This is a genomic window from Paenibacillus sp. JNUCC 35 (assembly GCF_058269095.1).
On the sequence record NZ_CM177771.1, the window covers coordinates 4,596,067 to 4,653,737 of the forward strand.

A 57,671-nucleotide genomic window follows, 5' to 3' on the forward strand; every position below is an offset into this window, starting at 1 on the left:
CCAGCATGTCCACGGCCTGCCGGGGTTCGCTTTCCGCGAGGGCTTCGCCCATTTGCAGATAGGGATCGCCGTATTTGACGCGGGGGTTAAGCTCCAGCGCTTTTGTCATGTAAGCAAGGCCTTCTTGCAGCTGATCCATTTTCAGCAGACACAGGCCGATTTCGTAGGAAACATCCGCCGATTCGGACATGACCGGCTCCACCTCGCGCAAATAGACAAGCGCCTCGCGGTATTTCCGTTTGTCGATCAGCAGACGCGCCAGTTCCAGCTTCGAGGAAGCGTGGTGCGGATTCGCGCGCAGCTCCTGCCTCAGCTGCGAGATGCGCCGGTTTCTTTTCAAGGGCCGCAGCAGACTGGGTGAAAGACCGATAAAACGGCGGTCGATGATATACAAAAGGACGAGCAGAATGATCAATGCGAGCAGAGGACTCCGGGTGATATAGAGCAAGAGCGAGAACAGAAAAAATTTTCCAAGCAAACCTATCTCTCCTTCCGACCTTTTCTTTCCGCAACTTATCGTACCATAATTTCCAAAAAACCTCATGAAATTGTTTGTGTGACATTGTTGTGACAGCCGTCTGCGGAGGCCGGGACATTTTTCCTGAAGGAGGTGTGTGCTTCCGGCCTCTTTTTAGTATAATTAGACTCAGCATTCTCACGCAGAAAGGATTTCGGTCTGAATATGGATGAACAACAAGCGCGTAAATGGAGTGTTATGCGGCGCAAGGGTCCCGGTATGTACGTCATGCTCAACTTCGCACTCCCGGTGGGACTTGTCCTGACCGCTCTCGTCTCGCTTCTGGAATACTCGCTGGCCGGCGAACTGATCGGGATCTGGCTGCCCATCCGGCTTATCGTGTTCTGCTTTCTCGGGTTCTTTATCGGCATGTTCCGCTGGCAGGCGGTGGATAAGAGGTATCAGCAGGTTGCGCCCAAGTACGGATTGCCCGTTCAAGAAAAAGGGACTAAGTAATCCACGGCCAAGAGTTTCCTTTTCCCGCGACGTGTCGGAATTAAAAAGATCGCTTCTTCGTCCTCCGGACGGAAAAGCGATCTTTTTTTACGGGACGGGGCTCTGCCGAGAGGCCGGGAGTCGGGCATCATGCGGCATCCGTATGTGAATAACCGCCGACATGCGGGGCCATACCGCGCGCCGGAACTGCGCAGTGTGAAAAGGAGTTGTGCAGCTGCACAACTCCTGCACGGCTCAAGATGCTCGGGCTCGGGCCCGGAATGAGGCAAGTGAGCTTGCCTAAACTCCTCGGCCTCGGGTTCCGCACGTCTCTATTATCTTGAAAAGAGTCCACCGGGATGTTTAAAAGGTCCCTTCCTCAAGTTCACGCTTGACGTCGCCGTGCTCCAGCAGCCTCGCTTCCAGCTGGTCTTTTTGCAGCTCGTAAATGTTGGTCGGGCTGGAAAGCAGCTCGGCGGTAATGTCCTCGTACGCGTCATGCAAGTTGTTGTTGTACCAATCCAGCGCCAGATCGGCGTCGTTGCGATAAACCGGACCCAGCTTGAAGGACGCTTCCCCGGCGCTGCCTGAGGACAATGCCCCGTAAGGCTTTTCGAACTTGGCCAGCAGCGGCTTGTCAAAGCCCTCTACCGCAAATTCGACATCGGCTACTTTGGCGTCTTTATGATTTGTAATCCGGGTGACTTTGGCGTGCTTGATGTAGGTCATCGCTCACTCTCCTGTCTTTGGCATCGTATCCTTTAGCAGGTAGTATGCCCGGAGGAGCGTATTTTATCGGCTGCGAACCTTCCCGGCCCGGATCAGCCGGATTCCCGCGAAAACGGCCATGACCAGCAGCACGCCCACGCTGTCCATTCCTACGTCAATGGCATGCCCTGTCCGGCCCGGAACGAAGCTCTGGTGCCATTCGTCGGATGCGGCATACAATACGGCCAGAAAACCGCCGGCCAGCCATGCGATCCAGAAAGGCCTTTTCATCGCCAGCAGCGTGCGGATCCAGAGAAAAGCTAGCAGCGCGAACTCCGAAACGTGGCCAGCTTTACGGATGATGAATTCGGCGAAATCATACGGCTTTTTGTACGTCACCAGCCCGCCGTCGTAAGTAAATTCCACTTGGGGAATCCACTGCCGGAGCACATCCTCCTGAACCAGTTCCCGAAAAAAAGGCCGCATATCCTGCTCCTGGTACGTCTCGGCGGATTTTGCGAAAATAAATATCATCCACACCAGCGTCACGGCCAGCCACCAGCCATACGTGCGTAAACGGGGCTTCATGTCTCTGTGCCAGCCTCCTTGCAGGATCTGTCTGAATTTGTCCCCAACTGCGAGCAGTCGGACAATCAGGTGTCCCCGTATTCTTCTTCGTATGTTTTTTTGCGTTTTTTGGCTCCTTCGCCCGATGTCTTTCTTTGGATACTCACCAGAGCAAAAAAGTCGATAATGATGACATTGAAATAGCCCAGCAGGAAAAACGCGTTATGAAACAGCACACTGTAGGCGTCATCCGTAATACGGGCCCACCAGAGGCAGACCAAAACCGTCATCACCGTATTGAAAAGAGACGAAATTCCAAAGGAAAGCCATAGTTTACGGGTGCGCCGCATCAGGACGATTCCCATGATCAGCGTGATTCCGAATACCAGAATCGTAAACACCCAGTAGAGCGTATTATTCGACAATAGGACCACTCCTGCCAAAAATTACGTTCCGGCGGAACGCATACTGACCTAAGGGTAGCATGAAAACGCGGCCGCTTACAACAAAGATCCCCGGGTGAATACGTCAAAAAAAGTACTTTTTCGGGTGCCTTGAGCCGGAATGAGACATGGCTTGCTTTGAGCCCCGGATCTATGTATAATACAAATCACGGGTATGATACGGGGCCTTAGCTCAGCTGGGAGAGCGCATCGCTGGCAGCGATGAGGTCAGGGGTTCGATCCCCCTAGGCTCCATAAGTAAAACGCCACTACATAAGTAGTGGCGTTTTTTATGTCCAGGGGACGAACCCCGAGGGGTTCAGTCCGCGCGCACGGAACGAGTGAGTACGCTTCGGAGCTTCGCTTCCGTGGAGGAGTACGGCGTCCGAATCTTCCGCTAGAAATCTGCGTCGAGTTGGCTTCGTCAGCCGTTTAGATCAAGATTTGGACATCCCCCAGCGGATAGCCGAGTGCTTGCGAGGCATATCCCCCTAGGCTCCATATAAGACAAAAAAGCACTCTTCGGAGTGCTTTTTTGTTGTTTGAGCCAGCGGGGCCGAACCCCGAGGGGTTTAGTCCGCGCGCACGGAGCGAGTGAGTACGCTTCGGAGCTTCGCTTCCGTGGAGGAGCACGGCGTCCGAATCTTCCGCTAAGCTTGTCTTCGTCGACTTTGCTTCGTCAGTAAGTTAAATCGAGATTCATACATCCCCCTAGGCTCCATACATAAAAAAACCTCTAAACACAAGGATTTACGAGTGTTTAGAGGTTTTTTTATGTGTAAAAATTATACTATAGCAAAAATTTTTTTGAGTTAGTCAGGCTATTTCCACACGATTTTCAAGTGAGAACAAAAGGAATTAATTACTACGGATTAACCCGTATTCAAGACTTTTAATATGTTAGTAACCTTTTTTCAAAAAGGTTTTCGATATTCCTCAGTTTAACACGTTTACGGTCGGCTTGAAACTTAACTCAACAACTCTGACGCGCGGCCAGCTTCATCACGAATTCGTTACCGATGCGCTCGCCTGCTTCTGCAAACGACCGCCATTGGTGCAAATTCCGTCTGCTCCGGCTTAATTTGTAAACGAATCGCTTCCTGCCAGTTGTCTCTCGTAACGGATTGCTACTTCTTCTCTCCAACACGTGCACTCAGCTGCACCAAGTCCATTCCTTTCAGCGTGCCTTCGATCAGTTCAGGCAGCCGGTCTGGTGAACATCCAAAAGATGGGATTCCGTAAGAAGCAAGCCTTTTGGCGATCGCCTCGTCGTAGGAAGGAACACCTTCATCAGACAGCGCTAACAAACAGAGTACTTTGACGCCTGCTTGATGAAGCTCATCCATTCTTCGCAGAAACTCAGAACGATTCCCGAACTCATAAAGATCAGAGACGAGTATGAACAGCGTCTTCTGCGGTTCTTTAATAAATTGCTCGCAGTAAGCAACCGATTTGTTAATGTCGGTCCCGCCGCCAAGCTGGATGCCAAAAAGCATATCAACCGGGTCATTCGCGCACTGCTCACTTAAATCGACTACCTCGGTGTCAAAAGCTACGACCTTCGTTTCGAGCGAAGGCATACTTGCGAAGATCGAGCCGACGATGGAAGCGTAAATGACGGAGTTTGCCATTGAGCCGCTCTGGTCAATATCAAGAATGACCGTCCATTCCTTGCTTTTGCGGGCCCGGTCGAAGAAATATACTTTTTCCGGGATGAGCAGCTTGCGGTTCGTATCGTAATGTTTCAAATTTTTGCGAATCGTCGTATTCCAATCGAGTCCCGTCACGGATGGAATGGGGGAATGTTTTCTACGGTTGAGTGCCCCCGTTACAGCTCGCCGGAGATCTTCAGACATCCGCTTCATAATTTCATCCACAACTGCTTTGACAAGCTGTCTAGCCGTTTCTTTCGTTTGTTCAGGGATTCTTCCTTTAAGTGACATCAGGGTCGCAACCATTTGTACATCCGGCTTTACTTGCGACAGCAGCTCCGGTTCAAAAAGCAATTGCGTCAGCCCTTTGCGCTCAATGGCGTCAGCTTGAATGACCGAAACGACATCTGGCGGAAAAAACGTCCGAATATCGCCGAGCCATTTCGCAATCTTTGGAGAAGAAGAACCGAGACCCGCAGCTCTTGTCTGCCCTTTTTGACCCAAACGAGATGAGTCGTCAATCAACTGTGTATCATCGTAAATGGCCGCAAGCGCTTCATCCATAATCCGTGCTTCCTCATCCAAAAGCTGCGCTAGCGTACTGTCAAAAGACTTCAACTTCTCTTCAGTCGCTGCGCCTAGAATCAAGCGCCACCTTTTCATCTTTTCCAAATTGTCCGCCGTCATCGCTTATAAGTCTCCGAAATCAAAGTCATTAAGTTCATCGAGTTTCTCCTTCTCTTCTTCCCCAAGCGGACGCTGCAAGGCTTCGCCAGTCGCAATGGCGCCAAGCCCCCATAGTTCCCCCATGAGCTCAGCGATGTTCGCCTTCTCTCTTGCTTCAAACGTCCCGAAAGCTCTCCGCAAAAAGACGAGCGAGCGATAAAATTGCTCATTCTCAAGCGATTGAATATAAGCATCGAGCTGCTCCCACAAAAAGCTGCGCGACAACAAAGCGTACCGGTTGCGCATGGCAAGCCCCTCGAACCAGCCTGCTCCAAGATCTGCCGGAATGCCCGGTGATAATCTTCGCGACATTTCCTGCGCGCTTCTCGCTTCATCCACTTCATTTCGTTCCAGCAAAATGGAAAAAGCGAGTCCCGACAATTTCGCATTGCGATCGTCACGCATTGATAATTCGCGCAGCTTCTGCAGCCAAATCTGATCGTCGACGATTTCGTAATGTTCCTGCGCGATGCTGTGGAACGTTTGAATAGCGCTTGCCATCGTTTTGGCCGCCTCGTCATTGCAGTTCGCAGCATCGACAAGAAGGAGCGAACCCCGAAGAAACAGCTGCTCAAGCAGCGGAATGAGTGAATCCGTCGCGATTCGGCGGATGGAGCCGTATCCAATTAAAACGGACAATTCCAAAGCTGCCGAAGCGATTTGTTCGAAGTTTCCTGAATCGACGGCAAGCTCCTGCAGCACCCCTCTTGCCTGCTCCATTAAGCTTGGCAAATCAGATGTGCAGGCGAGGCGAATGATTCGAGATGCTTCGGCAATGTCGGCGCATGCCTGCAGCTTTTCATGAATAACGAACGCGGCTGCAAGCTCAATCGTCTCCCCTTTCAAGGTCGATTCAACCGCTTCAATTTCTGCCTCCGGCGACCATTGCAGCACCCAATTTTCCGCCCAAGAAGCCGAAGCCTGACTGACATGCTGTTTTTTTACAAAGCTGATGCCGAGCAATTCCAGTCGATGCAGGAGCACGGACCGATTCAAATCGATAAAAGCGGCTTCGACCGTTTTGACACGGCGATTTTCACGCAAATCAAGCTCAAGCGTTGTGGCTACCGTCGTTTTGTATTTCTCTAGCTTAAACCGCTTCAGCTCGCGATTAAGATCATCTTGAATGGGCGTTTGGCTGACTCCGTCCGGCAAGCTGCCAATAGCTGTACCAACATCCGTTCTGGCCAAAGCTTCTGAAATAACGGACAATTCCCCGTACCCCATCAAAACGATCGCCGCATCGCGCAATTCCCTCCAAGTCGGCGAAGTTCCATCATGCATGACGGCCAGAGCTTGTGCCAATCGAACTCCTTCAATGACCGAAGCAGTCGAACGATAAGTCCCTTGATCACGCAAGTAAGCAGCTACTTTCGATAAATACAACGTCGGAAGTTTCCACAGTTCATTTTGCTGCAAGCATGTCCAGAAAAGTTCGTAATAGGCGGGCGCCTGATTGCCGGCTCCATAACCTGAATATGTTGAAAGCTTATAGTAAGAGTAAGGCATCAACGTAATTTTCGTACGAACTTTAGGCAGTCCTTCCAGCTCGCGATCGGTCATAGGCAGCAATTCAGGGCGCAGTGCTGAAGCGTGATGTGCACCGGTGACGACGACGATTTTTTCGGGTGCGTGACCTGAGCGGATCGTCTCCTCGATTTTTCTCCTCATGTAAGCTTCGCGTATTTCGTTGTAGGCCGCTTCTTCCGGCGCAAGACTCTGCTCGGCTTCTTGCATTAGCGCTCTCATCTGAATCGAGTAATGATCGATCGCCTCGCGGTACGCCTCTTTACTTGTACAATGCTCAAAATAGCGCTCCCAATACGCTTCATAGTCCGGTTCGCCCGAAAGTTCGGTGATTTGTTCATACATTTTATTTTGCAACTGAACATAACTCGCGCGATCGCTCGTCTCATTCTTTCCTTCGCCCGCTTGCACCGCTTCTGCTTTCGCCTTGCGTCCAGCGCCTTTTCGATTCTCATACAAAGTCAGCGAAATCGTCGAGGGCAGGTCCATAAATTCCGCATGAATGCCATGCTGTTTCGCCCACCGAAAAGCCTCGTACTCAGGCGAATAGCTTGCAAAAGGGTAAATGAGCGTGCGCACCGGCAGTTCCTCCGTATAAGCGAGCAGCGCGACTGGCGGTTTGACTCCGCTCATCGTCAGCTGATGAATATAATCGTTCGCATCACTTGGACCTTCGACCAGAATAGCCGTCGGCTGCTTTTCTTCCAGAAGGGCTCGCAGATGGTACGCGCCCGCCGGTGATAAATGCCGAATGCCGAACACATTCACTCGTTTTTTTTCGCTCACCCGTTCAGTTCCGAGCAGACGTTGTACAGGCTCCGCCATGTCGATCCCCGCTTCTTCATTACATTTTCCAAATATTCCTTCCAGACGAGCTTGTCCTTCTCCTCATCCTTCACGATCGCACCTTGCAAGCCCGCGGCAATATCTTCATCGCTGATGGTGCCGCTGCCAAAGCTGCCGGCAAGCGCCATACTGCCCGTTAACAAGGAAATAGCTTCCGCTGTCGAAATAACCCCACTTGTCGGCTTCACTTTCTCTTTGCCGTCCAGTGTCATGCCGCTTCGAAGCTCCCTGAAAATCGTGACGACTTTGCGTACCGCCTCATCATCCGGTAAGGACGCCTTCAGCTCATAACTCGCCGAAATTTCAGCTACGCGCTTGCATACGATGTCCACTTCCGTGTCCAAATCCGATGGTGCAGGCAGCACAATTATGTTGAAACGGCGCTTCAATGCTGCTGACATGTCGTTAACGCCACGATCGCGCGTATTGGCGGTAGCTATGACAGAGAAACCACGTGCTGCCGAAACCTCGCTTCCCAACTCAGGAACGGAAATCGTTTTTTCAGACAAAATTGAAATGAGCGCATCTTGCACTTCGGAAGCGCAGCGCGAAATTTCTTCAAATCGGGCAATCCCTCCTGTTTCCATCGCGCGATAAATTGGACTTTTAATAATCGCCTGCTCGGAAGGCCCTTGCGCAAGCAGCATCGCATAATTCCAGGAATAACGAATTTGCTCTTCGCTAGTTCCGGCCGTACCTTGAATCACTTTCGAAGAATCACCATGAATGGCTGCCGTCAAATTTTCCGACAGCCACGATTTCGCCGTTCCCGGCTCGCCAATTAGCAACAGCGCACGATCTGTCAGCAATGTAGCAATTGCCATTTCAACAAGTCTGCGATTCCCGATATATTTCGGTGTAATGGTGACATCGCCCGCTTTGCCCCCAGTAATGAAAGTTAACACCGCTTTCGGCGAAAGCTGCCAGCCAGCCGGTTTGCTGTCTTTATCGACACTTTTCAGTGCTTCTATTTCTGCGGCATACAGACGCTCTGCCGGCAATCTAACGACATTTTGCTCTTGATTTGAACTCATACGCTCATTCCTTTCTGTGCTTCAACCGTTCCTTCTGCTTGCTTAGCTCGAAGATTCTCGACAATTTCCATTAATTGTTCTTTAAATCGCTCCCCTTTTGGTGACTGAGCGAAATGCTCCAATTGATCTGCATAAGTATACGGCAACATATGGAATAAATGGAATAGAAGCGAATTCGAGTATAGATAGTAATATCGTTTAATTCCTCCATTCTTCAGCGCTTCCATCACCAGATCAGGTGCTTCCTCATGCCCTAGCTTGAGTAATGTGATGAGCATTTGGGCCGTATTGTCATTTGAAAGATCAAGTTGATTTTTACATTTATGAATCAAATAAGTAATAACTGTCGAACTCGGACGTGTTGCCGTGCCGTACACAAGTCTGCACACCAAGTCATCTTGATTCATTTTCATAAACAAATCAATCCATCTTGCGTCCCAGTTTTGCGTCCATTGCTGCTCTTCTTCTAGATCGGCATTTAGTTGACGCACCATGTTCGGAATGATGCGTGGTATATAATCCAGCAGTTCCTTAACTGTTTTCCTGGAGCGCTCCTCAAATTCCGGCGCGAATCTTTCATAAACATCCGCTGGCGATAGCAGCTTGAAAGCTGCCCACAGGCTGTTGCAGATGAAAGCCTTTTTATGTTTATCTTGCAAATCGAGCACAAATGGAAGTGCCTCTGAATATTGCATATTTTGCAGCATGTTGACCGCCATGTTTTGAAGCCAATAAGTATGCTGACTGACAAATCCCGGTGTGGATAACAGCTTGGTAAGAAGCGTATACACTTCCTCACTTTCAAATCCATCCAAGCTTTGCAGATCTACATGGAGCTCTTCGACAGCCTTCTCCAGCTCTTTGTTCTTTTCTTTCTTTTTCTCCTTGTCTGCCTCATTCTCCGTCACTTTTGTTTTCTTTTGCGCCAGTAAAACAAGAATACGTTCGAAGGCAGCATCCGCATGAGCAATAACTTGATTCGCAAGACGAAAAGAGCTGGACCTGCGAATCGGCTCAACGGCCATTTCCCGATCTTTCGACTTCAACACAGCAAACAGACGATCGAGCGCTTGTTCCGTGCCCAAAGTCGACAGCGCATGATAAGCCGCCTCTCGAATTTCTTTCTTCTTATCGTCCGCCTGCTCCAAAATAAACGACTCTTGATCGGCAAAATGGCCTAAAATTTTAATCCCAGCCGCACGAACCTCGACAGATCCCTCTTGAGCCGCAGCTAAATACAGATCAAGCCCTTCTTCCTGCTGCAAACGATAAATATGCTCCAGTCGCCGGGCATCTCCCTTGCCGCCTTGTTGTCTGAATTGCTGGTGCAGCACAGGTAATATTTCCGGTCCATAAGCGAGCAGTACTTGATTATGTATAAAATCAGCAATTTCCGAGTAGCCGTCATCCAAGGCGTCTACTGCCGAAAACATGACACGGAAATCGTTAAAAAGGCCCTCCTCATGTGCCTGATGGATCACTTCCCATCTTCCAGAGCCTTTAGTGTTCAGCGCTTCAATAAGTGGCTGCAGCTTGCGATAAGGAATGTTAGTGCCAATTTGGATTTGCGTTCCCGCTATAGCATGGCGTTCAGTTTGCGGTTCTGTTTTTCCTTGCGTATATAACACAGAAGTTAGCAGCGTGCCCAAATCCAGCAGCTTAACCGCGCCATCCTCCCGATTCGACTCCAATACTTCCTGCACCGCTTGCGCGATTCGTTTGAACACTGCCGCCGACTCTCCAAACTTATGCAGCTGAGGCAGTATTTTCTTCAAGTTAAAATCGCCCGCAGCCATTCCGCTGCCCGCAATGAACAGTCTGCGAACCTCCCGATGCAAATCAAATAACAGATCGATACTCATGTATGTCTTCTCCTCTTCCTTAATAAAGCAATCGAATGATGCCTTGATCTGTGACGATGCTTAGCAATTGGGCATGCAGCCGGTTATTATCCATATCATGCTCAAATCTGACTACAGCGGCTTGCTGCTTGAGCACGTCTTGATGAAGCATCGGCAGCATATGAGCTGTTGACTGTTCCACCGATTCTAAATCCGAGAGCTGCAGCTCTTTGCCTTGTCCGTCCAATAAGACGGGTCCATTGCTGCTGTGCATCAGCTGATCATAAGCGAGCAATAGGACGGGACGTTTATCCGACAGCGGGTTTTTGATTTGATTTTTAACGATTTTGACCGCTTCCGTTACGGAGGAAAGTGCTTTGGATTTCACAGCCTGGAAATCTTGCTCTGTTACTGGACGCGGAACTGCCCCTTCCCAGCGAATTCTGCAATTCAGCTCGCCCGGGTAAATCATAAGCTCTTTCGCATTCACAATTGCAAAGTAAGAATCTTCTTCTTTGATAAACTTCGCTGCACGGAACGGACGGTACGTCCTTGTTGTATAAACGGTGCCTGATTCCACATCCGCCCAGAATGATTCGTCGACGTATTCCCCTCTTGCCTCATCCGCATAGGAGTTAAAGCTCAGCTGCATAAGGTCCCGATCGCTTTGAACCCTGCCGCATTCGCGCAGCTCCGCCAGCTGCCAGGCATGACCGATCCATTCCTCAATCGTGGAGTCCAATTCAGGCGCTTGTTCCGGATTGTCCAATTTTTGCTGCAAATAGCCGCGGCTTTTCTTGAGTAACGTATGCAGCGTGGATAAGTAAGTGGACGCCTTGGCATAGATCGTTTCTTGTTCCTCATCGGATCGAAGCAGAACAATGAGATTGCGCATTGCCGTCTGGATGCCTGGTATATAATAATTGCCAAGCTGTTTCGCTTGATCTTCAATCATTTTCAACATTTGCTTATCCAAACTGCCTAATCCTGATTGTACGATTTGATGAAGCAGCTTCTCAAAAATAGCAATCCCTTCGAGCTGTGCTCCTATTTTTTTTAGCAGTGCCGATTTGCTCGTCTTCCGTTTCGTCGGCTTTTCTTTACTGGTCGCCTCACTTTTCTTCTGCTCCCGCTTTTCGACCTTCTCCCTTTTTCCCATAATATCTTCCGGAATCGGTGCTGTCTCGAAAGGCGTTTCGGCTGCATAAGCATACATCAAGCCGAGCAAATGCTTACACGGGAACTGGCGGCTTGGACATGAGCAGCGAAACACCGGCTGTCCCTCGGTCATCCAGTCGACGGAGCAGCGATACGGTTCTTTCCCGCTTCCTTTGCACTCTCCGAATAAAAGCTTGCCATCTTCCGTCTTGCAAAGTTTCGTGAAGCTTTTTTTCTTGAACAAGTCTTTGCCGTTTTTCATTGCGGCGCTGTTATGCGCCAAACTGTCTACATACGCTTCCGATAAATTGATCATGGAGTCCCTCACCTAAAAAGTTTTCTTTCTTCAAAAATTCCACACCCTGCCTCGTAATCCATTTGTTCGATAGTCTCATCTTTCTTTTCGCTTCGCCATACTCCCACCCTGTTCGTTCCCTTGCATTCATGACATGATAATGATGGATCGTTGATCGACAAGCATACCCAGGCATTGAGTTCAGGACACTCCCGCAGTGCGGACAACTGTTAGGTGCTTCGTATTCTGTATGTGCAGCGGCCTCGATTCTACCACTAGAAAGCAGTCCTTTCTAGACTTTGCGCTCTTCAATGAGCATTCGACTAGGAATCGAATTCACAACAAATTGCGGAATAGTCGAGGGATAGTCGATGGCTTCCTATGCACTACTGCAGCTGAGCTTAGCAATCCGAGGAATAAATGGAACGACAGCGCCAAAATCACGAACACTTCGGACTGGAGAAGCGAATCGTTTTCGAGACTCGTCTTACTATACGAAATTCGTCACAAAGCGTTCCCTCCCAACATTTTAAAGGGGGATACCTATGTTTACGAAAATCACCATTCAAGAAGACGAGCGAGGTTTGCTGTTTCGCGACGGGAGATATGTGAAGCTGCTGCAGCCAGGGACGAATCGCTCCTTGCCTTTCTCAAATGGTTGTGGAGATTATCTCTGTGTCGAAGCGTTTTGAGGTGAAAAATAAAATAAAGATCTGGAGCTATTCTTCCGCTCTTTCCTTAACATAAAAACGCCATCTCTCCACTGGCAGCGATGAGGTCAGGGGTTCAGTCCGCGCGAACGGAATGAGTGAATAGGCTTCAAAGCTTTGCTTCCGTGGAGGAGCACGGCGTCCGAATCTTCCGCTAGAATGCTGCGTCGAGTTAGCTTCGTCAGCCGTTTAATCAAAGATTCGGACATCCCCCTAGGCTCCATACAAGACAAAAAGCACTCTTCGGAGTGCTTTTTGTTGTTTGAGCCAAGCGGGGCCGAACCCCGAGGGGTTCAGTCCGCGCGCACGGAACGAGTGAATAGGCTTCGTAGCTCTGCTTCCGTGGAGGAGCACGGCGTCCGAATCTACCGCTAGAATGCTGCGCCGAGTTAGCTTCGTCAGCCGTTTAGATCAAGATTTGGACATCCCCCCTAGGCTCCACCTTGACATTGGATCAATCCTGTAAGCAGTGGAGAGTCCGTAGCTAGTATAGTACACTTGGATATGATATTAAAATAGAATGATTAACATGGGGAAAGGATACAGTATGAGAAGCTATCTTATTTTTGGGGCAAGTAAAGGTCTGGGAGATGCATTTGTGAAAGGTTTGCCTGAACATGGTGATCAAGTATGGATCGTCTCCAGAAGCAGGCCGGGCAGTCTGGATCTTAATGATGGTATAAAGCGGATATGGATTGCTGCAGATCTGGCGCAGCCGGATGCCGCGCAAGTCATATCAAAGGGCATTCAAACGGAGAAGATCGATGTTCTAGTTTATAACGTAGGAATTTGGGAGAAAGAAGGGTTTGAGGCTCAATATACTTTTGACAAGGATGAGGCAAGTGACATTGCCAACATTATAAATGTGAATATAACTTCAACAATTACCTGCATACAGGCTGCACTGCCTAATCTTCGCAAATCAGAAGCGGGTAAAATTATTCTAATTGGCTCCACAGCAGGACTGGACCATACGAATAACAACCAGGTATCATTTGTAGCTTCCAAGTTCGGTCTGCGTGGCATTACTCATGCACTGCGGGAGCATGTTCGTAAGGACGGCATTGCGGTCACTTGTGTGAATCCGGGCGAACTGGCAGCAGAAATTCCTTATGAGGATGGTGCAGATAAAGCGATTGCTGAATATAGCGGCACAAGAATTCCTGTACAGGATATTGTCTCAATTGTAAAATGCGTCGTCAACCTCTCTAGGGTTTCCTGTGTTAAAGAAATTCATATTCCAGCAATGACGGATTTGAATGCATAAGTTAGCTTCGTCAGCCGTTTAGATCAAGATTTGGACATCCCCCTAAGCTCTATATAAGACAAAAAGCACTCGCTGGAGTGCTTTTTATTGTTTTACCATCGACCGAAACCCACGGATTCAGCCCACGTGGAAGAATCTCAAAGTGATCGTTGCTCTATTGAACCGACTTTAGCGATTCAACCTCGGCTTCAGATAGACCGCTAGCCTTGGCAATGACTGAAACCTGAAGCCCCAAGGCAAGCATATTCTTAGCAATTTGGATAGCCTTCTTTTGCTCTCCTTCGGCTATTCCTTTAGCTATTCCTTTAGCCATACCTTGGGCCATGCCCTTAGCCATACCCTTTTCCGTCGCCCATTCAATCATGGAAGCTTCATCGTGCAAATACTTTTCCCGTTCTTCATATAATCGGCGGGCTTCCCTGTCCTGGCTCAGAAACTCCAGCGTGTCCATGGCTTTTTTCAAAGTCGGTTCGTTCATTTTCAGCACCTCCCAATTAGTTTTGTCCACACCCTTCAAGAACAACAGCCAGTTGATCAGACCGCCTTCAACCGGAGCAGCCTTCTCGTCCAGTTTGGACAGCTCCATAAAATGGACTTCGATATCGTCACACAGCTCCAGCCCCGTATGGTCTTCCCTCAAATGATAAACATTATGGTACCGGTCATTGGAAATAAACGAGTAATTTAAAATATTTATCGTGACACACTTTTTCAATTCCTTGTAGGTTTGACCTTCCTGCAGTTGGCCGGAATAACGCTTGCTCCAGTAATAAAGCGTCCTTTTTTCGATATCATATTTATTAAAAAGCTGCATCTCGATGTTAAGCAATTTACCTTCCGCCGTTTTCGCCCAAATGTCAAAGATGGATTGTTTGTCAAGAGGAGCATCCTTTTCCGTATACGGGTTAAGCAGAACAATTTCTGTTAACGGCGGCTCGCCTGATTCCGCAAAAGTGCGGTTCAAAAAAGTCAGCAAGACATCTTTGTTTTCTTCACTGCCAAAAATTCGTTTAAAAACAAAATCGTTCCGGGGATCAAGTAAATCCGGCATACGGACATTCAACTCCGTTTCTTTTTATTATACCATGCTTGGCGTGCTTTTTTGCAGCTTCAGAACCTGTTTATACACTTATATTCGCCAGAAAATATCGGACACGATTCGGCACATTTTCAATGGACATCGAACAAATATAAAATGAAAAGGCACTCCGTAGAGCGCCTTAGTGATCGAACCTATGGAACGTTCGAAGAACTTGCTTCCTTTTCGGGAAATCGCTCCCTCAACCCCGCTTACCCCGCGTTCCCCGCCGTCTCCCTCACCATCAACAACCCCTCCGCGTAATCCGGATTCTCCAAAAGAGGGCGGCCAATCGCGATAACGTCCGCCAATCCGTCCTCAAGGATGCGGTTGGCAAGACTCCGGGTATAAATCTTCCCGACGGCAATGACCGGAATTTCGAAGTGCTGCTTGATCGCGGCCGCATGAGGCAGCTGATACGCGGTGTACACGTCGCTGGGCTGCACCGGGAGAATCCCGCCCGAAGACACATGGATAGCATCCAGTTCGGACTCCAACGGCTTTAACATGCGTGCCCATTCTTCAGGGATGAGTCCCCCTTCGCTGTAGTCTGTGGCCGAAATCCGAACGATGACCGGATAGTCTCTGCCGACCTCTCCCCTGACCGCCCTGAGAACCTCCTTCAAAAACCTCGCTCTGTTCTCGGAACTTCCTCCATAGACATCGGTCCGCACATTCGACAAAGGCGATAAGAACTGATGAATCAAAAACCCGTGCGCCGCGTGAAGCTCAATTCCGTCAAATCCCGCTTCTACACTGCGCCTTGCCGCCATACGGTACTCCTGGATGATGTTATGGATGCCCTCTGCCGATAGTTCTTGCGGCATGCCGTATTGATCGTCGAATGCAATCGCACTCGGCGCAACCAATGTAGCCGTAACCTCCGGCGAAGATTTTCTTCCCCCGTGGGACAATTGGATAAAGACCGGGGTGTCGTGCGCATGGACGGCATCCGTCACTTTCCGCAGCGCCTCCACGTGCCGGTCCGTATAGATGCCGATATCGTTTGCCCACAGTCTTCCATTCGAAGAAACTGCCGTCGATTCCAAAACGATAAGTCCCACATGCTTCGCTCTACGCCCGTAATGCTCGATGTGGTGTCCGGCGGCAAATGCTTCGGCGGTTCCTTTATACTGCTGCAGCGGCGCCATGATCAGCCGGTTTTTTAATGTGATTCCGCCGATAGTTATCGGGTCATTTAAGGTCTTTGTCATCTCTCATTCTCCTTCGCGATTGATTAATGACATTTTATAATGAAATACTCCCGGATCACATAGTATGATTAAGGAACATAAGTTTGAATAACTAAGTTATCAAGTTGTATGCTTTCCATTACCTTTAATAATGAGGTGCTTCTTTCATGGATCAAATCGACTCGAAAATTTTATCTTTGATGCACGAAAATGCCCGGATTCCCATCTCCGAGATGAGCCGGATGATCGCGATGTCACAGCCGGCCGTAACCGAAAGACTGCGTAAATTAGAAGAGCAGGGAGTTATTACGGGCTACCGCGCAAAGCTTTCTCCCCCGAAGCTCGGCAAGCTGACCACGGCGTTTGTTTTGTTCAAAACAATCGATTGCAAAGGCTTCGCCGCTTTCAGCGAAAAATCTCCTGAGATCGTCGATCTTTACCGGATCAGCGGGGAGTATAACTTTTTAATGAAAGTGCTGAGCGAAACGACGGAATCGTTGACCGGTTTTCTCGATGAATGCAGCGCTTTCGGTTTTTCAACGACTTTGATTGTTCTTTCGACCGCATTTGAGGATAAAAGCCTAGTAAGGAGCGTCCTGTAATGCTGCGCTAAACGAACAATGCGCCTCTGCCTATAAACGGCGGGGCGTTTTGCTTTGCCGGTGGTCCTCGAATTTGGTAGTTCGCGGCTTCCGCTGCCGATACAAATCCCAACTTCCTATCGTCCTATCCGCTAACGGTCGTTCCCTTTCTGTAACCGCGTCTGCTTCAAGTCGTTCTGCCCAACGCCGGAAAAGAGGAAGGATTGCCTCCACACGGGCAAATTTTTTTATAGCTGTTTTCGGCATTGCAGCGACGCCCGTGTTCCTTTATAATGGTCGCGTAAGAGGAGGTCGGTACAAATGGCAAATCAATTTGCCGGTACAAGAAGCGGCTCATGCGAAGCCTGATTATGGGGCGATACTTTGCATGGGCGGACGGTTCACGATAACATAGTCGCCCGAAACAGCTGATATCGTTTCTAATAATGGGCTTTGCACTTATTTTTTAGCTTGGACAAAAAATAAGGGGCTGAGAGCATGATTCAACCATTCATTAGAAACCATCAATATAATGTCATTAAAAAGCAGAGCCTTCTGCTTCAGAAAACCCACGAAACCGTTTCCGACCCGAAAGTCGTGGCATCGGTAAAAGCTAGCGCTCCGTTCAAACTGCTTGAAGCATTCCCGGACGCAGACGGCTTTCAAAAACAACTGCTGGAGAAGATTTCGGGATTGCGCACCGCAGAAGACTTTAAGCATTTTCCGGAATCGCTGGAATCTTACTTGGCGCCGTTCCCGGCACTGACGGGAAAGCAGCTCGCCAAACTTTTTCCGAAGAATAAGAAACTGAAGATTCCCGACCTGTCCGAAATCGACTACCGCTATGTCACTTATCTGGGCTGGACCGACATCGCGACGAATAAATTGTTTCTCGTCTACCAGTTGAACGGGAAACTGATCGGCATCGAAGGACGATATACACCGGCGAACAAAGGCGTTTGCTTTCTGTGCAACAAACACGAAGAAGTCGCGCTGTTTACCGCGGTCACGAAATCAAGACCGGCCAAGGCATCATCCGATTACTATAAGGCGATCGGGAACTATCTGTGTGTAGACAGTATCGTCTGCAACCAGAACATCACAAATGTCACTACCCTCGACAAATTCGTCCGGGAAGTGGTTGGCCAGGAAGCGTAAATAAGTCCTCCTGTCCATCTTGATCGTCTTGTTCTTAAGCGTCCTGAAGGAAGCGTAAGGACACGCAAGAAGGAATGAACATCCGGAGCCCGCCCTGTTGGCGGGCTCTTGACGTTTGGGAGGGAAACGGTCCGAAGCCGGCGGAATGCTTGCCACTGAGGCATTTCTTTCGCAGACCGCCATCGCTACCCGGATAAGTAAGAAAGTTAAGTCTCCCTCCTCTTTTATTGAGAATCATTTTCAATTATACTATTGGAAAGCTGTGCCTCAGAGGAGATCCATCATGAAATTCGATGAACAAGTTACCATATGGAATCAAACCGCAGTTAAAATTTTCGATATCAGACACACGGTTATGAATCCGGGAGAACGGCTGGAGGATTATCGCCTGCCTGCAAGTGCATATATATACGGAACCCGGGGGGCCGCGAATCTTCAGTTGGATGGCGTCGTTCACCGGACACGGCAATATTATTTGCTTCACGGTGCCAAAGGAATGAATTTGGAGATCGAAGCAAAGGAAGAATTTGAATTTTACCTGCTTTTCTACAAAGCTAAGCTAGCGTTCACAAACTGGAGGAAATTAAGGGATTGGCTGGAGCAGAGGAGCCCGTTCGAAATCCAGTACGGATTCGAGCCTGACGAACCGCGTACCCTGTTCATTTTAATGTCGTCAATGAAGCGGACATTGAAAAGTTCCGGCAGCCTTGGAAGTTTACAAATTAAAGGAATGTTTTATCAGTTTGTTCATGAAGTCATGCAGCATAGGATTGCGGCCGAGTCCGACAACGGTCAGAAAGATCTCGTGTCCATGGTAACTCAATACCTTCATACTCACTACCATGAGGTAATTTCTCTAGATCTCCTTGCCCGTCAGTACAAGTATAGTCCCCGCTATCTATCCATGAAATTCAAACAACAAACCGGAACGAGTCCGATCGAGTATTTGATTCAATATCGCATTAACGAAGCTAGGAAGCTGCTCTCGGAGACAGATGAGACTTTGGGGGTAATTGCGGAACACGTAGGGTATTCAGACGAGTACTACTTCAGCCGGCTGTTCAAGAAACACACGGGTTTGTCTCCCTCTCGTTATCAGGCACAGGCACGGAAAAATCTTGCACCGCAAGATAATCCATCGGCCATTTCCAGATCGTCCATTGGCCTGCTCAACTTACGCCGTTATAGTGATAATGATAATCATTACCAGTATAACGACGGAGGGTTTCTTACTATGAAAAGGATTAAAAAATCATCATTGATCCTCGGAACACTGATCAGCTTGACATTACTGCTCAGCGCTTGCTCGGGAGGGGTAAACCCGGCAGCCAGTTCCTCTGCATCTACGACGAATGTATCGGCATCCGCTTCCCCTTATCCCGATAAGATAAGTACGGAGACTCGCACCGTTTCAACGGTTAAAGGAGATGTAGTCGTTCCGGCGGAGCCCAAACGTGTGGTTGTTTTGTACATGTTGGGCGATGTCGTTGCCCTCGGGGTTAATCCGGTCGGCATATCCGAAATATATGACGGGGCCGCTTTTTCAGAGCAATTAAAGGGTGTACAATCGCTGGGCCACTGGGATGAAGCCAACCCCGAAGCCGTGTTGTCCCTCGAACCGGATCTGATTATCGTCTCCTCTGAAAATAGCTATAAAAAATTAAAGGATATCGCCCCAACCGTTTTCATCCCTGCAGACCAGATAACAACAGAGGCACGGATACAAAAGCTCGGGGAAATTTTCGGCAAAAAGAAGGAAGCCGATCAGTTTATGGAGACGTTTAACGACAAGGTTAAGGCAAGCAGGGAGAAACTTCAGGCAGCCGGAATTCTGGATAAGACTGTATCCATCGTAGAGGGCGAGAGAAAAGGGATGATGGTTATTGAAAGCAAGCATTATGGGCGCGGTTCTCAAATTGTCTACGATTATTTGGGGATGAAAGCTCCGGAGATCATCCAGAAGAAAATCGATCTTGCGAAAGACGTTGAAAGCGAAACGGTCTCTCTGGAAGTGATTTCTCAATATATCGGAGATTTCGTGCTGCGCAGCACCTGGGAAGGAATGGACAATCTTATGGATCATCCGGTCTGGAACAGAATTCCCGCCGTTAAGGCTGGCCGTATAATCGAAGCGCCGTTCGGCTTGTTTTATTACACCGACCTTTACTCGCTGAGCGCTCAACTGGATTATGTCACGAACAGCCTGCTGAACAATGCTTCAAAATTTTGATCCACCCCTGGACCCCGAGTTACGGCTTTTGGTGTCCTCGTCCATTACGGGAAAAAGCGCGACGCCGCGCTGCAAGCGGATCACGACTGCAAGCTAGCCGCGCTCCAGATTCTCCACATAATCCTTGGCTTCCTTCAATCCGATCCCGTGTGCTGCTCTCACTATTTTGATCGCTTTGATTTTTTCGCCTTGTGCAAGCAAGTGATGCACTCTTTCGTCAAGGAGAGGCCTCTGCCCAGAAGCGGGCTTATCGGACCGGGCGGCCGTCGACGGCTTTAACCGGTTTATCATCTGGCCTTCCGCCCGTCCTTTCAGCCACTCCAGATCGGATTGGATGGAGTTAACCCGGCTTTGAAGGCTGAATACTTTAATCAGCAGCAGTAGTGCGAGAACGAGCGCCCCGATCGCTATCATTTCAATCGTTTCCATGGAATCATGCTCCTTTCGCCATGGGCGGTTTTGGATCACCTGCCCATATCTATGAAAAGTATACCATATCACCTCGGGGGATCTCACAGCGGCTTTCGGCTTTCCTCCTGACCGGTCCCTTCCTTGTTGACGCGGCTTCAATGCTTTACAATGGAAACAAAAAAGACCTAAAGGGGAATTTGAAGATGGCCCAAGTGGACATGCCTTCCATCCTGCTGCTCGGTTTGGCCCTTCTCGGGCTGCTCAGCAGCAATTCGACCGTTACGATTGCCATGCTCGTTCTCCTGATCTTGCGGGTGATGAATGTACATCAAGCCTTTCCCTTTTTGGAAAAATACGGACTTACGATCGGCGTCGTCATTTTGACCATTGGGGTCATGACGCCGATCGCCAGCGGCAAAATGCCCGTCCAGACCATTCTCCAGTCTTTTATGCACTGGAAATCGCTTTTGGCCGTGCTGATCGGAATCACCGTTGCTTACCTGGGCGGCCGGGGCGCCCTACTCATGACGAACCAGCCGAATGTGGTAGCCGGACTGCTTATCGGCACCGTGCTCGGCGTTGCCCTGTTCCGCGGCGTTCCCGTCGGCCCTCTGATTGCGGCCGGGCTGCTCTCTCTACTCATCGGCAAAGGCTGAGACAAAACCGTCGAACCGCCGGCTCCAAACGCAAAAAACTGCCCTTCATAAAGAGGGCAGTTTTTTGCGTTTATATGGGAACACCGCAAGGAGGAAGCTTATACTCGCGATGGGGTTTTCGCAAACTGAGCGGCTGCTTCCGCGGCTCTTATTTTGGCGCCCTGCACAAGCTCTTCCGCTTTGTCCGGGTAAGCCGCGATGCCTTCCACATAGACATGCTCGTAGTCCGTGATCCCGATGAACGCCATAATTCCGCGCAGATATTTGTCGGTAAATTCAAAGTCCGCGGCCGGACCTTCGGAATAAATGCCTCCGCGCGCCTGGATATGAACGACTTTTTTGCCGTTCATGAGCCCTTCGGGTCCGTTCGCGGTATAACGGAACGTTTTTCCCGCAATCGCGATGTTGTCGATGTAAGCTTTCAGCATCGGTGGGTAGCTCAGGTTCCACATCGGAGTGACGAATACGTAGCCGTCGGCCGACAAAAACTGCTCCAGCACTTCATTCATCCGGTTGATGGCAGCCGCTTCCGTATCGTTCAGCGCTTCACCGGCACGCAGCTTATCCCAGCCGTTCAGGACATCGGCGTCAATAAGGGGAATATGCTCTTCGTACACATCTACGCGTTCCACTTGAAGATCTGGATTTTCTTTCGACACCGCCTCCAGAAAATGCTCCCCGACCTGAAGACCGAAAGAACGGTCCACCCCTCTTGGATTCGCAGTGATATATAATAATTTGTTCATTTTGATTTCCTCCTAGTCGGATTTCGAATATTTATATCGGCTAACTTGTATTCATCGACTTACTTTATGTAAGTATATTACCATGATCACTTTCTTTTGTAAAGCAGCTATACAAAATTTATTTTTTTGCAATTCGATGCACACCAAAAAACCGCCGGAATCCGGCGGATCTTAGGCTCCGATAAGGTTCTACTCCGGCATCACCCAAATGATTTGGGCCGTCCGGATAAAAAATTTCTTTCCGTCCTCCTGAACCACGACATGATCCGGTTTCACGTCCGTCAGAACGCCCCGGATGCTGCCGCGAACCGTCTCTACCACCACACATCGGCCGACAATCGTTTTGAGCGTCTGATACACATAGGGATCGATGCTGAAAAAAGGCTGCGGCACCGCGACCGGTACGCCTCCCCCTCCGGAAGGGACGCCCGCCCCAAGGGCGCCGTAGCCCCCCGGCTCCGCTCCTCCGCCGACCGATCCGAAGCCTCCCTGAGGGAAAGGCGCGAAACCTCCGCCACCCGGTTGAAAACCGGGAGGGAAGCCCGCCTGTCCGGACCAGCCGTCGGCTGAGCCGAAGCTCCCCGGATAAGCTCCCGGCGGCTGACCCTGATTGCTCAGGGGTTGATTGACCCCGCCGCCGAACGGAGACCCCGGCTGGAGCGGATACCCCCGGCAGCTGCGCCTGCCCCTGTGTCATTTTCGTGTAATCGGGAACTTCAGGTTTCCCGAACCCCCACGGGACTCCCTGCCCGTTTCCTTGCGTACTCGACATATCGTCGCCTCCTTTGGCCGTTCCACCCTGAAACATATGGCGGCGGATGCGGAGATATGCCTGTTGTCTTCCGGCTGTTTTCGTCGGCTGCGCGGCATATGCCTGTATTCGGGCCTTCCCCCGGCTATACGGCAAAAAGACTTTCCTCTTTTAAAGAAGAAAGCCCTGCAAGCTTGTCCCGGCCTCTAACCGTCCGGTTTCAGTGCGCTTAAATTCGTTTTGCCTAAAATCTGCTCCAGTTCCTTCAGGAACATGTTGATATCTTTAAACTGCCTGTACACCGACGCAAAGCGGATATAGGCCACTTCGTCGACCGGGTAAAGCTGCTCCATCACGAGTTCTCCGATCCTCATGCTGTCCACTTCCGCGTGAGCCATGTTGCGGACCTGCATTTCGACCTCGGAGACAATTTGCTCCAGCCGGTCCACGGACACCGGACGTTTCTCGCAGGCTCGGATTAACCCGCGCAAAATCTTATCGCGGTTAAATTCCTCGCGGCTGCCGTCTTTTTTGATGACGATAAGAGGCGTTTCCTCCACCATCTCGAACGTCGTAAACCGCCGCTGGCACTTCTCGCATTCTCTGCGCCGGCGGATCGATTTGTTGTCGTTAGCCGAACGGGAGTCCAGTACTTTCGTGCCGTTGTGCTCGCAAAACGGGCATTTCATCAGGGCTTCCTCCTCTCGTCCGTTCTTTATTTTTTCTCCCAAATGTTGCTTGTTATCAAGCTTACAAAAACGCACATAATAGTTCTACCAACGACAAGGAGGTGAACAGAAATGGGTGCAGGACAATCTCGCAGCAGCAACGTACTGGTTGTTCCACAAGCTAACCAAGCTTTGGATCAGCTGAAATATGAAGTTGCCCAAGAGCTTGGTATTGCGATTCCTCAAGACGGTTACTACGGTAACATGGCTACTCGCGACACGGGTGCTATCGGGGGTCACATTACTCGCAGACTGGTGCAAATCGCCGAACAACAACTGGCCGGTCAAGGCCAATCCCGCTAACTTCTAGCGGAAACCAAGCAACACGGAAGTATCGGATCCGGCGGCTACACCCGCCGGGTTCGGTGCTTCTTTATTTGCTTCCCGCGCTTTGGTTCCATTCCTCACCGTAAAGCTTCTTGAATTTCTGCTGGTAATACAGCACCCTCTGTACATAATGCCGGGTCTCGCCGAACGGGATCTTTTTGATGGTTTCTTCCGTCCCGTCCCAGACGCCGTTGTTTTTCCATTTGCTGACGTTCCCCTGACCCGCGTTATACGCGGCTATGGAATAAAGCCAGTTTCCCTTGTACTGCTTGTTCAGCCAAGCCAGGTACCAAGAGCCAAGCTGGATATTATGCTTCGGATCGCGGAAATCGGCCGATTTCGTATTGGACGTTTCGCGAATCCATTCCGCTGTATCGGGCATGAGCTGCATAATACCGACGGCTCCTTTTTTGGATTCCCGGTCGTGGTTGAAATTCGTCTCCACTTTGATAATAGCCGCAATCAGAAACGGATCGACCTGGTACTGTGCGGCATTCTGCCGGATTTCTTCACGATAGTGAATGGGATAGATCATCTGCCCGATAAAAAGTCCGTTGCTGAACAGAAGAAACACAAATCCGAGCAGCAGCAGGGCGAATACCCGCTTTTTCCGCAGAAGCTTCATTACAGCCCCCTTTGAAGCCAGAACCGCTCGACAAGCTGCTCCGTCTGCTCCAGGGTCTCCGAATTATCGATACAAATATCCGCGAGCTCTTTTTTACGTTCAATGGGCCACTGGGCCGCAAGCCGGGATTCCGCCTGTTCGGCGTTCAGCCCGTCCCGCTCCATCAGTCTCCTCAGCTGAACTTCTCTCGGCACATAAACGACCATAACGGACGAAAACATGCTTTGAAGTCCCGATTCGTAGAGCAGCGGCACGTCCACCACGACAAGCTTGTCCGGAAATTCACGCTCCGCGGCGGCCATTCTTTCTTTCATGAGAGCACGGATGGACGGATGCAAAAGATCTTCGAGCGCTTTCCGGGCTTCTTCGTTCCCGAAAACCGTCTCGCCCAGTCTTTTACGGTGGAGCGAGCCATCCGGCAGCAGCATATCTTGTCCGAAATGCGCGGCGACCTGAGCCAGAACGGGGCTCCCCGGCTCTACCACTTCGCGCGCGATCCGGTCGGCGTCTATAAGAATCGCACCGCGGCGGACAAGCATGGCCGAGACCGTGCTTTTGCCGCAGGCGATACCTCCCGTGAGTCCTATATTCATTTCACTCGACTCCCACGTCAATCACATTTTTTAAGGAATAACAGCTAAAACAGCTTGGAAATGCCCATCAGGATCAGGACGACTCCCGGCAGCACCGATACTTTACGAATCCAACCGAGCCCGGAATACGTATAGCCGATTTTCAGGCCGAAGTAAATAAACAGCCCGCTCGTTACCGCGATTACCGCCGATGTCAGCAGAGGGGTATACCCGATCAAAGCGGCGCCGATTCCCGCTCCGAAAGCGTCAAGGGATAGCGCGATTCCAAGCAGCGTCGCTTCCGAAGAAGAAATATTGCCGGACCGGTCCACGTCGGCCGCGGAAGGCGTACGCAAAATCTGGATCACGAGTCCGAGCCGCTTAATCTCGATCGAAAACATCCGCGGCTCGCGTTCCGGCTCTGCCCCTGTGGCTTCAGGACGGCGGGCCGCAACCGGATTCGACTGGAAAACAGCTTCCAGACGGGCTGTTCCGGCCGGCACCGCCGTTGCATTCGCCGTCTGTGTACGTTCCTTTTCATCACCGTCGCCGTCATTGCCCTGCTTCTGTGCCAGAAACTGAACCAGCGCCCAGATTCCGATGCCGATCAGAATGGCCGCACCGAGCATCCCGGCATAGTCCGGGGATAAATACCTCGTCAACCACACTCCAAAACTCATCGAAATGTAAATGATGATTCCCGAGCACAGGGAAACGATCGCCAGGGACGGGAGCGGGATACGGATTTTACGCAAGCCGTACATCATCCCTACCCCAAAGCCGTCCAAACTGACGGCCAGAGCCAGAATCAACAGAGAAAAAGATGGAAGCACGCCTCATTCCTCCTACCTGCATTTTCTACTCAACTATCATATGGAGGGGTAGGAGGAGTTGTGCTAAAGCTTATTTTTCGGCGCACTGCGCTTTCTTTTGAGAGGCTGGCATTTCAGGCAGAAATGCGTGCCCCGGCCGCCGACGACGGTTTTCTCGATCAAGCTGCCGCAGTTAACGCAGGGTTTGCCGTTCCGGCCGTAAATGTTCAGGGCATGCTGGAAATTTCCGGATTCGCCTTGGCCGTTTACGTACGATTTAATGGAAGAGCCCCCGGCCTCGACCGCGCTTTGGAGGGTATGCACAATCGCTTCGTGAAGGTTCTGAAGCTCAAGGCGGGTCAGCGAAGCCGCCTCCCTCTCGGGATGAATTCCCGCCCGAAAAAGCGCCTCGTCTACATAAATATTACCGAGTCCGACGATGTATGCTTGATTGAGCAGCAGCGGTTTGATTTTCGTGCTCCGCTTGCCGATGGCCTGCAGGAAGGCTTCGAACGTAAAAGACTCCTCCAGCGGCTCGATACCCAGCTTATGAAGCGGCTTGCTGCTCAGATCTTCCTCTCCGGCGAAAAGATGCATGGTGCCGAACTGCCGCACATCGCGGTATCTCAGTTCCGTTCCGTCCGTAAAGCGGAAAATCACATGCGTGTGAGGCTCCACCTCGTCTGAAGATTCGTAGAGGCCGTAGCGGCCTTCCATACGAAGATGGGAGACTAACACGCCGTCATTGAGCAGGAAACGCAGAAACTTACCTCTGCGGCTCATGCCCTGAATGGTCTGGCCTTCCAGAAGATCGGCGAATAGCTCCGGCTCTTCGGGTTTTTGAATAATCCGTTTCAGGCGGACTTCCACTTCTTGAATCGTCTTGCCGACGACCAGTCGGCTGAGCGTCCGTCTGACGTTTTCCACCTCCGGTAATTCCGGCATGGCGCTTCACCTCGGTTCATGCTGTGTTTTCATAATCTCCCTATTTCGCTTCGTACCAGTTGGATCCGTAATCCACCTCGGCGAGCAGAGGCACGTCCAGCGCAAGCGCGCCTTCCATGACCTCGGGCACGATGCGGCGCATCGTTTCCAGCTCTTCGGGCGGAACTTCGAAAATCAGTTCATCATGTACTTGAAGAAGCATCCGGCTTTTCAGGCCTTCCGCTTTAAGACGCTCGTCCATTTGCACCATGGCCAGCTTGATGATATCCGCCGCCGTTCCTTGAATCGGCGTATTCATCGCCGTTCTTTCCGCGAAAGAACGGAGGTTAAAGTTAGAGGCGGTAATCTCCGGCAAATACCGGCGCCGCTGCAGCAGTGTCGTGACGTAGCCCTGTTCGCGGGCCAGTTTCACAATGTCATCCATATACTGGCGGACACCCTGGAAAACGGCGAAATACTGCTCGATAAACTGGCTCGCTTCCTTACGGGAAATGGCCAGGTTCTGGGAGAGTCCGTAATCGCTTATCCCGTAAACGATGCCGAAGTTAACGGCCTTCGCCGAGCGGCGCATATTCGCGTCCACTTCGGATTCGGCTACGCCGAATACATCCATGGCCGTTTTCGTGTGAATATCCATATTATTCGTAAAAGCTTCCTTAAGATTCTCGTCACCGGAAATGTGAGCGAGCACCCGAAGCTCGATCTGCGAGTAGTCCGCGGCCAGAATGGACCATCCCGGCTCCGAAGGCACGAACACCTTGCGGATTTTACGCCCTTCCTCCAGCCGGATCGGAATGTTCTGCAAGTTCGGATACTGGCTGCTGAGCCGGCCCGTGGCCGCGATCGTCTGCCTGTAGTAGGTATGAACCTTGCCCGTTTCCTTCCGCACCTCTTTCAACAGTCCTTCCACATACGTGGACTGGAGCTTGGCGAGCTGCCGGTAATGGAGAATGCCCTGCACGATTTCATGGTAAGGGGCCAGCTTTTCCAGCACCTCGGCATCCGTAGAGTAGCCTGTCTTCGTTTTCTTCTGGACGGGAAGCTGGAGCTTCTCGAACAGCACTTCTCCCAGCTGTTTCGGAGAGTTGATATTGAATTCCATGCCGGCGTGGCGGTAAATCTCCGTCATCGTTTGCTCGATCTGCACGGCGAGTTCATCGCCCAGCTGCTTCAGTCCGGCCGTATCGACCTTGATGCCGCGCAGCTCCATATCCGCGAGCACACCCGAGAGCGGAAGCTCCAGCTCGTAGTAGAGCTGCTTCATATCCGCCTGCTCCAGCTTCTCGCGCAGCGAGACGTCCAGGCGGGAGATGCGGTCGGCCTTGCGGACGAGATGCTCCGCGACGGCCTCGGTCTCCGGCAGGCGAAACTTCGCGCCTTTGCCGAAGACCGCTTCGTCCGGCGCTACATGAAGCACGCCGTACTTATCCGCGATGCCGCTGAGCGTAAGCGACGACTCCGTCGGATCGAGCAGATACGCCGCGAGCATGACGTCGAACGTCACGCCGGCCAGCGCGATGCCGTTCCAGGCGAGCACCAGCTCCGCGCGGTGGCGGTCCCACGTGCTCTTCGGAGCACGCTCGTCCGCCAGCCAGGCGCGCAGCGCTTCCGCTCCGGGAGCGGTCAGCACGGCCGCGGGCACGTAGTAGCCCGCTTCCGGCGTGTGGAAAGCCGCCCCGACCAGCTCGGCCGTGTGGGCATTGTCCCCCACGGCCTCCACGTGCAGCGCGCTTACGTCTTTCAGCGCGCCGGTCAGGTCCGTGATGTTGTCCGCGTCGATCAGGCGGACAACCAGCTCTTCCGCGGGGCCGGGCTCCGCCCCTTCAGGGGAGTCCGCTCCCCCGGCGCCGGAGAAGTCCAGCCTCTCGAGCAGCGACTTGAACTCCAGCTTGCGGAACATGGCCGCAAGCTCGGGCGTTTCGAAGCCGGAGAAGGCGAGGCTGCCCCATTCCGTATCCATCGGCACTTCGCGGTAAATGGTCGCGATTTCCTTGCTCATCCGCGCGGAATCCGCATGGTCGCGGACCTTTTCCTTCATCTTGCCCTTCATCTCGTCCGCATGCTCCAGCACGGACTCGACGGAACCGTACTCGTGCAGCAGCTTCAGGGCCGTTTTCTCGCCTACTCCGGGAATGCCCGGAATATTGTCGGAAGAGTCGCCCATCAGACCCTTGAGGTCGATAATCTGGGCCGGAACGAGGCCATACTTCGCTTGGATCTCGGCCGGATCGTAACGGTCCACTTCACTGATGCCTTTACGGGTCAAGGCAACCGTCACACGGTCCGATACGAGCTGCAGCATATCCTTGTCGCCGGTAACGACCAGCACGTCCTTGCCTTCCTGCTCCGCCGATTTGGTCAGTGTGCCGATGATATCGTCCGCTTCGTAGCCTTCCAGCTCGAACTGGCGGATGCCGAAAGCGCTCATCAGTTCTTTAATAAGCGGAAACTGCTCGGACAGCTCCGGCGGCGTTTTGGCTCGTCCGCCTTTGTATTCCGTGTAATCTTTATGTCGGAACGTCACTTTGCCCGCGTCGAAAGCCACGAGAAAATGAGTCGGTTTTTCTTCTTCAATCAGTCTGAGGAGCATGGTCGTGAATCCGTAAACGGCGTTCGTATGAAGACCGGCGGAATTGCTCAGCAGAGGCAGCGCGTAAAAGGCGCGGCTCGCAATACTGTTTCCATCAATAACGATCAATTTTTCCATCTTACACCCCGAATTTTGGACATATACGTTCATGATAGCACAGGCTGGACGAATATGAAAAAGTTTCAGCCCGGTAATTTTTGAGCCTATCCTCCCAGGCTTGCGGTGATGTTCTCCGCTTTCCGCACATAGACTGATAGTACGATGCAAAGCCGGCGCGTCCGGTGTTTTCAGCTGGATTTCGTCCGGCGAGGGAAGGAGGACCGAGATGAGTCCCTTTTTTTTTCCGGCTCCCAAGAAATTGGTTTTTTTCGATATGAACAATACATTGGTCGACCGCAGGCAGTGCTTCGATTCGGCATTTACGGAGGTACTGGGAGACTACACCGGAAGATGGGAACAGGAAGACGGGGCGGCTTCCCCCGAAAATGCGCTTCAGATTTATAAGCAGGAGTGGCAAAAACTGCGGAAGCTGCGCCCCCGGGGCCACCGTCCCAGCGAAGAAATGCGGATAGCCTGCCTGGAAAAGGCGCTGGACGCTTTTCCCATATCGGTGAACGAAACGTTTGCCAAAGGCTTTTTCGAGCAAATTGAAGAAACGGAAGGAAACTACGTCCGGCTTTTTCCCGGCGTCGAAGAAACGCTGGCGTCTTTGGGCGAGCGCTACAAGCTGGCGGTCATCAGCAACGGCAGCCGCAAAAGGCTGGAGAGGGACATCGGGCGGCTCCGGCTGTCCTCCTTTTTCCCCGAGGAACTGCTCTTCAGCTCCACGAAAGACGGGCCGCGCAAGCCGCATCCGGGTTTGTACCGGACCGCCCTGAAAGAAACCGGCATAGCCCCGGGCCAGGGCGTCATGGTCGGCAACTCGTGGAAAAACGACATCATCGGCTCCACCCGCTGCGGTTTGGATGCCGTCTGGATTTACCCGCCCCATGTGAAAAAGATTTCCCAGCGGAAAGTCGGCCGCCAGAAAGTCATTATCGTGCGGTCCGTCAAGCAGCTGGTGCATGTGCTTTAGGCGCGGCTTATTATGCCCGGCCCTTGACTATCGGCAGGAACAATTTCATAAAATCATGGGCACAGCCGCCCCGAGGGGCGGTTTTTAATTGGCCTTGCAGGCACGGACGACGTTTGCGTACGCGTCCGGACAAGGGAAGATCTTACGGGTTAAGGAACTTGCTTCTGCTCTTGATCTTGTGCTGCTTCGCCTATTCGTCTGCACTCCTATCACAAAGAAACAGCCTGCCGGGAAGTTCCCGACAAGCTGTTTTCCGGTCACGCTTCTTTGTAGCGCCAGGCTGAATACGGCAATTTTCTCTGCACCGTCCGCCATCCTTACTGGTTTACATCCTTGCATTTTTATATCCTTGCATGCTTACCTACCAAGCCGGGTTCTCCGATACGTACGGCCCGGTATAAGGCAGCATTGAAGCCGTTCTACACGTTCAAGTCTTTTCGTTTGCCCGTGACCATGTAAATTACGCTTTCGCCGATGTTCGTCACATGGTCGGCCACCCGCTCCAAGTAATGGGCCACCATGATCAGGTGCGTCAGCTGACGGTTGCGGGTGAAATCCGCATTCATCATCCCGATGACGTCAGTCATGATGCGGCTGAAAATTTTGTCCACCTGATCGTCCTTTTCCGCCAGCGAAGCGGCCATATGAACGTTGCGGTTCATATAAGCGACCAGGCTCTCGCGGAGCATCTCTTTGGAGATTTCGGCCATCTGGGGAATGTCGATCAATTCCTTGGCCAGCGTCTCTCCGGACAGGCGAATCGTAATCTTCGCGATGTCCACGGCATGGTCGGCGATCCGCTCAAGATCCGTAGCTATGCTGAGCGCCGTACCGATAATCCGCAGATCGCCCGCCATAGGCTGCTGCAGCGCGATCAGCTTCAGGCACATTTCTTCGATGCGAAGCGTTAGTTCGTCCACCGCGTCGTCATCCTCGACCGTGCGCCGCGCGAGATCCGTATCCAGCCGGGTCAGCGCTTCTACAGCCTGGTGAATGGAATTTTCAACCATGGAGCCTAAATCGAGCAGTTCGTTCTGCAGATCGTCAATCGAATGCTGAAAATTAAGGCGATTATTCATTGAAGCCCCCTTAGAGTTAACCGAAACGGCCGGTGATGTAATCTTCGGTGCGCTGGTCGTTCGGATTTGTGAAAATCTTGTCGGTCTGATCGGTCTCAACGAGAATTCCGTTGAGGAAGAAAGACGTGCGGTCGGAGATACGAGCGGCCTGCTGCATGTTGTGCGTCACGATAATGATCGTGTAACGCTCCTTCAGCGTCTGCGTGAGCTCCTCCACCTTCAAGGTGGAAATCGGATCGAGCGCCGAGGTCGGTTCGTCCATCAGCAGCACCTCCGGCTCGACCGCCAGCAGACGGGCGATGCACAGACGCTGCTGCTGACCGCCGGACAGGCCCAGGGCCGACTTGTTCAGGCGGTCCTTCACTTCGTCCCAAAGGGCCGCCTGACGCAGGCTGCGTTCCACGATTTCGTCGAGAACGGCGCGTTTTTTCTGGCCGTGGATGCGCGGTCCGTAAGCAATGTTGTCGTAGATGCTCATCGGGAACGGATTCGGACGCTGGAAAACCATACCCACGCGTTTGCGCAGAGACACGATATCGCTCTCCGGCGAATAAATATCTTGGCCGTCCACCTTAATGGTCCCGTTAATCCTCACGCTGTCGATCAGATCGTTCATCCGGTTGAGCGTGCGCAGAAAGGTCGATTTCCCGCAGCCGGAAGGCCCGATCAGGGCGGACACGGTATTCGGCGCGATGTCCAGATCAATGCTGTGAAGGGCTTGGTTGTCTCCGTAAAAAAGATCCAGCCCGTTTACTTTTATTTTCGTATCGGTCGCAATAGTCATGGCAGGAGCTGTCAAGGTTATTTCCCTCCCGTAAGTCTTTTTTGGATGATTCGGCTAGGAATGCCGATAAGCAGGTTGAAGATCAGAACGACTACAAGAAGGAGCGCGGCGCTGCCTTCCGCGATTTTCTTCGCATCCGGCACGATGGCTTCCGCCTGGATGTACCATAAGTGCGTGGAAAGCGTCTCGCCCATCGTCAGCGGATTGAAATCCGGGAAATGCCGGGAAACGGAAAGCCCCGACGTATAAATCAGGATGGCCGATTCACCCAGTGCGCGCCCGGCTACGAGCGTAATGCCCGTGATCAGGCTCGGCAGTGCGGAGGGAATCAGCACTTTGCGGATCGCCTGCCATTTGGTCGAACCGAGCGCAAGACTCGCTTCCCAGTACGATTCGGGCACGGTACGGATCGATTCCTCCGTGACCCGGACAAGAACCGGCAGATTCAGAAGCGCCAAAGCCAGGGAACCGCTCAAAATCGAAATTTTAAAATTCATCAAGTCCACGAAGAGGAGAAATCCGAACAAACCGAATACGATGGATGGCACGGAAGACAGCGTCTCGACGGACATGCGGACAATTTCGGTAAAACGTGATTTTTTGGCGTACACCGCCAGGTAAATCCCGGCTCCCAACCCGATCGGCAGCGAGAACAGCAGAGAGAGGAACAAGATGTAGAACGAGTTGAAGAGCTGCGGTCCGACGCCGCCGCCGGCCACGATATCCTCCGGCTTGCCCGTGATGAAATCCCACGTAAGATGCGGCAGTCCCGCACCGAGTATCCGGATCAGGAACCAGGCCAGGATCAGCAGGATAAAGATGCCGGCCGTCCAGAAGAACAGCGTGGCGATCCGGTCAGTCGTTTTACTGTTCATTTCACTTCACTCCTTCTTGATACGACACGGATGATGAGAATCAGCAGCAGAGAAGTGATCAAGAGAACAAAGGCCATCAAATAAAGCGCGTTGTTCCAGGTCGATCCGTAGTTCGTGTTCCCCATGTCCTTGACGATTGCCGTCGTCAGAACCGTGGTCGAATCAATCAGCGATTTGGGCATCTGCGGCGAGTTCCCGATGACCATGAATACCGCCATCGTCTCTCCGATGGCCCGCCCGATTCCAAGCACCACGCCGGTCAAAATTCCGGGCCGGGCCGCTGGAAGCAGCACGCGCCAAATCGTCTGCCAGCGGGTGGCTCCGAGCGCCAGCGACGCTTCTTCCAGCCGCGGAGGCAGTGCGCGGATGGCATCCTCCGAGATGGACAGGATGGTCGGCAGAATCATAATCGCGAGGATGATTCCCGCCGGCAAAATCCCGTATCCTGTCCCGTTCACCACTTTTCCGATAAAAGGCACAATGACCGTAAGGCCGATCAGGCCGTATACGACCGACGGAATGCCCACGAACAGGTCCGTTGCCGGACGCATGATCTCTCTCACCCATTTCGGTGCGATCTTCGCCATGAAGACGGCTCCCGCTACGGCGAGAGGGACCGCAAGTACAATGGCGAGCATCGTTAACAGAAAAGTACTGAACAGGAACGGAAACGCTCCGTATTTGTCCGCGCTTGGCGTCCAGTCTGTCGAAAAGAAAAATTCAATCGGGCTGACGCCCGAGAAGGTGCGCATGCCTTGTACACCGACAAACAAAATAATCGAAAATATGACAATCGAGACGAGTGCCGCACTGCCGACAAACAGCAGCTTCATCACGCTGTCCTGCCGTTTTTGCAGTTTCATCCAGCGCGTGGGTCCTTTCTGGCTTTGGCGGTTTTGTCGGCTCTGCTCCTTCGTCTTCGTTGTTTGCTGAGCGTAAGTGTTCACAAACGGGAAGCCCCCTTCAATCGGAATGCGTGCATAGTCGGTAAGCACAAAGTACTAAATGATTCTTCTTAATCATAGGCCCTGTTTGTAAATACAAAATTAATCAATTGTAAAGCCCGTGTAAATTTTGCGGCAAAAAAAAGATGCCCCGAAGTTGATAAGCTTCAGGACATCCCACGGAAGTAAAAAATTTTATTTTTTCAGAAGGTCAGCCGGAAGGAACTTCAATTCTTCGACTTTTTTCGTTTGGAAATCAGGGCTCATGATGTAGTCAAGGAAAGCTTTGGTCGCGCCTGTAGGCTCGCCTTTCGTATACATGCGCTCGGTTCCGAACAGCTTGTAGCTGCCGTCTTTGATCGTTTCTTTGGAGAAAGCGACGTTGTCGAATTTCAGAGCTTTAACGGTGTTGTCCAGGTACGGCGTATCAATGTAACCGACGGAGCCGGATTGGCTGCCTACGGCTGTTTTAACGGCACCCGTGCTTTCTTGAACGACGCCGTCTTTAGTAAAGTCTTTGCCGTCAAGAACGATTTGCTGCACTAGCTTACGGGAACCGGAAGAGTCCGGACGGTGAACGACGTTAATCGGAGCGTCTTTGCCGCCTACTTCTTTCCAGTTTTTGATTTTACCCATGAAAATATCGGCTGCCTGCTGTTTCGTCAAGCCCTCGATACCTACGTCAGGATTTACGATAAGTGCGAACGGAGCGATCGCAACCACGTGTTCTTTCAGGTTTTTGTCTTTGTATTCGTCACCAGCGGCAACGTCGGAGTTCCCGATATTCGAAATGCCGTCCGCCACGTCTTTAAGACCTTTGCCGGAACCGCCGGCCGTCGGGTTGATCGTAACTTTCGGATTCTTTTCCATGAACAGCTTCGCCGCTTCTTTCACGAGCGGGAGAAGTGCGCTGGAGCCGGAAGCCGTAACCGTTCCGGAAATTTCTTGAGCCGCCGTTGTTTCGGCAGGCTTGTTCGATGTTGCGGGGCTGCTTGCGTTTGTGTCTGTCTTTCCGCAGCCAGCCAATACCCCCAGAGTAAGTACTGCAGCTAGCGAGATGGATAACCCTTTTTTCGACATGAACTTCAACATGTTGTACATGTCCTCCTTTGACGTTTCTTTCTTTGTTTTGTGTTTCCTAGGACATCGTAACAAGCGAATGTAAACTGCAAGTCGTCCAAACGTAAATTTCATGTAAAACTTTCACGAACCATCCGGAAACGTTCCATCTCCCTTCGAAATGAGCCTTTTTTACATCACCTTTACAAAACCCTTCACCTCATCTAATACTTTAGACTTACAATCAAGGAGACTATAGACCTATTTATAAGTCGTTTTCTAAACAAAGAACCTATCGGAGGGTGAACATGGGGAATTTCTTCTATTTAAGCACAATGAAACGCAAATTGATCGCCAGCTTCGGGGTTCTGATTCTGTTGTTTGTGGCTATGGCTTTTTTCCTGGTACATCAAATCAGTAAAATCAGCTCGCAGATCGCGCTGCAAAACGAGCGGGTCGCCATGAAAACGACTGCGCTGGAGCTGAAAGAAACGGTTCAGGAACTCAGCATTATCGCTTCCGGCCTCGAGCTTTCCAAAGATCCTTCCTATATAGAAGGTTACGAGCAGACGAGAAAGGTCTACAGCCGTCTTCTCGACGCCATCAAGGAAACCGCCCGGACCGAAGAGGAAAAAGCGTGGCGCGGGGAGCTTATCGTCGCTTCCGCGGATTACATAAACAATTTCGACGGGGCCGCCAAGCTCGTCCAGGAGAAGAAAGTCAGCCCCAAAGAGATGGAGCTGAGCATGCTTCATTATTACGGCGAAGGGCAGATATTGCGCGAAACGATTTTTAAGCTGGTCGACAAGTTTTATATCGCCTTCTCGGCCGATGCGCAGGCGGCTGTCGAGGACTCCCGGAAAGTCATCGCGCAGACCGTCACCGTCACAATCGCCGCGGCCGTCCTCGTCCTTCTCGCTTCCGCGGTTGTCGCCGTCCTGCTGATCCGATCCTTCCTCATTCCGGTGCGCAAGCTCCAGGAAGCGGTCGCGCGCATGGCGTCCGGCGATCTGCGGCATGAAATCGGAAGCCGCACGCAGGACGAGCTGGGCGAGCTCAGCCGCAGCTTCGACCGGATGACCGCCCAGGTCCGCGGCATGCTTGAGCATACGAGCGGCATCGCGACGGCGCTGGCCGGGCAGTCGGTCACGTTCCGCCGGGTGTCCACCGACACGGCGGCGGCCAATGCGGACATCGTCCAGGCGATGTCCGCCATTGCGCACGGCGCTTTCGAGCAGGCGGCGGACTCCGAGCATGCGTCCACCTCCGTCGCCGGGCTCGAAAGCGAGACGCGCGAGATCGCCGAGTATGCGGCGGTGATGAGCCAGGCGAGCCGGGAAGCGGCGGCAGTCACCGTGCAGGGTTCCCGCTCCGTGCACTCGCTGGAGGAAGCCAGCGGCGCTACGCGGCGGGTGCTCGGGCAGGTGCAGGAAGCGATGGCGACGCTGGCAGGCGATTCCCGCCGCATCGGCACCATCCTGGACGCGATTACCGAGATCGCGTCCAGAACCCACCTGCTGGCGCTGAACGCCGCCATCGAAGCGGCCGCCGCCGGCTCCAGCGGGCGTGGCTTCGCCGTCATCGCCGCGGAAGTGCGTCAGCTCGCGCAGCAGTCGAGCGACGAAGCCCGCCGCGCCGCGGGTACGATCGCATCCGTCGAGAGCCGGATGCTCGAGATGCAGGCCCGCGTCACGGACGCGAGGCGCCATGCGGACGCCCAGGAGCTGACCGTCCGCGAATCGCTCGGCTCGTTCGAAGCGATCGAACGCGCGATGGAAGTCGTGACGAATCAGATTCAATTCGTCAACGGCCGCATCGAGCGTTCCCTGCACAGCAGCGCGCAGCTCGTCGGCACCATCCGCCGCATGGCGGAAATTGCCGAGGAGACGTCCGCGGGCGTGCAGGAAGTCACCTCGGCTTCGACCGAGAACGACGCCTCCATCCGGAGCATCGCCGTGCAGGCCGACGAGATGAACGGACTCGCGGAAAGTCTGTACCGCGAAATCAACAAGTTCAAGATCGGCGAAGCTTCGTAAGAGCCGGAAATAATCGCAAGAGCACCCCGTCATGGCGGTGCTTTTTTGCATGTCGAGGAGACATTTCTGTTCGACTCCCGCGGATTTTTTCAAGACAACTGGTTATCGCTCATGAAACACTCCATTTTAATTGACCTTCGTTCAGCTTTCGTGTCAGTTTCTTGTAAGAAAAGGGCGAAAAATAGAGAAACTTCTCCCTTATCGTCTAATGTTATCCCTTTTGCTTCCCGCCATTTTCCTTGATACTGAAATTAGTTAACCGGTTTCATCGCGAGAAGAAGAACCTTGTGCTTTCGCATATTTCAAGCTCGTTCGCCTGTCGCTTATATCCAAGCCTATCAAGGCCGGTCGTTCAACCTTACACCCTTCTTCTCCCATTCAGACGGTTATCTCATAAAGGAGGTGCATGCAGCCAGGAACCGCAACCCATGCGGAACAATCCGGATGCTGTTGAAGTTCTGTGGACTCTTATTCATGAAAGCGTTACCATTTTTCCCTATCCGAAAAGGAGGCATTACTTAATGAACCTGAAATCCCGGCAATCTGCCAAAGCCCGGCGTTCCCACTCACCGGCCCGGGTTGCGCTCCGCATCCTGTTGATCGTAACCCTCATTGTGTCTTTATTCCCGTTCCTGGGCTTAAGTGCGCAGAAAGCGTCGGCGGCTGAATCTTATAAAATCGTGGGTTACTACCCTTCATGGGCGGCTTACGGCCGCAATTACAACGTAGCCGACATAGATGCTTCGAAAGTTACGCACATTAACTACGCTTTCGCCGACATCTGTTGGAACGGCAAACACGGCAACCCGGACCCGACCGGTCCGAATCCGCAAACGTGGGCCTGCCAAGATGCTGCGGGCGCCAACATTAACGTTCCGAACGGCACGATCGTTATCGGCGATCCTTGGATCGACACGCAGAAAAGCTTCCCCGGCGATACTTGGGATGAGCCTATTCGCGGTAACCTGAAACAGCTGATCAAGCTGAAACAGGCCAACCCGAACCTCAAGACGATCATCTCCGTAGGCGGCTGGTCCTGGTCCAACCGTTTCTCCGATGTAGCGGCAAGCGCTGAGATACGTGAAGTATTCGCAAACTCCGCGGTCGACTTCATCCGCAAATATCAGTTTGACGGCGTCGACCTCGACTGGGAGTATCCGGTTGGAGGAGGCCTTGCAGGCAACTCCGCTCGCCCGGAAGATAAGCAGAACTACACGCTGCTCCTTCAGAAGATCCGTGAGAAGCTGGATGCCGCAGGCACGGCGGACAACAAGAAATATTTCTTGACCATCGCTTCCGGCGCAGGTCCGACTTACGCGGCCAACACCGAGCTCGGCAATATTGCCAAGTATCTCGATTGGATCAACATCATGACGTACGACTTTAGCGGCGGCTGGCAGACGGTCAGCGCTCACAACGCTCCACTCTATACCGATCCGGCCGCAATTGCCGCAGGCGTACCGAATGCGGACACGTTCAATGTGGAAAAAGGCGTACAAGGGCACCTCGACGCCGGCGTACCGGCAAGCAAAATCGTTCTCGGCCTCGCTTTCTACGGACGCGGCTGGAGCGGCTGCAAGAACACGGCTAACGGCGAATACCAGCAGTGCGCCGGTCTGGCGACTACCGGAACGTGGGAGAAAGGCTCTTACGACTTCTACGATCTGGAAGCCAACTATATCAACAAAAACGGATACACCCGCTACTGGAACAACACGGCGAAAGTTCCGTTCCTGTACAACGCTTCGAACGGCACGTTCATCTCTTACGACGATGCCGAATCCATCGGGCATAAAACAAGCTACATCAAGTCCAAAGGTCTTGGCGGCGGCATGCTCTGGGAATTCAGCGGCGACCGCAACAAAACGCTTTTGAAGAAAGTCACGACCGACCTGTCGGGTTCCGCACCGGTCGGCGATACGATTGCACCTTCCGTACCGGCCAATCTGACATCGACGGCTAAAACGTCCACAAGCGTTACGCTTTCGTGGAGCGCTTCGACGGACAATGTAGGCGTGACCGGCTACACCGTCACTTACGGCACCAAGACGGTTGACGTTTCGGCGACCACCGCAACAATCACAGGTCTCACGCCAAGCACGGCTTACTCCTTCACGGTAAAAGCGAAGGATGCGGCGGGCAACGTATCCGCGGCAAGCTCCGCCGTATCCGTTACCACCGATGCAAACTCGGGCGGCGGAACGGATACGACGGCACCGACGACTCCGGCTAATCTGGCCGTAACCGCCAAAACATCGACCAGCGTAACACTCGGCTGGACAGCTTCCACCGACAACGTAGGCGTAACCGGCTACACCGTATCTTACGGCAGCACGAGCGTCAACGTCACCGGTACAACCGCAACGATCAGCGGCCTTACGGCCGGCACCGCTTATACGTTCAACGTAAAAGCGAAGGACGCGGCTGGCAACCTTTCCGCGGCGGCGACCGTTTCGGCTACGACGGACAGCGGCTCCGGCGGCGCTGTTTGCCCGGCGGCTTGGGACACAAGCAAATCGTATACGGCGGCACAACGCGTCTCCTACAACGGCAAAATCTATGAAGCAAAATGGTGGACGCAAGGTGAACGCCCGGATCTTTCCGGTCAATACGGCGTCTGGAAATATGTCAGTGATTGCGGAGCGGGAGCGGGTTCTCCCGCTTCTGTTTCTTCCGACGGCGCGGCACTTGCCTCTAATCTGATCGCAGGTGCGGGCGCGGCTTTACCCGCCATCGCTCCGGGCAGCTCCGCTGCAAGCTCATCTTCGGCCCTGGCTCCGAGCACCAAGGTGCTCGTCGGCTACTGGCACAACTTCGACAACGGTTCCGGTTTCATTCGTCTGCGCGATATCTCCCCCAAGTTCGATGTCATTAACGTTTCCTTCGCCGAGCCTGTAGGCGGATCGACGACAGGAACGATCGGATTCACACCATTCAACTACACAGATGCGGATTTTAAAGCCGATGTCGCTTATCTGCAAAGCCAAGGCAAGAAAGTCATTATTTCCATCGGCGGCGCGAACGGCCAGGTCCAGCTGACAACAGCCGGCGCACGCAGCAATTTTGTAAGTTCCATGAAGTCCATCATTTCCAAATACGGCTTCGACGGCCTGGATATTGATTTCGAGGGCCATTCCCTGTACCTGAACCCGGGCGATGCCGATTTCAAAAATCCGACCACACCGGTCATTACGAACCTGATTTCCGCTATCCGCGAGCTGCATGATTCGTTTGGCGACAAATTCATGCTGACTATGGCTCCGGAAACGTTTTTCGTCCAGCTCGGCTACGCCTTCTACGGCGGCACTTGCAGCGGCTGCGATACGCGTGCCGGGGCTTACCTGCCGGTGATTTACGGCGTACGCGATATTTTGGACTGGCTGCAGGTTCAGCTCTATAACTCTGGTCCTATCACGGGACTGGACGATCAGTACCACACGATGGGCGTAGCCGATTTCCACGTGGCCATGACCGACATGCTGCTTACGGGCTTCCCGATCGCCAAAAATCCGAACTCCTTCTTCCCGGCGCTCCGTCCGGATCAAGTCGTGGTCGGACTTCCGGCTAACGGCAACGCGGGCGGCGGCTTCACAAGCGTCTCCGAAGTGCATAAAGCGCTGGACTATCTGATGAAAGGCAAAGCTTTCGGCTCCTATACCCTTCGCGGTTCCGTTCAACCGGGACTGAGAGGTCTGATGACCTGGTCCATCAACTGGGACAAATTCAACAACTTCGAGTTCTCGAACAGCCATCGTGCCTATCTGGACAGCTTCGGTCCGGGAACTCCCGGAGATAATCAGGCACCTTCCGTTCCGGGGAATCTCCGTTCTTCCAACGTAACGGCTACAGGCGTCACGCTTACGTGGAACGCATCCACGGATAATATCGGCGTAACCGGCTACGAAGTCTATCAGGGATCGGTCAAAATTGCCGATACGGCAAGCACGACCTATAACGTGGGCAATCTTACGGCAAACACCTCCTACACGTTTACCGTAAAAGCGAAAGACGCGGCCGGCAACGTATCCGCGGCAAGCACGCCGCTGGCCGTCACAACCGCTAACGGCGGCGGCTCCGGCGACACTTCGGCACCTACGGCGCCAACGGCTCTGAAAGTAACGGCAAAATCTTCGAGCAGTGTCAGCCTCAGCTGGACCGCTTCAACGGATAATGTCGGCGTAACGGGCTACACCGTTTCGTACGGTACCAATACTGTGGACGTCACAGGTACGACTGCCGTCATCACAGGGCTGACGGCGAACACGGCCTATACGTTCACCGTAAAAGCCAAGGATGCGGCAGGCAACGTATCCGCAGCCGCTTCCATCCAGGCAACGACGGACCCGGCAGCTCCCGGAGGTCCTGCCGCATGGGCAGCCGGCGTCAGCTACAAGGTTAATGAAGAAGTCACCTACAACGGCTCGACTTATATCTGCCGCCAGCCGCACACCTCCCTGCAGGGATGGGAGCCTTCCAACGTGCCGGCTCTCTGGACTAAAAAATAAGGACTGATTCGGCAGCCATGCCCGACTGACATGAAAGCCAAAAACAGCAGCTCCGCCCCGTTTTGACGGGCGGGCTGCTGTTTTTTATTTTTTCTTCATGGTATCCAGTAAAATCTGCTTTTCTTTCGAAAGGGACTGTTCGATTTTATCTCGTGCGTCCGCGATAATCTGTTTGGTAGACAGTCTTTTCTCAATGCCGCTTGCGATCTCACTCTCCCAGATCTCCTGGGCTTTGACGTCCAGCGGCGTGGTAGGAAATTCTCTCACCCGGGTCATCAAATCCTCATGAAGCGCATAGGTTTTCTGTCCCCCCAGGAACGGATTCGTGGCCGCCAATTCCTTCGCATTGCCGCGGGCGGGTAAATACGCCGGAACCGCCCCGCTGAGGCCATCCTTACTGTATTCGGTAACGGCGAATTCAATGAATTTCCAGCCCATCTCCTTGTTGGCACCGACCGAAGGGAGAAGGAAATTGGTGCTGTTCTGCCAACCGTACAAGCCGAAAGGAAGTCTCGTTTCGCGCCATTTGCCGGCCGTCTCGGGCGCCCATTCTTTAATCTGCTCGACTCCCCATGTCCCAAAATACATCATGGCGATCGTTCCGTCCTGGACCGCCTTCCGGCCCAAATCGCCCCATACGTCCAGATGGGCCTCCAAGCCGAAATCGTTGACTTTTTTTGCAATGTCCACCGCTTTGTGAAACGCTTCATTATACCGCATAAAATTCAGTTTGCGGTCGAAAATGCCTTCCGAACGCTCGAAGAGCTGGACCGTTTCGTTCACCCACTGCGTCAAATAAATGTTATGCTCGCGCAGCTTCTTGGCCATATTCAGCCAGTTTGCGGGGTCTTCCATATACTTGGCAAGCTCCTCGGGCTCCGAAGGAAACCCGTACTGCTTCATAATGTCCTCCCGGTAATAGGTAACGGTAGGCGCCGTGGAAAGCGGAAGGGCAATCAGCTCGCTTCCGTCCGCCGACATGCCGCTATCCCAGAGGGAAGGGCTGAAGTCGTTCCGGTATTTTCCCGCCTGATAAGGAGGCTTGAGCAGATCCTCCAGCCCTTCGATCGCGGAGAAATTGCCGAAATCGCTGCTGTCGACCATCATGACGTCCGGCGGTTTCCCGTCCGCCAGCGCCTGCAGATAAGCTCCCACATATTCGGAGTAAGGAATGACCTTCACATCTACACTTAGATCCGGGTAGCTTTCTTTGAATTTAGCGGCCATGGTCTCAATCCCGCCGTAATGGGTCCATATCGACAAATGGTTCGGAACGGCCCTTTTGTCCGCGGAGGGAACCGACTTTTCGGCGGGTGCCGATGAAGCGGGAATGAGCGGCTCGGACCGGAAGCAGCCCGCGGTGGTTACTGTGAGCAGGAGCAGCAGCACGAAGATTTTAGTAAGTTTGACCACAACTCGTTTCCTCCCATCGTATAGCTAATCTGTATGTCCCCCGGCAAAAAGTCCGGCATAGTTTCCTCTTTGGAGAAGTCTGGAAAATTCCAGGGCAGGCAAAGGTCTGCTGAAATAGTAGCCTTGGAGTTCGTCGCACCGGCACTGGGTAAAATAGTCCGATTCCTCGGCTGTTTCGACTCCCTCCGCCACGACGGTCATATTCATGCTGTGAGCCAGCTCGATGATCGCCTTGGCCACGGCGGCTTTTTTGGGCTCCCCGCTGATATCCCGGATAAAAGAGCGGTCCAGCTTCACATGTGAAATCGGCAGCCGCTGAAGCTGGTTAAGGGAAGAGTACCCGGTCCCGAAATCGTCGATCGAAATATGGATGCCCCGCTCCCGGATCCGGCTAATGATTCCAATGACCTGTTCGACATTCTCGATAAATACTCCTTCTGTAATTTCCAGAGTCAGATAGGATTCTTCCAGTCCCGATTCTTCCAGCGCGCCATGAATCATATCCAGCAGATTCGTCTGGGAAAAATGCAGGGCCGAAATGTTCACGGCAACCGGAACTTTGGGAAGCCCCTCATCCTGCCACGCTTTATTCTGACGGCAGGCTTCCTTCAATACCCATTCGTCGATTTTGTAGATGATCCCCGATCTTTCGGCCAGCGGAATAAATTTATCGGGCGAAATGCGCCCCTGCTCGGGATGCTCCCAGCGCACCAACGCCTCGATTCCGCTGATTGCGCCGGAAGCCGTATCGACCTTCGGCTGATAATGCAGAACGAGCTGATTGTTCGCAAGCGCTTCCTGAATACCGTTGTCGATCATCATTTCTTCGGAAAAACGGATTTTCAGCTCTTCTTCATAGAACTGATAGCTGTTGCTGCAGCCCGCGGATTTGGCGAAATACATCGCCATATCCGCGTTTTTGACGATGGCCTCCATCGTGTCGCCGTCTCGCGGAAACATGCTGATGCCGATGCTGACTGAACTGTACAGGGTCGATCCCATCAGCCGGACCGGTTCCTCCAGAGCGGCGAACATGCTGCGCGCCACGGCCGTCGCTTTCGAGTCATCGGCATCTTCAATGACGATGACGAACTCGTCTCCGCCGATTCGGAACAGCTTGCACGATTCCGTAACGCTGCGGGCAAATCTCTCGCCGATCTCTTTGAGCAGCAGATCGCCGATATCGTGACCCAGCGTATCGTTAATCTGCTTGAAGCGGTTTAAATCGGCGAACATGACCGCCACCTGCTTGGGCGCGTGAGCCGCCTCCAAAAGCATGCTCTGCAGGTAGGTTGTGAAATACAGGCGGTTGGGAAGCCCCGTGAGGATATCGTAAAAAGCGAGCTGATGAAGCTTTTCCTCCGAAAGACGAAGCTTGTCCGTCTGCTCCTGCAGGCGCTGGTTCATGTTCTGCGCTTGATGGAACATGCTAAGCAGGTTCAGCGACATCTGCCGGAAGTTATAGGTCAGCGAGGTAATCTCCGAAACACGGCTGCTCGGCCACTCGATTTCTTTCATCTGCTTTAATTTTTCCGGCAGGTCCGTTGTGGAGGTCGCCAGTTTGGACAGCCCGTGGACCAGAACGCGGCTTAAATATAATGCGGTGGCGGCTGCCGCTGCCGCGAATAAAAGCAGGTACCAGAGCTGCGACAAATACTGCGAGAACACACTGATCTGATAATGGCGGATCGGTATGTCGATGTATACGTGCAGGGGCATCCTGGCGACCGCATTGTCGTAGATGTAGCTGCCCTCTCTCCACTGTTGAGCGGGCAGAGCCGTTCTCTCCCGGGCGGGCAGGACCTGGTAAAAGTTGTCGTCCAGACCCACTATATTGTTGCCGCTCCTCCAGTCGTAAACCTGGTTCAGCGTGTAGCTCTGACGGTCGGCCGCCAGAACTTTGTTGGACCTGTCCGTAATGACGATCCGGAACAACTGTTCCGAGGTGTATTTATTCACCAGTTCCTGCAGATAACCCACTTGTATCCGCCCCTTGAGCCTGATGCCGAGAATATCCTCGGCTTCCCATTGGTTCAGCTCCTGGTTGATGCTGTTGGCCGTGTTTACCGCAAGCTGCCTGGAGTTCTGGATGGACAATTTCTCGGAATACCAGCTGTTCATCACGATATAAAGGAGCGACGGAAGCGCCACGGCCATAATCGACAGGTGGAACAGGACCTTGCTGTAGGAGTAAGTTCTTTCCCGCTCTTTGACGAGGCCGAACCAATGAAAAAGAGGCAGGTACTTCAGCAAAATATCGGCGATTAGCGCATTGAACAACCCGTTCGAGAGCGCAATCAGGAGCATCAGAATCAGCTCGTCCGATACAAATTTGTAGAAACCGTAGTAAATGACGATCATCAGCGGAAGCCCGATCAGCAGCCAGTAAATGCTGTCCCAGACAAGCAGCTGCCCCGGTTTTTTCCGGTTAAGGAGTCCGACCCCGGCAATTTCAAGAAGGCCGATCCATTCGAATGTAGGATGGTGTAGAAAGAAGAAGGAGAAGAGTTGGGTAATGACGCCGGCCAGGAGGCCCAGACGGACGCCGAACAACGATACGGCAAACAGGAGAAAGATGCTGGAAAACGAGAAGGCGATTCCGTAGATAAGATGAAGCCTGCTAGCTTCGAAAAGAAGCGCCAAAGCGATACAGAGCAGGTATCCCAGCGTTAAGCGGGCTTTATTTTGTAAAAGGGACTGAATAGTTTTCACACGCTGTCCTCCATTTCTGCCGAAAAGTACGAATGTGAGCACTGCCCCATGTCCGAACTTACTTAATGGATACCGGCAAAAATAAAAGACCGCTTACAAAACAGCAGCCTCCACTTCCACTCATCCAACTTCGGTAACCCGGCTGTCTAGCTGCGCTTTAGACCCGTGGCTTTGCGTCCTATGCTTTCGCGATAGTTTGCCTTTATCGAGTTATTCAACTAAAGATTCGTTAGTTAATAATTTCGACGCACTGGGTCCCTCTCCTCTTTTTTACAATAATAAAATAGGGCAAAAGTCGCAGTTTTTAAAAAAAAGCTTAATAATAGCCGAATGATGGGGAAAATTAACCCTTTTAACGGATAAAAATCATCTTTTTCTCAGGGGAGGAGATCCTGCTTTTGCCCCCGGTGACGTTCCGTTCCTTTCTCCCGGAGCGTTTGCTCCCCGTAAAATCGACGCCGATCCCGACCACGCGCTCCGGACTCACGCCGGATGCTTGGATCACTCCGGGAACGGAAGCGGTAAGCACGGCCATGTAGTCTCCGGGATGCTGGAGAGCCCAGTCCGGTTCCAGCCGGACTCCGGAGTACGGCAACTTGCGGCACATCACCCCGTGCGGATAAACCGTTACATGCTCGGCGATTTCGCGCCCGTCGGCCAGATCGACGAGCACGGCCCGGCCGGATTCCGTCCCGTAATCGATGCCGATGGCGTATGTTTTGCTCATCTTTTGATGCTCCTCCCTGCGTGTACGCGGAAACCGCTGCCGAAGCTCTATTGTTTTGGTATCGCTTACATTTGATCTGTACAAAACGTGCCTTCCCCTCGCGGGTTTGACTTTCTTTTTATTATATAAGAGATTTCCAAGGATTACCGCTTTTTTTGCGTTTGATCCAGAAAATTTCTCTCCGCAGCATGCCGGTCGGTAATTCGCCGGAAGCTTTCCTTGCTCCCGCTGACTTTCCGTTTCATGCATAGTTTTGGCCCTCTCTGAAAATAATGGAAACAGTCTGACAAGAGCAGGAGGAATTGGGTCATGAAAGACGAGATCAACAACGGTACAGCCGTAACGGGAGTCGGCGGCCCTGCCGACCAAAGACTCGCCGAAGGCGAGCAGGAAACGACGCTGACCAACCGGCAGGGGCATCCGATCACCGATAATCAGAATATCCGCACCGTCGGAAACCGCGGTCCTTCCACCCTGGAAAATTACCATTTTCTCGAAAAAATTTCCCATTTCGACCGCGAGAAAATTCCCGAGCGCGTTGTACACGCCCGCGGCGCGGGCGCTCACGGCTATTTTGAAGCGTACGGTAAAGTCGGCGAAGAGCCGGTCGCGAAATATACCCGCGCCAAGCTTTTTCAGGAAGCCGGTAAAAAAACGCCGGTATTCATCCGGTTCTCCACAGTCGTGCACGGTGTTCATTCGCCCGAAACGCTCCGGGACCCGCGCGGCTTTGCCGTCAAATTTTATACGGAAGACGGGAACTGGGACCTCGTCGGCAACAACCTGAAAATCTTTTTTATCCGCGATCCGCTCAAATTCCCGGACATGGTTCACGCCTTCCGCCCGGACCCGGTGTCGGGTGTTCAAAATATGGAGAGAATGTTCGACTTCCTCTCCAACTCTCCGGAAGCGACGCACATGGTTACGTTCCTGTTCTCGCCTTGGGGGATTCCCGCCAATTACAGGGAAATGCAGGGATCCGGCGTCAATACGTACAAATGGGTCAATGCAGACGGCGAGGGAGTGCTGATCAAGTACCACTGGGAACCGATCAATAACGGCATCCGCAACCTTGTCCAGCGCGAAGCGGATGAAATCCAGGGTAAAAACTACAGCCACGCTACCCAGGATCTGTACGAAGCGATCGAACGCGGCGACTATCCGGAATGGGAACTCAGCGTTCAAATTCTGAGCGACGACGAGCACCCGGAGCTGGATTTCGATCCGCTTGATCCGACTAAGCTGTGGGACCACGAGAAGTTCCCGTTCCTCCCGGTCGGCAAAATGGTCCTGAACAAAAACCCGGAGAACTATTTCGCGGAAGTCGAGCAAGCGGCCTTCGGTACGGGTGTCCTCGTCGACGGCCTGGATTTCTCGGACGACAAGCTTCTCCAGGGCCGCACTTTCTCCTACTCGGATACGCAGCGCCACCGGGTGGGGACCAACTACCTGCAACTGCCCGTCAACGCTCCGAAGAAGCACGTCGCGACGAACCAACGCGACGGCCAGATGACGTACTTCGTGGACCGGGCGCCCGGACAAAATCCGCACGTCAACTATGAGCCTACTTCGCTCGGCGGACTGCAGGAAGCGCCGCCGCGTGGACGGGAACACGAACCGGCCTATAACGCCAAGCTCGTCCGCGAGAAAATCGACCGGCCGAACGATTTCGGACAGGCGGGCGACACGTACCGGAAGTTCGAGCCGTGGGAGAAAGACGAGCTGATCTCCAATCTCGTCAACAACCTCAAGATCTGCAAACCTGTCATCCGCGACAAGATGGTGAACTATTTTACCCAGGCGGATGCGGAATACGGACGCCGCGTAGCGGAAGAGCTGGACAAGGCAGCTGCCTTGTCCGAGCACATGGGGACGGTTCAAAACCGGGAAGGTGCCGAGAAAGCGGAACAAGCCGGCCGCAAAACGGACGGCTATTAAAAGCGGCTGACGGGCGCGCCCCGAAAACGGAGAACAGGGAACTGTTTTCCGTTTTTGCGTTTTGCTTTTTGCGTTTTTGCTAACAACTATTAATAGAAGCTTCTGATATCCGCCGCCGCAAAATATCCTATCACTTTCCATCCCCTATTTAGGAAGCCTAAATGTTTACTAAGTCCGGGATATCTTCTATAATAGATGCATGAATCCTCAAGTTACTCCTCTATAACGGTAGGAAAGGGCGATCCCTTTTCTACCGTTGTTGATTGAACGCAGCCTTTTCTCCTAAAACTTAGATTAGACAGGTGGTACTAGCCATGAACGATACGAAGCAGCCTTACCGCATTTTGCTTTACTATAAATTCGTTCCGATCGCAAATCCCGAGGAATTCGCGGCCGAGCACCGGGAATACTGCAAAAATCTCGGCCTGAAAGGCCGCATTCTGATTGCCGCGGAAGGCATCAACGGGACCGTATCCGGTACGCTCGAGCAGACGGAGCAGTATATGTCGGACATGCATGCCAACCCTCTTTTTGCCGATATGGTATTCAAAACCGATCCGGCCGAAGAGCATGCCTTCAATAAAATGTTCGTCCGCTTCAAACAAGAGCTGGTCACTTTCCGTTACGACGAAGAGCTGGACCCTAACGTGATCAGCGGAAAAAGATTGTCTCCGGCCGAGTTCCACGAGCAGCTTCAAAACGAAGACGTGATCGTCCTCGACGGACGCAGCAACTATGAGTACGATTTGGGCCACTTCCGCAACGCGATTCGTCCGGACGTGGAAGCGTTCCGCGAATTTCCGGAATGGATCCGGGAAAACATGGCCGATCTGAAGGATAAGACGATCCTTACGTACTGTACGGGCGGTATCCGCTGCGAGAAGCTGACCGGCTTCCTGATCAAGGAAGGCTTCAACGATGTCGCGCAGCTTGAAGGCGGCATCGTCACTTACGGGCAGGACCCGGAAGTGAAAGGAAGACTTTTCGACGGCAAATGCTACGTCTTCGACGAGCGGATTTCGGTGCCGATTAATCACACCGAAGAAGATATCGTCGTGGGTAAATGCCATCACTGCGGCAAGCCTGCCGACACGTTCATCAACTGCGCGAACGACTTCTGCCATCTCCAGCACATCTGCTGTCCGGAATGCGAAGAAGAGCACAGCGGCTGCTGCTCGGACAAATGCGAGGAGCTCGTTCTTTCCGCGCGTTAAGCAGCTTCACATGGCGGCGCGTGCTTTACTTAAAGCGGCTGCGATCGCCCGCCGCAGCGAACCCCAGGCCTACTTCCGACAAAAGGAGGGGCCGGGGGTTTTTCTTTTTGCGGGAAAGAGCTGCGGAGTTCCGCTATAATGGAAGAAGAACATTCGAGGAGGAGACTTTATGCGCATTGGTATTATCGGGCTCGGCGACATCGCCCGCAAAGCTTACCTGCCGGTGATCACCGCAAGAAACGACGTGGAACTTGTCTTCTGTACGCGAAATACCGCTACCCTGGAGCAGCTTGCCGCCACTTACCGGATAAGCGAAACCGTTACGGAGGTCGGCGATCTGATCAGCCGGGGCATCCGGGCGGCATTCGTCCACTCTTCAACGGAATCCCACGCGGAAATAACGAAGCAGCTTCTGCAAAACGGCGTTCACGTCTATGTGGACAAGCCTATTGCCTATACATACGAGGAGTCCTTGGAGCTTACGGAACTTGCCGAAAAAAACGGCCTCATTCTGATGGTCGGCTTCAACCGGCGTTTCGCTCCTCTCTACGTTTCCGTTAAAGAAAAATCATCGCCGAACCTGATTCTGATGCAAAAAAACCGCCCTCACTCCCCCGACTTTGCGCGCCGGTTCATCCTCGACGATTTCATCCATGTCGTCGATACGCTGCGCTATCTTGTGCCGGGAGACGTCCGGGAAGTTAACGTCACGTCCCACCAGAAGGACGGCAAGCTGTACCATGTGATGCTTCAGCTCAGCGGCGACGGCTATACGGCCATCGGCATCATGAACCGGGACAGCGGCAGCAGCGAAGAGACCGTAGAAGCGATCGGCGGCGGCCGCAAATGGTCGGTGAAAGATCTCAATACCGCGGTAGAGCTGGCGGACGGCGGCGAGCGGCATTACAAATTCAACGATTGGGACCCCGTTCTGCACCGCCGGGGTTTCCATGCCATCATCGATCATTTTATCCAAACGGTAAAAGAAGGCGGACAGCCTCTACAGTCAACGCGGGATGCCCTCGAAACCCACCGCGTCTGCGAGGAGATCGTGAAAGAGCTTGAAAAGAACGGAGTATCCGCCTGGGGATAAGGAATGCCTGTTCTCCCGGCCGGTCATCTGCAAAGACAGCCCATTCAAATAAACGCCCTTCGTTTGTCCGGCAGTCCAGATCGGCCGCCCTTCGTTTAAAGGGACCCGTTCTCGCTTAAACTAAGAAAGAGTGCCTCCCGTTAAACGGGTACCCATGCACTGGACACTTCAAAAAAAGTGTTTCGCGTACGGGTACCCGTTTACGTTTCCGTGAGGCTGCACTCTTTCTTTTTGTTTTTTGTCGCATTTGCGGTTTACCCAACTAACCCAGACCGGAGGTACCGATGAAAATCATCACGACCGCGCAGTGGGATGAAAAGCTTTGGCGGGAAGCGGAGCCCCTCTACAATGAGGCTTTTCCGGATCACGGAAGAAAGCCTATCCGAATCATTCGTCAGATGTTCCAAAGGAAGCTCTGCTTCCTTCATCTCGGGATGGTTGAAAATACGGCCGCCGTTATGGCCATTACCGGAGAGCTACCTTCGGTACGGGCGCTTCTGATCGACTACATCGCCGTCCGTCACGATTGCCGCGGACAAGGCACCGGCCGGCTTTTTATAGAAGAGCTTAAAAATTGGACCCGAGAGGAACGCGGCCTCAGCGGCATACTGATCGAAGCGGAAGCCGGCGACGGACCCGGCCATCGGAGCCGGCGGCGTTTCTGGGAAGCCTGCGGGTTTCATTTGACGGACTACGTCCACGAATACAGCTGGGTGCCGGAGCGCTATCAGGCGATGTATGTGAATTTAAGCCCCGAAGGAAAGCTCGTGGACGACGGCCGGCTTCTTTTTGAGTCGATCACCGATTTTCATCAAAGATCTTATCGGCGCACCTAGTCGAAGGAAGTCGATCGCCGCCCTTTTCTTCCCTGCCGCCTCGTCCTACTTCTGCCGCATGGACAAATGAGCTCCCTTGCGCTATTTTTAAAGAAGCAGGCGACTTTTGGAAAAAAGGAGTACGTATGGACCAACAACGGAAACCGAAAGTGTTTATCGGCTCTTCCAGGGAAGCGATTCCTATCGCGGAAGGTGTGCTGGAAAATCTCTCCCCGGCCGCGCAGGTGAACCCCTGGTTTGCCGGCGCCTTCAATCCCGGGCGGTATACCATGGAAGATTTGGATAAACAGGTACAAAACAACGATTTCGCCCTTTTCATCTTATCGACGGACGACGTCGTTCAAATCCGCGGCAAGCAGTATGCCTCGGCCAGGGATAATACCATTTTTGAAATGGGGCTTTTTATGAGCCGCCTGGGCAGGGAACGCGTCTTTTTTCTTATGCCGGATCATATTCCTGAAAGCGTTAACGAAACGGCCGTCGGCGGGCTGCGGACACCTTCGGACCTGTTCGGGGTCAATGCCCTTACGTTCGAAATCCGTTCCGAAGCCGACGAGTGGGTTCAGGCAACGGCCGCGGCTTGCAGCACCGTCAAAAGAAAGATGCGCGAATTGGGCTGCCTTTCGGAGCAGCCGACGATCTCCCAGCTCGCACGCATTCTGCGCCTTTTTCGTACCCTGTTAAAGGGGGTTCCCTTCAAACCGGAGGAGGAAAATTCCCTCCAGACGCTAAGCGAAGGAATCCGGATCTCCTACACGTGCCCGCCCCAGTTTACGGTTAAGGGCGTCACGATTCACAGCGCGGAGCAGGACGAGTGGATCAAGCAGGTCGCGGGCACCTCGAACATCGGCACGATGAACCGGACTTATCCCTTGACGGCCAATGAAAATCTGGGCCCCGGAGACAAGCGTATCCTCGTAGTGGACGCTCATTTGAACAACAGAGTCACGATGAATCTGCACTCTTCCTCCATTGAAAATGAATATTTGATATGTTATCCTTTAGCTAAGAAGTATGTGCTGACCGTGCATATGATCGGCCAGGACACATTGAGTTCGGAGCAGTTGAATAAGATAGCCGGCCTGAACGGACAGCTGATCAGTTCGGTAAACGATTTGTTGGGAGGGGAATAAGATGAAACCGGTCAGAAACAGATCGAACAGCGGATTAAAGCGTCGTCGTTCCGCCAAATCTGCTGGCAAAGTCTTGACCCAACGGAACTCCTCGGGTCCCATTTATTCCATCGGTCCTTCCGTAGACGGGAAAGAGCAGTCTTTCCAGCTCGTTTTGGAGAAAGAAGCCGTGTACGAAATTCCCGTCTATCTTCAAGGCTGACGCCCATACAGAATGAGAATAACCCGCTTCCTTTCGTAAGAAAGGGGCGGGTTTTTGCTGTTCAGGCACGCGGGTATCCCGATGTTCGGCTATGGTTGGCGGGCAGTATGGAGGTGTGGAAGCATTGAGGTACGGAGGACGAAGGATGGGAGAATGGCATACGGATACATCTGAGTTTGGATTAACGGAAACATAGAAGCCGGCTTTCCGCCCCCTCATCCTGTACTCTTTATTCCGCTAATTGGAATGAGCCCGGCGAATCCGTTTCAGCTGGTGAATATGACTCCACTCGTGAAAAGCGCTGAATTGCAGCCACTGGCAAGCATTCAGTTCCACGCCGAGGGGATGGCGGGACACCAGACGGTTCGTCTCTCTTGCGGCCAAACGAGGCAAAAACGCTTTCAGTTTGCCGCGGACCTCCGCAAGCCGTTCCAGCCCGTCCTCATACGCCACTTTTCCGGTAGGAAATGCGGAAGGCGGAGATTTTTTCGGCGTGCCGAGCAGCCCTTTTTGCTCGAACAGCGCCGTGATGTCCACCAGCTTCCGTTCCACCGGCTCGGATGGCCGGACAGCTTCGCCGTTCAGCAGCCTTCCGATTTCGGCGATGACCTGCTCCTCCACAATGCTCAGGTGCTCGACGATCTGGACCGGGTTCCAGCCGCCTTCGTACTCGCTCAGGTGCCGTTCTTCCGGTCCGAAAGCGTCCAGCGCCGCCAGAAACTCCCGTCTTTTTTTATCCAGAAAGGGTTCCAGTTCGGAAAAAATCATGCGTCCCGCCTCCTTGTATAAAAACGTCCTTCTCCCTCCATCATAGCGCGTTCCCGTGTTTTCTTCACCTTCTTATGAATGAGTTTCACTTATCTACGTAAAAATGCACCTCCAAGAGTAGTGATCGGTATACACACGGGGTGATTTTCCGATATCCACAACAAGGGGTGCATTTCAAACGGCTGTTCGCTTTTACTCCTTCATATTTTGAAGCAGCTGAACCCGGTAAGCTTCGCTCTCGAGCCCCTGAATCTCTTTGTATTCCTCTTCCGTCAGCCTTCTGGGCTCCCCGACCGATTTGGCGATCATATAAATTTTCGCGCTCTCTTCCATCACTTCGGTCCGGTAATACGCTTCCCGGAGGTTTTTGCCCGTGGTCACCAGACCGTGATTTTTAAGCAGCATGGAGCTGTAACGGTCCGCCTTCTCCGCCACTAGATGAGCGAGTTTGTCCGTTGTCGGCACGACATAAGGGATAAACGCGACATCCCCTACGAGAGCCGCCTGATCCGGAAAAAGCATGGGCAGATCGTCGTCCACGAGCGTCAAGGCAATGCAGTAGGCGGGATGCGTGTGCACGATAGCCTGAAGCAGAGGGTTCACCCGGTAGCAGAACAGATGCATCAACACTTCGGATGAAGGCCGGAAGGGGGTATCCCCGATTTCACCGGTAGGAATGTGGACCGGCACCCACTGATGCGGCTCGATATCTTCCAGCGCAAATCCGCTGGGCGACAGGTACATAAACTCTCCGGATCTTGCGCTGATATTGCCTCCGGGGCCGACTACCAGACCTTTCGCTACGCTTTTGGCGGCGTACTTCGTCAATTCTTCTCTTATTTTCCGTTCAGTCATTTCCGTTGACGCTCCTTTTCGGAATGATGGGCGTTTGCGTTGATCTTCCTGTAACGCGCATAAGCTTCCTGCCACCGGCCGGTATCCTCGGGAGAGTACAAATCCGGCGGGAACGAGGCCAGCACGACCTGCCGCATTTCGTCCCGGGTATGAAGCTCGCCGCGGGCCTTCGCCTGCATAAGCAAGCTGCCGACGGCAGTCGCCTCGACCGGCCCCGCGATGACGCACCGGCCCGTGATGTTCGCCGTCAGCTGGCAGAGCAGCCGGTTGCGGATGCCTCCGCCGACCATATGGACGGCTTCCAGCCTCCGGCCCAGCAGCTCCTCGATTTCGTGGAGGGTCTGGCTGAATTTCATCGCCAGGCTTTCCACGATGCAGCGGATCATCTGCGCCTTCGTCTGCGGAACGGGCTGGCCGGTCTGCCCGCACCAGCTGCGGATGCGCTGCGGCATGTTCCCCGGCGCCAGGAACACGGGGTCTTCCGGATCGACGTAGGCAGCCGCCGCTTCTTCTGCCGCCGCCATCACCTGCATGTCCCCGAAGGTGAGCGCTTCGCCTTCCAGCTCCCAGTACCGGCGGCATTCCTGCAAAAGCCATAGGCCCATGATGTTCTTCTGCAGCCGGATGCGGCCGTCCGCTCCGCCTTCATTCGTGAAGGCGAGAATCCGGCTCTGTTCGGTGATGACGGGCCGCTCCGTCTCCACCCCCATCAGCGACCAGGTGCCGCAGCTGATAAACGCATAGCTGCCGCCTGCTTGCGCGGGGACGGACACTACGGCCGAGGCCGTGTCATGGGAAGCTGCCGCCACGACCGGGAAGCTACGCATCTGCAGCTCCTCGGCCAATGCGGCGCGCAGACTGCCTGCGGCGGTTCCCGGCATCACGATGGAAGGGAACATCGCCCGCGGATGCGGAAGCAGGGCAAGCACTTCTTCATCCCAGCCGCGCAGCTGCGGGTCGAGCAGGCCGGACGTGCTGGCGATGGTATATTCCGCCGAAATGTCTCCGCATAGATAGTAGCGGAACAAATCGGGCATAAACAGCATCCGCACATCCTCGCCGGCCAGGGAGGCCGCCTCCCCTTCCGCTTCGAGCTGAAACAGCGTGTTAATGGACTGGGTCTGGATGCCTGTGCGCCGGTACAGTTCTTCTTCCGGTATCCGGTTCAGTACCCGCCGCATCGCGGGCTCGTTCCGTGAATCCCGGTAGTGGTAAGGATTCCCGAGCAGCCTGCCCCTGCCGTCCACAAGTCCGTAATCCACGCCCCACGTGTCTACGGCAAGCGAAGCGGGAGCCTCCGCCGTAAACGACTTACAGGCCCGGATGCCCTGGAGCATCTCGTGAAACAGCCGCAGAAAATCCCAGTGAAGATTGCCGCCTAGTCTGACGGGATCATTGGAGAAGCGGTGGATTTCCTCAACGGCCAGACGTGATCCGTTGTAAGTACCGAGCACCGTCCGCCCGCTGCTCGCTCCGAAGTCCACGGCCAGCATGTGAAGGCCGTTCTTCTCTACTCCCATGAAAAGTCCCCTCCCTGTCCGGCTTTTATTTATACAAAGGGCCGAAGTTTGCGCACGCGCGGAAGTCCGCCGCTTCTTCATCCCGGGTCCCGAAAGAGCTCCATACGCGCGGCCGGAATAGATTCTTCTCATCGACATTGTGCATGGAAACGGGAATTCTCAGCATCGCCGCCAAGGTAACGAGATCGGCCCCGATGTGTCCGTAGCTGACGGAACCGTGATTGGAGCCCCAATTGTCCATCACCGAATAAACATCGCGGAAAGAGCCTTCTCCTGTCAGGATCGGCGCGAACCAGGTCGTCGGCCACGTGGGGTCGGTCCGCTTATCCAGCGCGTCGTGCACGTTATCCGGCAGATTGACCGTATAGCCCTCGGCAAGCTGAAGCACCGGACCGAGGCCCTTCACCAGATTGATCCGGGTCATCGTGACGGGCATCCCGCCCTTCGTCAGGAAGTCCGACGAGTATCCGCCGCCCCGGAAATACTCCACGGCCGCGGGCCGCCAAGAAGTTTCACCAAGGCATTTGCCCACCTCTTCCTCGGTAATCTCCCAAAAAGGCTTCATGGCCGGCGCACCGTCCCGGGACTGCTGCCCCGTACCGTCCAGAGCCGCCGAGCCGGAATTGATGAGATGGAGAATCCCGTGCTCCGCGGCTCCTTCCAGCATATAACCCGTCACGCGCTTCACCGATTCGGGGCTCCAATACGTGCGGACGTCGGCGAAAATTTGGGCGGTGTGCGTCAGAAGGTATCCCATCAGCATCGCAACGCCGTTCAGGCTGTCGTTCTCGGTCGCCACGAGATAAGGCGCTCTTCTTCCGTTCCAGTCGAAGGAACTGTTCAGGATCGCTTCCATGAAGTCCCCGTTCGGGAAGTGATCCGTCCAGTGGCGCTGCCCCTGGAAGCCGGACAAAATCGCGTTATGCCCCAGCGCTTCCTCGCCGAAACCGAGTTCAGCCAGCTTCGGATTCCCGGTCATCAGGTCACGGACGATCAGGGACATTTTAACGACGGTTTCCCAGTCCTTGTCCTTACGTTCCCGGGACGTTTGAATGGCCGCAGGATTGTTGTCCGGCCCTTCCTTGCAGTTGTCCTTCACCCAGGCGAGCGCGAGCCCGTACTCCTCCTTGTCGTAAATCTCTTCTTCCATCCGGCGGACAAGCTCCGACATATCCACGTATTCATTGCGCATGCCGAGGTAATTCTGGAACAGCTCCTCGCTGACGATCGAACCCGCAATTCCCATGGAAACGGAGCCGACGGACAAGTAGGACGTTCCTTTCATTACCGCCACAGCCAGAGCCGCCCTTGCAAAACGGAGCAGCTTCTCCCGCACGTCTTCGGGAATGCCGGCCGCGCCCGTATCCTGCACATCCTTGCCGTAGATTCCGAACGCCGGAATTCCTTTCTGCGCATGGGCCGAAAGCACGGCGGCCAAATAAACGGCTCCCGGACGCTCCGTCCCGTTAAAGCCCCAAATGGCATTCGGAACGGAGGCGTTCATATCCATCGTCTCGGTTCCGTAGCACCAGCAAGGAGTCACGGTGACGGATACGCCCACGCCCGACCGGGCGAATTTGTCCGCAGCCGCGGCCGCTTCCGCTACGCCGCCGATACAGGTGTCGGCAATGACACATTCCACCGGCGTTCCGTCGGGGTAGCGCAAATTGCCGCTGAGCAGGGCGGCAGCCGCCTTCGCCATGTTCATGGTCTGTTCTTCAAGCGACTCGCGCACCCCTCTGCGGCGTCCGTCGATGGTCGGACGGATGCCGAT

49 protein-coding genes, 1 tRNA gene, 1 pseudogene and 1 riboswitch (2 of these 52 only partly in view) are annotated in these 57,671 nt (G+C 53.1%); of the genes and pseudogenes, 18 read left to right on the forward strand and 33 right to left on the reverse strand.

Annotated elements, in window-relative coordinates; translation table 11 throughout:
- Positions 1-478, reverse strand: the 5' portion of a protein-coding gene (locus tag AC2TF6_RS20800; protein WP_491308300.1) for a tetratricopeptide repeat protein. It extends 188 nt beyond the left edge of the window; 478 of the gene's 666 nt are visible here — the first part of the coding sequence; its start codon is at positions 476-478; its stop codon lies off the left edge, out of view.
- 204 nt (positions 479-682) lie between these two features.
- Here AC2TF6_RS20800 and AC2TF6_RS20805 point away from each other — a divergent pair, with 204 nt between their 5' ends.
- Positions 683-973 carry a hypothetical protein gene (locus AC2TF6_RS20805; protein WP_491308301.1) on the forward strand — a complete coding sequence of 97 codons (291 nt, stop codon included), beginning with the start codon at positions 683-685 and terminating at the stop codon, positions 971-973.
- Between the two features lie 342 nt (positions 974-1,315).
- Here the strand turns inward: AC2TF6_RS20805 and AC2TF6_RS20810 are convergent, their stop codons facing one another.
- From AC2TF6_RS20810 to AC2TF6_RS20820, 3 genes are all read right to left on the reverse strand, one after another.
- Positions 1,316-1,681, reverse strand: coding sequence for a hypothetical protein (locus AC2TF6_RS20810; RefSeq protein WP_491308302.1), 366 nt, complete (start codon positions 1,679-1,681; stop codon positions 1,316-1,318).
- A gap of 63 nt (positions 1,682-1,744) precedes the next feature.
- Complete coding sequence (locus tag AC2TF6_RS20815; protein ID WP_491308303.1) at positions 1,745-2,248, reverse strand: VanZ family protein; 504 nt, start codon at positions 2,246-2,248, stop codon at positions 1,745-1,747.
- A gap of 65 nt (positions 2,249-2,313) precedes the next feature.
- Positions 2,314-2,652 carry a hypothetical protein gene (locus AC2TF6_RS20820; protein WP_491308304.1) on the reverse strand — a complete coding sequence of 113 codons (339 nt, stop codon included), beginning with the start codon at positions 2,650-2,652 and terminating at the stop codon, positions 2,314-2,316.
- Positions 2,653-2,852: 200 nt separating this feature from the next.
- On the opposite strand from AC2TF6_RS20820, the gene AC2TF6_RS20825 reads away from it, so the two are divergent.
- A tRNA-Ala gene (locus AC2TF6_RS20825) sits at positions 2,853-2,925 on the forward strand.
- A gap of 872 nt (positions 2,926-3,797) precedes the next feature.
- Here the strand turns inward: AC2TF6_RS20825 and AC2TF6_RS20830 are convergent.
- From AC2TF6_RS20830 to AC2TF6_RS20850, 5 genes are read right to left on the reverse strand one after another with little or no spacing between them, the layout of a single operon-like run.
- Positions 3,798-5,009: a VWA domain-containing protein gene (locus AC2TF6_RS20830; RefSeq protein WP_491308305.1), complete on the reverse strand. Its 1,212-nt coding sequence runs from the start codon at positions 5,007-5,009 to the stop codon at positions 3,798-3,800.
- A gap of 3 nt (positions 5,010-5,012) precedes the next feature.
- Positions 5,013-7,400: a DUF5682 family protein gene (locus tag AC2TF6_RS20835; protein ID WP_491308306.1), complete on the reverse strand. Its 2,388-nt coding sequence runs from the start codon at positions 7,398-7,400 to the stop codon at positions 5,013-5,015.
- Entirely contained in the window at positions 7,358-8,455 is a 1,098-nt protein-coding gene (locus tag AC2TF6_RS20840; RefSeq protein ID WP_042230970.1) for an ATP-binding protein, read from the reverse strand. Before AC2TF6_RS20840 ends, AC2TF6_RS20835 begins: the two co-directional genes overlap by 43 nt.
- The gene (locus AC2TF6_RS20845) at positions 8,452-10,317 is read right to left on the reverse strand and encodes a HEAT repeat domain-containing protein (protein ID WP_491308307.1); all 1,866 of its coding nucleotides are present in this window, start codon (positions 10,315-10,317) and stop codon (positions 8,452-8,454) included. The genes AC2TF6_RS20840 and AC2TF6_RS20845 overlap by 4 nt, the downstream gene beginning before the upstream one ends.
- Positions 10,318-10,336: 19 nt before the next feature.
- Positions 10,337-11,770, reverse strand: a complete 1,434-nt coding sequence (locus tag AC2TF6_RS20850; RefSeq protein ID WP_491308308.1) for an SWIM zinc finger family protein — start codon at positions 11,768-11,770, stop codon at positions 10,337-10,339.
- 524 nt (positions 11,771-12,294) lie between these two features.
- On the opposite strand from AC2TF6_RS20850, the gene AC2TF6_RS20855 reads away from it, so the two are divergent.
- A complete protein-coding gene (locus tag AC2TF6_RS20855) occupies positions 12,295-12,441 on the forward strand; it encodes a hypothetical protein (RefSeq protein WP_491308309.1) in 147 nt (48 codons plus the stop codon).
- Positions 12,442-12,527: 86 nt separating this feature from the next.
- Here the strand turns inward: AC2TF6_RS20855 and AC2TF6_RS20860 are convergent, their stop codons facing one another.
- A complete protein-coding gene (locus AC2TF6_RS20860; RefSeq protein WP_491308310.1) occupies positions 12,528-12,668 on the reverse strand; it encodes a hypothetical protein in 141 nt (46 codons plus the stop codon).
- A gap of 338 nt (positions 12,669-13,006) precedes the next feature.
- Between AC2TF6_RS20860 and AC2TF6_RS20865 the strand changes: the two genes are divergently transcribed.
- Positions 13,007-13,726 carry an SDR family NAD(P)-dependent oxidoreductase gene (locus tag AC2TF6_RS20865; RefSeq protein WP_491308311.1) on the forward strand — a complete coding sequence of 240 codons (720 nt, stop codon included), beginning with the start codon at positions 13,007-13,009 and terminating at the stop codon, positions 13,724-13,726.
- 154 nt (positions 13,727-13,880) lie between these two features.
- Here AC2TF6_RS20865 and AC2TF6_RS20870 read toward each other — a convergent pair whose 3' ends face one another.
- Positions 13,881-14,777, reverse strand: coding sequence for an Rpn family recombination-promoting nuclease/putative transposase (locus tag AC2TF6_RS20870; protein ID WP_491308312.1), 897 nt, complete (start codon positions 14,775-14,777; stop codon positions 13,881-13,883).
- A gap of 239 nt (positions 14,778-15,016) precedes the next feature.
- Positions 15,017-16,018 (reverse strand): oxidoreductase, encoded by a 1,002-nt coding sequence (locus AC2TF6_RS20875; RefSeq protein ID WP_491308313.1) that lies wholly within the window; start codon positions 16,016-16,018, stop codon positions 15,017-15,019.
- A gap of 146 nt (positions 16,019-16,164) precedes the next feature.
- Here AC2TF6_RS20875 and AC2TF6_RS20880 point away from each other — a divergent pair, with 146 nt between their 5' ends.
- The 3 genes from AC2TF6_RS20880 (at position 16,165) to AC2TF6_RS20890 (ending at position 19,966) form a co-directional block, all read left to right on the forward strand.
- Positions 16,165-16,599 carry an Lrp/AsnC family transcriptional regulator gene (locus AC2TF6_RS20880; protein ID WP_491308314.1) on the forward strand — a complete coding sequence of 145 codons (435 nt, stop codon included), beginning with the start codon at positions 16,165-16,167 and terminating at the stop codon, positions 16,597-16,599.
- 477 nt (positions 16,600-17,076) lie between these two features.
- Positions 17,077-17,736, forward strand: a complete 660-nt coding sequence (locus tag AC2TF6_RS20885) for a FusB/FusC family EF-G-binding protein (RefSeq protein WP_491308315.1) — start codon at positions 17,077-17,079, stop codon at positions 17,734-17,736.
- Between the two features lie 496 nt (positions 17,737-18,232).
- On the forward strand, positions 18,233-19,966 hold the full coding sequence (locus AC2TF6_RS20890) for an AraC family transcriptional regulator (protein WP_491308316.1): 1,734 nt from the start codon (positions 18,233-18,235) through the stop codon (positions 19,964-19,966).
- 93 nt (positions 19,967-20,059) lie between these two features.
- Here the strand turns inward: AC2TF6_RS20890 and AC2TF6_RS20895 are convergent, their stop codons facing one another.
- Positions 20,060-20,395 carry a ribosomal protein L7/L12 gene (locus AC2TF6_RS20895; RefSeq protein WP_491308317.1) on the reverse strand — a complete coding sequence of 112 codons (336 nt, stop codon included), beginning with the start codon at positions 20,393-20,395 and terminating at the stop codon, positions 20,060-20,062.
- 185 nt (positions 20,396-20,580) lie between these two features.
- On the opposite strand from AC2TF6_RS20895, the gene AC2TF6_RS20900 reads away from it, so the two are divergent.
- Positions 20,581-21,033 carry a DUF441 domain-containing protein gene (locus AC2TF6_RS20900; protein ID WP_491308318.1) on the forward strand — a complete coding sequence of 151 codons (453 nt, stop codon included), beginning with the start codon at positions 20,581-20,583 and terminating at the stop codon, positions 21,031-21,033.
- Positions 21,034-21,131: 98 nt separating this feature from the next.
- Here AC2TF6_RS20900 and AC2TF6_RS20905 read toward each other — a convergent pair whose 3' ends face one another.
- The 3 genes from AC2TF6_RS20905 to nrdR all read right to left on the reverse strand — a co-directional run bounded on the left by AC2TF6_RS20905 (position 21,132) and on the right by nrdR (position 23,219).
- A complete protein-coding gene (locus AC2TF6_RS20905; protein WP_491308319.1) occupies positions 21,132-21,779 on the reverse strand; it encodes an FMN-dependent NADH-azoreductase in 648 nt (215 codons plus the stop codon).
- A gap of 189 nt (positions 21,780-21,968) precedes the next feature.
- Positions 21,969-22,172, reverse strand: coding sequence for a YuzF family protein (locus AC2TF6_RS20910; RefSeq protein WP_491308320.1), 204 nt, complete (start codon positions 22,170-22,172; stop codon positions 21,969-21,971).
- Positions 22,173-22,736: 564 nt separating this feature from the next.
- Positions 22,737-23,219: a transcriptional regulator NrdR gene (gene nrdR / locus AC2TF6_RS20915; RefSeq protein WP_326056208.1), complete on the reverse strand. Its 483-nt coding sequence runs from the start codon at positions 23,217-23,219 to the stop codon at positions 22,737-22,739.
- Between the two features lie 111 nt (positions 23,220-23,330).
- On the opposite strand from nrdR, the gene AC2TF6_RS20920 reads away from it, so the two are divergent.
- Positions 23,331-23,561 carry an alpha/beta-type small acid-soluble spore protein gene (locus AC2TF6_RS20920; protein ID WP_009671472.1) on the forward strand — a complete coding sequence of 77 codons (231 nt, stop codon included), beginning with the start codon at positions 23,331-23,333 and terminating at the stop codon, positions 23,559-23,561.
- 70 nt (positions 23,562-23,631) lie between these two features.
- On the opposite strand, the gene AC2TF6_RS20925 is transcribed toward AC2TF6_RS20920, so the two are convergent.
- From AC2TF6_RS20925 to polA, 5 genes are all read right to left on the reverse strand, one after another.
- Positions 23,632-24,210 (reverse strand): lytic transglycosylase domain-containing protein, encoded by a 579-nt coding sequence (locus AC2TF6_RS20925; protein WP_009671476.1) that lies wholly within the window; start codon positions 24,208-24,210, stop codon positions 23,632-23,634.
- Positions 24,210-24,803, reverse strand: a complete 594-nt coding sequence (gene coaE / locus AC2TF6_RS20930; RefSeq protein ID WP_491308321.1) for a dephospho-CoA kinase — start codon at positions 24,801-24,803, stop codon at positions 24,210-24,212. The genes AC2TF6_RS20925 and coaE overlap by 1 nt, the downstream gene beginning before the upstream one ends.
- Before the next feature lie 44 nt (positions 24,804-24,847).
- Positions 24,848-25,615 carry an MntP/YtaF family protein gene (locus AC2TF6_RS20935; RefSeq protein ID WP_491308322.1) on the reverse strand — a complete coding sequence of 256 codons (768 nt, stop codon included), beginning with the start codon at positions 25,613-25,615 and terminating at the stop codon, positions 24,848-24,850.
- A gap of 63 nt (positions 25,616-25,678) precedes the next feature.
- The gene (mutM, locus tag AC2TF6_RS20940) at positions 25,679-26,539 is read right to left on the reverse strand and encodes a DNA-formamidopyrimidine glycosylase (RefSeq protein WP_491308323.1); all 861 of its coding nucleotides are present in this window, start codon (positions 26,537-26,539) and stop codon (positions 25,679-25,681) included.
- Between the two features lie 40 nt (positions 26,540-26,579).
- Entirely contained in the window at positions 26,580-29,246 is a 2,667-nt protein-coding gene (gene polA, locus AC2TF6_RS20945; protein ID WP_491308324.1) for a DNA polymerase I, read from the reverse strand.
- 208 nt (positions 29,247-29,454) lie between these two features.
- Here polA and AC2TF6_RS20950 point away from each other — a divergent pair, with 208 nt between their 5' ends.
- The gene (locus AC2TF6_RS20950) at positions 29,455-30,204 is read left to right on the forward strand and encodes an HAD family hydrolase (RefSeq protein ID WP_491308325.1); all 750 of its coding nucleotides are present in this window, start codon (positions 29,455-29,457) and stop codon (positions 30,202-30,204) included.
- Positions 30,205-30,623: 419 nt separating this feature from the next.
- Here the strand turns inward: AC2TF6_RS20950 and phoU are convergent, their stop codons facing one another.
- From phoU to AC2TF6_RS20975, 5 genes are all read right to left on the reverse strand, one after another.
- A complete protein-coding gene (gene phoU / locus AC2TF6_RS20955; protein ID WP_009671365.1) occupies positions 30,624-31,283 on the reverse strand; it encodes a phosphate signaling complex protein PhoU in 660 nt (219 codons plus the stop codon).
- A gap of 16 nt (positions 31,284-31,299) precedes the next feature.
- Entirely contained in the window at positions 31,300-32,067 is a 768-nt protein-coding gene (pstB, locus tag AC2TF6_RS20960) for a phosphate ABC transporter ATP-binding protein PstB (protein WP_036740494.1), read from the reverse strand.
- 17 nt (positions 32,068-32,084) lie between these two features.
- Complete coding sequence (gene pstA / locus AC2TF6_RS20965) at positions 32,085-32,942, reverse strand: phosphate ABC transporter permease PstA (RefSeq protein ID WP_491308326.1); 858 nt, start codon at positions 32,940-32,942, stop codon at positions 32,085-32,087.
- A complete protein-coding gene (gene pstC, locus AC2TF6_RS20970; RefSeq protein WP_009671360.1) occupies positions 32,939-33,805 on the reverse strand; it encodes a phosphate ABC transporter permease subunit PstC in 867 nt (288 codons plus the stop codon). Before pstC ends, pstA begins: the two co-directional genes overlap by 4 nt.
- Before the next feature lie 276 nt (positions 33,806-34,081).
- Positions 34,082-34,978 carry a phosphate ABC transporter substrate-binding protein gene (locus AC2TF6_RS20975; RefSeq protein ID WP_491308327.1) on the reverse strand — a complete coding sequence of 299 codons (897 nt, stop codon included), beginning with the start codon at positions 34,976-34,978 and terminating at the stop codon, positions 34,082-34,084.
- Between the two features lie 275 nt (positions 34,979-35,253).
- Between AC2TF6_RS20975 and AC2TF6_RS20980 the strand changes: the two genes are divergently transcribed.
- Together AC2TF6_RS20980 and AC2TF6_RS20985 are read left to right on the forward strand one after the other, a co-directional pair.
- Positions 35,254-36,981, forward strand: coding sequence for a methyl-accepting chemotaxis protein (locus tag AC2TF6_RS20980; protein ID WP_491308328.1), 1,728 nt, complete (start codon positions 35,254-35,256; stop codon positions 36,979-36,981).
- Positions 36,982-37,502: 521 nt separating this feature from the next.
- The gene (locus AC2TF6_RS20985) at positions 37,503-41,486 is read left to right on the forward strand and encodes a glycosyl hydrolase family 18 protein (RefSeq protein WP_491308329.1); all 3,984 of its coding nucleotides are present in this window, start codon (positions 37,503-37,505) and stop codon (positions 41,484-41,486) included.
- 84 nt (positions 41,487-41,570) lie between these two features.
- Here the strand turns inward: AC2TF6_RS20985 and AC2TF6_RS20990 are convergent, their stop codons facing one another.
- The 3 genes and pseudogenes from AC2TF6_RS20990 to AC2TF6_RS21000 all read right to left on the reverse strand — a co-directional run.
- Complete coding sequence (locus AC2TF6_RS20990) at positions 41,571-42,899, reverse strand: ABC transporter substrate-binding protein (protein WP_491308330.1); 1,329 nt, start codon at positions 42,897-42,899, stop codon at positions 41,571-41,573.
- A 24-nt stretch (positions 42,900-42,923) separates the two neighbouring features.
- Positions 42,924-45,611 carry an EAL domain-containing protein gene (locus AC2TF6_RS20995; RefSeq protein ID WP_491308331.1) on the reverse strand — a complete coding sequence of 896 codons (2,688 nt, stop codon included), beginning with the start codon at positions 45,609-45,611 and terminating at the stop codon, positions 42,924-42,926.
- 129 nt (positions 45,612-45,740) lie between these two features.
- Positions 45,741-45,822, reverse strand: a riboswitch (cyclic di-GMP riboswitch).
- Between the two features lie 234 nt (positions 45,823-46,056).
- Positions 46,057-46,338: pseudogene (locus tag AC2TF6_RS21000) on the reverse strand (ribulokinase); the annotation flags it as partial.
- A gap of 309 nt (positions 46,339-46,647) precedes the next feature.
- Here AC2TF6_RS21000 and AC2TF6_RS21005 point away from each other — a divergent pair.
- From AC2TF6_RS21005 to AC2TF6_RS21030, 6 genes are all read left to right on the forward strand, one after another.
- Positions 46,648-48,276, forward strand: a complete 1,629-nt coding sequence (locus AC2TF6_RS21005; RefSeq protein WP_491308332.1) for a catalase — start codon at positions 46,648-46,650, stop codon at positions 48,274-48,276.
- A 314-nt stretch (positions 48,277-48,590) separates the two neighbouring features.
- A complete protein-coding gene (gene trhO / locus AC2TF6_RS21010; RefSeq protein ID WP_491308333.1) occupies positions 48,591-49,490 on the forward strand; it encodes an oxygen-dependent tRNA uridine(34) hydroxylase TrhO in 900 nt (299 codons plus the stop codon).
- A gap of 169 nt (positions 49,491-49,659) precedes the next feature.
- Positions 49,660-50,583 (forward strand): Gfo/Idh/MocA family protein, encoded by a 924-nt coding sequence (locus AC2TF6_RS21015; protein ID WP_491308334.1) that lies wholly within the window; start codon positions 49,660-49,662, stop codon positions 50,581-50,583.
- Positions 50,584-50,867: 284 nt separating this feature from the next.
- Complete coding sequence (locus AC2TF6_RS21020) at positions 50,868-51,419, forward strand: GNAT family N-acetyltransferase (protein ID WP_491308335.1); 552 nt, start codon at positions 50,868-50,870, stop codon at positions 51,417-51,419.
- A 125-nt stretch (positions 51,420-51,544) separates the two neighbouring features.
- Complete coding sequence (locus AC2TF6_RS21025) at positions 51,545-52,552, forward strand: TIR domain-containing protein (RefSeq protein WP_427517519.1); 1,008 nt, start codon at positions 51,545-51,547, stop codon at positions 52,550-52,552.
- Between the two features lies 1 nt (position 52,553).
- On the forward strand, positions 52,554-52,754 hold the full coding sequence (locus AC2TF6_RS21030; RefSeq protein ID WP_491308336.1) for a hypothetical protein: 201 nt from the start codon (positions 52,554-52,556) through the stop codon (positions 52,752-52,754).
- A 237-nt stretch (positions 52,755-52,991) separates the two neighbouring features.
- Here AC2TF6_RS21030 and AC2TF6_RS21035 read toward each other — a convergent pair whose 3' ends face one another.
- The 4 genes from AC2TF6_RS21035 to AC2TF6_RS21050 all read right to left on the reverse strand — a co-directional run.
- Positions 52,992-53,522 (reverse strand): DinB family protein, encoded by a 531-nt coding sequence (locus tag AC2TF6_RS21035; RefSeq protein WP_491308337.1) that lies wholly within the window; start codon positions 53,520-53,522, stop codon positions 52,992-52,994.
- A gap of 192 nt (positions 53,523-53,714) precedes the next feature.
- Positions 53,715-54,377 carry a class II aldolase/adducin family protein gene (locus AC2TF6_RS21040; RefSeq protein ID WP_491308338.1) on the reverse strand — a complete coding sequence of 221 codons (663 nt, stop codon included), beginning with the start codon at positions 54,375-54,377 and terminating at the stop codon, positions 53,715-53,717.
- The gene (locus AC2TF6_RS21045) at positions 54,374-55,897 is read right to left on the reverse strand and encodes a rhamnulokinase (RefSeq protein ID WP_491308339.1); all 1,524 of its coding nucleotides are present in this window, start codon (positions 55,895-55,897) and stop codon (positions 54,374-54,376) included. The genes AC2TF6_RS21040 and AC2TF6_RS21045 overlap by 4 nt, the downstream gene beginning before the upstream one ends.
- Before the next feature lie 25 nt (positions 55,898-55,922).
- Positions 55,923-57,671, reverse strand: the 3' portion of a protein-coding gene (locus AC2TF6_RS21050) for an L-fucose isomerase (protein ID WP_491308340.1). 42 nt of this gene lie beyond the right edge of the window; 1,749 of the gene's 1,791 nt are visible here — the last part of the coding sequence; its start codon lies beyond the right edge, outside the window; it ends in the stop codon at positions 55,923-55,925.

Excerpts from the sequence above, each read along its gene's own strand:
- AC2TF6_RS20815 (WP_491308303.1), bottom strand. The coding sequence starts at position 2,248 with ATGAAGCCCCGTTTACGCACGTATGGCTGGTGGCTGGCCGTGACGCTG.
- AC2TF6_RS21040 (WP_491308338.1), bottom strand. The coding sequence starts at position 54,377 with ATGACTGAACGGAAAATAAGAGAAGAATTGACGAAGTACGCCGCCAAA.
- coaE (WP_491308321.1), bottom strand. The coding sequence starts at position 24,803 with ATGAATATAGGACTCACGGGAGGTATCGCCTGCGGCAAAAGCACGGTC.
- AC2TF6_RS20985 (WP_491308329.1), top strand. The coding sequence starts at position 37,503 with ATGAACCTGAAATCCCGGCAATCTGCCAAAGCCCGGCGTTCCCACTCA.
- pstA (WP_491308326.1), bottom strand. The coding sequence starts at position 32,942 with ATGAACAGTAAAACGACTGACCGGATCGCCACGCTGTTCTTCTGGACG.
- AC2TF6_RS20980 (WP_491308328.1), top strand. The coding sequence starts at position 35,254 with ATGGGGAATTTCTTCTATTTAAGCACAATGAAACGCAAATTGATCGCC.
- AC2TF6_RS20850 (WP_491308308.1), bottom strand. The coding sequence starts at position 11,770 with ATGATCAATTTATCGGAAGCGTATGTAGACAGTTTGGCGCATAACAGC.
- mutM (WP_491308323.1), bottom strand. The coding sequence starts at position 26,539 with ATGCCGGAATTACCGGAGGTGGAAAACGTCAGACGGACGCTCAGCCGA.
- AC2TF6_RS21020 (WP_491308335.1), top strand. The coding sequence starts at position 50,868 with ATGAAAATCATCACGACCGCGCAGTGGGATGAAAAGCTTTGGCGGGAA.
- AC2TF6_RS20810 (WP_491308302.1), bottom strand. The coding sequence starts at position 1,681 with ATGACCTACATCAAGCACGCCAAAGTCACCCGGATTACAAATCATAAA.
- AC2TF6_RS20835 (WP_491308306.1), bottom strand. The coding sequence starts at position 7,400 with ATGGCGGAGCCTGTACAACGTCTGCTCGGAACTGAACGGGTGAGCGAA.
- AC2TF6_RS20860 (WP_491308310.1), bottom strand. The coding sequence starts at position 12,668 with ATGTCCGAATCTTTGATTAAACGGCTGACGAAGCTAACTCGACGCAGC.
- AC2TF6_RS21035 (WP_491308337.1), bottom strand. The coding sequence starts at position 53,522 with ATGATTTTTTCCGAACTGGAACCCTTTCTGGATAAAAAAAGACGGGAG.
- AC2TF6_RS20870 (WP_491308312.1), bottom strand. The coding sequence starts at position 14,777 with ATGCCGGATTTACTTGATCCCCGGAACGATTTTGTTTTTAAACGAATT.
- AC2TF6_RS20805 (WP_491308301.1), top strand. The coding sequence starts at position 683 with ATGGATGAACAACAAGCGCGTAAATGGAGTGTTATGCGGCGCAAGGGT.
- pstB (WP_036740494.1), bottom strand. The coding sequence starts at position 32,067 with ATGACTATTGCGACCGATACGAAAATAAAAGTAAACGGGCTGGATCTT.
- AC2TF6_RS20975 (WP_491308327.1), bottom strand. The coding sequence starts at position 34,978 with ATGTTGAAGTTCATGTCGAAAAAAGGGTTATCCATCTCGCTAGCTGCA.
- AC2TF6_RS20885 (WP_491308315.1), top strand. The coding sequence starts at position 17,077 with ATGATTCAACCATTCATTAGAAACCATCAATATAATGTCATTAAAAAG.
- phoU (WP_009671365.1), bottom strand. The coding sequence starts at position 31,283 with ATGAATAATCGCCTTAATTTTCAGCATTCGATTGACGATCTGCAGAAC.
- pstC (WP_009671360.1), bottom strand. The coding sequence starts at position 33,805 with ATGAAACTGCAAAAACGGCAGGACAGCGTGATGAAGCTGCTGTTTGTC.
- AC2TF6_RS20920 (WP_009671472.1), top strand. The coding sequence starts at position 23,331 with ATGGGTGCAGGACAATCTCGCAGCAGCAACGTACTGGTTGTTCCACAA.
- AC2TF6_RS20900 (WP_491308318.1), top strand. The coding sequence starts at position 20,581 with ATGGCCCAAGTGGACATGCCTTCCATCCTGCTGCTCGGTTTGGCCCTT.
- trhO (WP_491308333.1), top strand. The coding sequence starts at position 48,591 with ATGAACGATACGAAGCAGCCTTACCGCATTTTGCTTTACTATAAATTC.
- AC2TF6_RS20950 (WP_491308325.1), top strand. The coding sequence starts at position 29,455 with ATGAGTCCCTTTTTTTTTCCGGCTCCCAAGAAATTGGTTTTTTTCGAT.
- AC2TF6_RS21005 (WP_491308332.1), top strand. The coding sequence starts at position 46,648 with ATGAAAGACGAGATCAACAACGGTACAGCCGTAACGGGAGTCGGCGGC.
- AC2TF6_RS20895 (WP_491308317.1), bottom strand. The coding sequence starts at position 20,395 with ATGGAAACGATTGAAATGATAGCGATCGGGGCGCTCGTTCTCGCACTA.
- nrdR (WP_326056208.1), bottom strand. The coding sequence starts at position 23,219 with ATGAAATGCCCGTTTTGCGAGCACAACGGCACGAAAGTACTGGACTCC.
- AC2TF6_RS21030 (WP_491308336.1), top strand. The coding sequence starts at position 52,554 with ATGAAACCGGTCAGAAACAGATCGAACAGCGGATTAAAGCGTCGTCGT.
- AC2TF6_RS21045 (WP_491308339.1), bottom strand. The coding sequence starts at position 55,897 with ATGGGAGTAGAGAAGAACGGCCTTCACATGCTGGCCGTGGACTTCGGA.
- AC2TF6_RS20880 (WP_491308314.1), top strand. The coding sequence starts at position 16,165 with ATGGATCAAATCGACTCGAAAATTTTATCTTTGATGCACGAAAATGCC.
- AC2TF6_RS20875 (WP_491308313.1), bottom strand. The coding sequence starts at position 16,018 with ATGACAAAGACCTTAAATGACCCGATAACTATCGGCGGAATCACATTA.
- AC2TF6_RS21025 (WP_427517519.1), top strand. The coding sequence starts at position 51,545 with ATGGACCAACAACGGAAACCGAAAGTGTTTATCGGCTCTTCCAGGGAA.
- polA (WP_491308324.1), bottom strand. The coding sequence starts at position 29,246 with ATGGAAAAATTGATCGTTATTGATGGAAACAGTATTGCGAGCCGCGCC.
- AC2TF6_RS20855 (WP_491308309.1), top strand. The coding sequence starts at position 12,295 with ATGTTTACGAAAATCACCATTCAAGAAGACGAGCGAGGTTTGCTGTTT.
- AC2TF6_RS20905 (WP_491308319.1), bottom strand. The coding sequence starts at position 21,779 with ATGAACAAATTATTATATATCACTGCGAATCCAAGAGGGGTGGACCGT.
- AC2TF6_RS20925 (WP_009671476.1), bottom strand. The coding sequence starts at position 24,210 with ATGAAGCTTCTGCGGAAAAAGCGGGTATTCGCCCTGCTGCTGCTCGGA.
- AC2TF6_RS20830 (WP_491308305.1), bottom strand. The coding sequence starts at position 5,009 with ATGACGGCGGACAATTTGGAAAAGATGAAAAGGTGGCGCTTGATTCTA.
- AC2TF6_RS20840 (WP_042230970.1), bottom strand. The coding sequence starts at position 8,455 with ATGAGTTCAAATCAAGAGCAAAATGTCGTTAGATTGCCGGCAGAGCGT.
- AC2TF6_RS20890 (WP_491308316.1), top strand. The coding sequence starts at position 18,233 with ATGAATTTGGAGATCGAAGCAAAGGAAGAATTTGAATTTTACCTGCTT.
- AC2TF6_RS21015 (WP_491308334.1), top strand. The coding sequence starts at position 49,660 with ATGCGCATTGGTATTATCGGGCTCGGCGACATCGCCCGCAAAGCTTAC.
- AC2TF6_RS20845 (WP_491308307.1), bottom strand. The coding sequence starts at position 10,317 with ATGAGTATCGATCTGTTATTTGATTTGCATCGGGAGGTTCGCAGACTG.
- AC2TF6_RS20865 (WP_491308311.1), top strand. The coding sequence starts at position 13,007 with ATGAGAAGCTATCTTATTTTTGGGGCAAGTAAAGGTCTGGGAGATGCA.